Genomic DNA, 54826 nt, shown 5'->3' on the forward strand with positions numbered 1-54826 from the left:
GGCGCGGATTCGCGGGATCCGCTGTCGACGCGCGCGCCGTCCCGGGAGAACTCGAGCGGCTCACCGGAGGCGGTGCGGAAGGTGTAGACGGGCTGGTACTCGTCGGAGGGTTCCGGATCGGCGGGGGAGTCCCAGGCGTCGCCGGAATTCCAGGCCGCGCCCTCGTTCCAGGTCTCGCCGTTGCCATTCCAGGTCTCGCCCTGCCAGCCCGACTCGTCGCCCTGCCAGGTTTCGGAGCCGACGGCCCACCCTTCGGCGCGGTCCTCCCAGGACTCGCCGTCGGCGTTCCAGTCCTGGTTCGCGGCGTGGTCGTCGGCGGCGTGGCCGGATGCGCCGTAGCCCTGGGCATTCCAATCGCTGCCCGGGGTGTTCCAGTCGTTCCGCGCGGTGGCGGTGGCGGTGGCGGTGCGCCCCCAGCCGTAGACCTCACCGTGCTCGAAGCGGGTACCCCCGCCGAACTGGGTGTTCTGGTCGAAATGTCCGGAGCCGCCGAAGTTTTCGTCGTCCTGGCGGTATCGATTGGCCCGCGCACGACGTCCAGCGGGGAATACGCCGTCGCTCATCGGCGTTCATTTCGCGCGGGACTGGGAAAGCCTGAAGTCGACGGGTCTGCCGCGGGGCGGCTCACTACCTGCGGAGCGCTGTGCTGCGTCAAGCCTGCCGTCCTCCTGCCGTGACCGTGTTGTGACATCGACCGCAACGACGGTAACGAAACGATTGCGGGTCGGCAAGCGATGGACCCTCTTGACACCGTCGGTGTGACATTCATCACCTTGTCGTCCAGGATTGCCTCACTGTGCTGTGGGTAACCGCGTGAGCTCTGTCAACTACAAAACGTCGTAGCAGGTTGTGCCGCTCGATATTCTCGCCGCTAACCTGGAGCGTGACCAAAAAGCTACTCGCCAGTAGCCATACCCAGCGGTTTTGTGGCCTCGGAGACTCTACCGTGACCTGCGCCACTTAGGCTGTATGCGGCTGATTTCCGCTCCATGTGACTGATTAGAGTCCGACCCGACCCGCCCCCGACGACGGGCCGCCAAACCAGACGTTGTCACAACAACGCAGACGAGACGGTGAGTACATGGATCTCTTCGAATATCAGGCGAAGGAACTCTTCGTGAAGCACGGAGTGCCTTCGTCGGAGGGCCGCGTCACGGACTCGGCCGAGGACGCCCGTGCCATCGCGGAGGAAATCGGCAAGCCTGTGATGATCAAGTCGCAGGTCAAGGTCGGTGGCCGCGGCAAGGCCGGTGGCGTGAAGTACGCCGCCACCCCCGAGGACGCCTTCACCCACGCCCAGAACATCCTGGGCCTGGACATCAAGGGCCACATCACCAAGAAGATCCTGGTCGCCGAGGCCAAGGACATCGCCTCGGAGTACTACATCTCCTTCCTGCTGGATCGCTCCAACCGCACCTACCTGGCCATGTGCTCGGTCGAGGGCGGTATGGAGATCGAAGAGGTCGCCGCCAACACCCCCGAGCGCCTGGCCAAGGTGCCGGTCGATGCCGTCAAGGGTGTGGACCTGGCCTTCGCCCGTTCCATCGCCGAGCAGGGCCACCTGCCCGCCGACATCCTGGACGCGGCCGCGGTGACCATCCAGAAGCTGTGGGAGGTGTTCATCAAGGAAGACGCCACCCTCGTGGAGGTCAACCCGCTGGTGCGCACCCCCGACAACCAGATCCTCGCCCTCGACGGCAAGGTCACCCTGGACGAGAACGCCGAATTCCGGCACGCCGACCACGCCGAGTTCGCGGATATCGAGGCCACCGATCCGCTCGAGCTCAAGGCCAAGCAGAACGACCTCAACTACGTGAAGCTCGACGGCGAGGTCGGCATCATCGGCAACGGCGCGGGCCTGGTCATGTCGACCCTGGACGTCGTCGCCTACGCCGGTGAGAACCACGGCGGCGTCAAGCCCGCCAACTTCCTCGACATCGGCGGCGGCGCTTCGGCCGCCGTCATGGCCGCGGGCCTGGACGTCATCCTCAACGACGCGCAGGTCAAGTCCGTGTTCGTGAACGTCTTCGGTGGCATCACCGCCTGTGACGCGGTCGCGAACGGCATTGTGCAGGCCCTGGAGATCCTGGGCTCGGAAGCCAACAAGCCGCTGGTCGTGCGCCTCGACGGCAACAAGGTCGAGGAGGGTCGCAAGATCCTCGTCGACGCCAACCATCCGCTGGTGACGCTCGCTCAGACCATGGACGAAGGCGCTGACACGGCCGCCGAACTGGCTGCGGCCAAGTAAGGACACGAACCGATATGTCTATCTTCCTGAACAAGGACAACAAGGTCATCGTCCAGGGCATCACCGGCGGTGAGGGCACCAAACACACCGCGCTGATGCTCAAGGCGGGCACCAATGTGGTGGGCGGTGTGAACGCGCGCAAGGCGGGCACCACCGTCAAGCACGTCGACGCCGACGGCAACGACATCGAGCTGCCGGTGTTCGCGTCGGTCGCCGAGGCCATGGAGAAGACCGGGGCCGACACCTCGATCGCCTTCGTGCCCCCGGCCTTCTCGAAGGACGCCATCATCGAGGCCATCGACGCGGAGATCCCGCTGCTCGTGGTCATCACCGAGGGCATCCCGGTGCAGGACACCGCCTACGCGTGGGCCTACAACGTGGAGAAGGGCAACAAGACCCGCATCATCGGCCCGAACTGCCCCGGCATCATCACCCCGGGTGAGTCGCTGGTCGGCATCACCCCGGCCAACATCACCGGCAAGGGCCCGATCGGACTGGTCTCCAAGTCCGGCACCCTGACCTACCAGATGATGTACGAGCTGCGGGACTTCGGCTTCTCGACCGCCATCGGCATCGGCGGCGACCCGGTCATCGGCACCACCCACATCGACGCCATCGAGGCGTTCGAGAAGGATCCCGAGACCAAGCTCATCGTCATGATCGGCGAGATCGGCGGCGACGCCGAGGAGCGGGCCGCGGCCTACATCCAGGCCAACGTCACCAAGCCGGTCGTCGGCTACGTCGCGGGCTTCACCGCCCCCGAGGGCAAGACCATGGGCCACGCCGGTGCCATCGTCTCCGGCTCCGCCGGTACCGCCCAGGCCAAGAAGGACGCCCTCGAGGCCGCGGGCGTGAAGGTCGGCAAGACGCCGTCCGAGACCGCCGCGCTGGCTCGCGAGATCCTGGAGAAGGCGTCGATCAGCGCTTGATGTTCTCGTGCCCCGCTGCCTGCGGCAGCGGGGCACAGGGCAAGAGTGGGGGGCGAGGTTCTCGTCCGCTCGCGAGGCGAGTGGAGATGAGGGTCTCGCCCGCTGACGCTGCGCCCGTGGGGGAGTGCGGGTCTCGCCCGCTGACGCTGCGCCCGTGGGGGAGTGCGGGTCTCGGCCGCTGACGCTGCGCCCGTGGGGGAGTGCGGGTCTCGCCCGCTGGCGCTCCGCTCGTGGAGGGGCGCGGGTCTCGCCCGCTGACGCTCCGCTCGTGGAGGGGCGCGGGTCTCGCCCGCTGACGCTCCGCCCGTGGAGGAGTGCAGGTCTCGGCTGCTGACGCTTCGCTCGTGGGGGAGTGCGGGTCTCGCCTGCTGACGCCTCGAGTGCGGGTCTCGGCCGCTGACGCCTCGAGTGCGTGGCGGAGTGTCGGGCTCCGCGCTGACGCCTCGAGTGCGTGGCGGAGCGTGGGGCTCCGCGCTGACGCCTCGGGAGTGTGGGTCTCGGCCTGGCGCGCTGCTCGGGTGAGGGGCTTTGGAGGCTTGTGTTCGCCGTCCGCCGTTATCGGTGGGCGGCGTTCGGCGTATTTGGGGGCTGGAGGGGTGGGGCGGGGGAGGGGATTCGGGGGTCTCGATGACGTAACGGTGTCGTAAGTGTGGTTCGGTGGGGGCTTGTTGAGCTTGGTGGTGATGAAAGTCATTGGCGCTCAACGGTTTAGGGGGATCGGGGGTGGGTAAGACGTCTTCGGTTCGGTGCATTCGCGCCGGTCGTGGGCAGCGGTTGGTGGTGACCCGGGCGGTTGCGTGCAGTAGCGTCGGGGGAGCAGCCAGCGCTGTTCGTGAACTACTCGATAGGAGACGACGACATGTCATACCCGACCGGGGGCTCGGGGTACAACGCGCCCGCGCCGACGCCCTCCTCCCAGCCCGGCTTCGGCCAACAGCCGTCCGCCGGTTCCAGCACGGGATCGAGTGGCACGGCCGCGGCGGGCAAGGGACTGCCGTTCTTCCTGGCTATCGGCGTCGCCGCGCTCGGTGTCATCAACTTCCTGCTCGGTTTCGCGCCCTACGTCGGTGCCAAGGCCGTCGAGGTCGGCGGGACCACCGTGGGCGGCGATACCTCCTACAACCTCTTCGAATCCAGCAGTGCCGCACTGCTGACCGTGCTGTTGTTCGCGGGCATCCTCGCGGGCCTGTCGCTGGTCGCCAAGAACAGCTGGACCGCCCTCGCGGCGGCCGCCTCGCTGGCGGCGTTCCTGACCCTGCTGTTCATGGTGTTCAGCCTGGACGATTCGGTCACCATGAAGTGGGGTGGCTGGGCGATCCTGTTCCTGGCCTTCGTGCAGGCCGCGGTGGCCATCGCCGCGCTGCTGTTCGACCTGAACATCCTCAAGCCGCCCGCCCCGAAGCCCGCCCCGCAGCCGGGTGGTTTCGGCGGCCAGCAGCCCGGCTACGGTCAGGGCGGTCAGTCCTTCGGCCAGCAGGGCGGATACGGCCAGCAGGGTGGCTACGGTCAGCAGCCGGGCCAGCAGTACGGCCAGCAGGGTGGTTTCGGCGGCGGTCAGGGCACCGGCCCGCAGTACCAGCAGCAGCCGTCCTACGGTCAGCAGCCCGGCCAGCAGTCCTATGGCCAGCAGCCGCCGTCCTACGGCCAGCAGTCCGGTTCGCAGCCGACCTACGGTCAGCAGCCGGGCCAGCAGTCCTACGGCCAGACCTCCTACGGCACCGGCTCGCAGCAGCAGCCGCGCCCGGAGGAAGGCGCGACCCAGCACTTCGGCGCCCAGCAGTACGGCGGCGCGCCGAATTACGGTGGTGGCCAGGAGAAGCCGTTCGGCGGCGACCCGGCCGGTGATCCCGCGGCCGACGCCACCAAGGCGTTCCGCCCGGGCCAGGACGACAAGTAGTCGCCCGGGAAACCGGATTGATGCACGGACGGCCCCCGGTGGACTCCACCGGGGGCCGTCCGCTATCCGGCTGAGCCCATCCCCCGAAATCCGCCCCTCCTGCCGATTGTCGTTGTCCCCGTGCCCAGTTCAGAACCACCCCGCCGCCGCCTCTCCGCAGGCGAAGCCTTCCGCGAATACCAACGCACCACAGCCGCCCAACCTCCTCGCGACCCCGGCGAGACCTGCCGCCGCACCGGGGATTCGGCCCGCCCCCGCCGCCGCGACGGCGGCACTGATGCCGAGCCCCGCTCCCGTAGACCGTCGGAGGAATCGGACGGGCCGGTCTCTCGCGAGTACCGCCGCCCCACCGGCGATCCGGGCCGTGAGCGTCGCCGGAGCTCCGACGACGAGCCGCTCCGCCGTGTGTCCTCGGGGACCACTCGTGCGTCTCGTCGAACGCGGGGTGCGCCCGATGACCGCTCCGCCGCGCGTGGGGCTCGCGATTACCGACATGGCCCGGGTGCCGTGGATGATGGCCGCCGGTCGGCTGCCGACACCGCCCGCACATCCCAGCGCGAGTTCGACGGTCGGGCTGCCGAATATCGCCGCCCCGATGAGAATTCGGCCCGGTCGCGCCGCCGGTCGGCGGGCGACGCCGAGCGCGCGGTCCACCTGTCGGACGGCGAGGTCGGTCGCAAGTATCGGCGCGCGCCAGGGGGTTCGGGCCGTGGCCGCCCATCCGGTGGTGGTCGCACCGATGAGGCACGCCGCCGTCGCGGGTCGTCGGATCGCGAGGCTGCTCGGTCGCCGGACGAGAGAGGCGGACGGGAAGCGGCCGGGCGGCGGCGGGGTGGAGATCGTGCGGCCGCCGGTGTCGATCGGGATCCTCGTCGGTCTACTGCCTATCGCGAGGAGGGCGTTCGGGGGAGACGGCGGTCGGGTGCGGCCGGGCGGGCCTATGAGCGGAGGAAGGCGCGCGGCGCGCCTGAGACGGGGCGGCGGGGGGAGGTGCCACGCTGGTTTTCCATGAGCTCCGCGAAAGCCGCGCTGGTGCGCCTGAGTGACAGCATTCCGCGTGAGGTGGAGCGGGAGCCGGGGTCCGGGGGGTTCGGGTCGTTGACGCCGGAGCGGGCTCGGGTGCTATTGGTGGTGGCGGCGCGGGCGGCGAGCATCACGCTGCTGTTGATCGTGGTGCTCGTGGTGGGGGCGCTGGTGGCGGCGGGCAGCGGGATGGAGGGGACCGGCGGGGCCATCGCGGCGAGCTGGCTTGCGGTGCATCAGGTTCCGCTGGTGATCGGCAAGACGCCGCTGGGGCTACTACCCCTGCTGCCGACCGGGTTCATGCTCTGGTTGGCGGCGCGAGACTGCGCCCGGGCGGTCGAACCCGACAGTCGCCGCGCCGATCTCGGGTGGATCGTGGGTGCGGCGGTGGCGGGTCCGCTGCTCATCACCGCGGTCTGTCTGGCCGTCGCCGACGATGCCTCGGCGGTGATCGCCCTGCAACCGCCGGACACCTTGTCGGCCTTCGGCTGGGTCATCGGCCTGCATCTGCTCGCGGCCGTCGTGGGTATCGGCAGCCGCCGCTGGCGGGAACTGGCGGCGCTGGCCCCGGTGGACCTACCCGACTGGGTGGAGCCGGGCGCGAAGGCCGGATTCAACGCGGTGCGACGACTATTGGCGGTCGCGGCGCTCGTCACCGTCATCTCCTTCCTGGCCCACTGGTCGCGCATCGGCGACACCTATCAGGCCGCGGGCAATGTGGTCGGCGTGCTCGGCCTGACCCTGCTGTCGCTGGCCTATCTGCCGAACGTGCTCGTCGACGCGACGAGCATGCTGCTCGGCGGCACCGTCAACATCGGCGACGGCTCGCTGAGCCTGTTCGCGGTCGAGGGCGCGCGCATCCCCGCGGTACCCCTGGCCGCGGCCATCCCGACCGGTCCGGCGGCGGGCTGGTGGCCGGTGCTGCTGCTGATCCCCGCCGCGGTCGGCGTCCTCGGCGGCCTGGATATCGGCCGCGCCACCGACGACCGCCCGACCGCCCCGTGGGCGACTCTGACCTCCGCCGCCGTGGCCGCCCTGCTGCTCACGTTCCTGGGCGGCCTCGCCAGCGGCGAACTCGGCTCCTTCGGCTGGATCGGCCCCAACCCGCTGCTGCTGGCCGCCGCGGCCTTCGTCTGGCTGGCCGTACCGGGCTACGTGGGCATGTTCTGCGCCCGCTGGTTCATCGCCCCCGCCCCTATCGACGACTACGACGAATTCGATTCCTACGACGACGAATTCGACGAGGACTACTACTACGACGACGAGTTCGACGATTACGAGGACGCCCCCGGCGACCGCGAGGTCACCGTGGACGGCGAACTCCTCGAGGACCAGACCGCCCTCACCGCCGAACCCCACGCCGACTCCCCGGAAACCCCGGACATCGTGGACGCCGAAGTGGTAGAGGCGGACCTGCCCGAGCACGGTGAAGTGGACGGTCGTTAGGCTCTAGGGCGGCGGTTCGCATCCGCCCACCCCCGCCCCGCCCGACTCACAGGGAGTAGTGCGCTGACGTCCACGCCCGCCCAGCTGCTGCCGCCCACCGCGCCCGCGACCGTCGTCGTGCTCGCCTCCGGCACCGGCTCGCTGCTGCGTTCGCTGCTCGACGCGACCCGGGAACCGGACTATCCGGCCCGCGTCATCGCCGTCGGCGTGGACCGCGACTGCGCCGCCACCACCCATGCCGCCGAGTTCGGCATCCCGAGCTTCCGCGTGGCGCTGCCCGATTACGCCGATCGCGCCGCCTGGGACACCGCCCTCACCGAGACCGTCGCCGCCCGGAACCCGGATCTGGTGGTCTCCGCCGGTTTCATGAAGATCCTCGGCCCGAAGTTCCTGCACCGGTTCGGCGGCCGCATCATCAACACCCACCCCGCGCTGCTGCCCGCCTTCCCGGGCGCGCACGGGGTGCGCGACGCCCTCGCCTACGGGGTGCGGGTCACCGGCTCCACCGTGCATCTGGTCGATGCCGGTGTCGACACCGGGCCCATTCTCGCGCAGGAAGCCGTGCCGGTACTGCCCTCCGACGACGAGGCCACCCTGCACGAGCGCATCAAGGTCGTGGAGCGGCGGTTGTTGGCGGAAGTCGTTGCCGCCGTCGCGAACCGAGGCATTGTCTCCGATGGACGAAAGGCAGTTATCCCAGATGAGCGAGTTCGCCGGTGAGTGAGCGCAGCGAAGCAGCAGTCGGTTCGGCTGACACGAAGCCGATCAAGCGCGCCCTTGTCAGTGTCTACGACAAGACCGGTCTGATCGAGTTGGCCTCGGGCCTGCACGCGGCCGGTGTGGAGCTGGTCTCGACCGGTTCGACCGCCAACAAGATCGCCGACGCGGGTATCCCGGTCACCAAAGTCGAAGACCTGACCGGTTTTCCGGAGACCCTCGACGGCCGCGTCAAGACCCTGCACCCGCGCGTGCACGCGGGCATTCTCGCCGACACCCGCAAGGAAGAGCACGTCGACCAGCTGGTCGAGCTCGGTGTGGAGGCCTTCCAGCTCGTCGTGGTGAACCTCTACCCGTTCACCCAGACCGTGGCCTCGGGCGCGTCCATCGACGAATGCGTGGAGCAGATCGATATCGGCGGCCCGTCCATGGTGCGCGCGGCCGCCAAGAACCACCCCTCGGTGGCCGTGGTGGTCGACACCCGCGACTACGACGAGGTGCTCGCCTCGGTCGCCGACGGCGGCTTCACCCTCGCGCAGCGGACGGCCTTGGCGGCCAAGGCTTTCCAGCACACCGCCTCCTACGATGTGGCGGTCGCCAGCTGGATGACCTCGGTGGCGGTTCCGGCGGTCGCGCCCGCCGCCGCCTCGGAATCCGAAGGCGCACAGCATTTCCCGGAGTGGATCGGCGCGACCTGGACCCGCGAGTCGGTGCTGCGCTACGGCGAGAACCCGCATCAGGCCGCCGCGCTGTACACCAACGAGGCCGGTCCGGCCGGGCTGGCGCAGGCGCGGCAGTTGCACGGCAAGGAGATGTCGTACAACAACTACACCGACGCCGATGCCGCCTGGCGCGCCGCCTACGACTTCGACGCTCCCGCCGTCGCGATCATCAAGCACGCCAACCCCTGTGGCATCGCCGTGGGCGCGGATATCGCCGAGGCGCACCGCAAGGCGCACGCCTGCGATCCGGTCTCCGCGTACGGCGGCGTGATCGCGGCCAACCGTGAGGTCTCGGTGGCGATGGCCGAACAGGTAGCCGAGATCTTCACCGAGGTGATCGTGGCTCCGGGCTACGCCGACGGCGCCGTGGAAGTGTTGCAGCGCAAGAAGAATGTGCGCATCCTGGTGGCCGAGGCCCCGCAGCGCAAGGGCGCCGAACTGCGCCCGGTGAGCGGCGGCGTCCTGCTGCAGGACCGCGACATCATCGACGCCGAGGGCGATTCCGCCGCCAACTGGCAGCTGGTCGCGGGCGAGGCGGCCGATGCCGAGACCCTCGCCGACCTCGAATTCGCTTGGCGCGCTTGCCGTGCCGTGAAGTCGAACGCCATTCTGCTGGCCCACGACGGCGCCTCGGTCGGTGTCGGCATGGGTCAGGTCAACCGGGTGGACGCGGTGCAGCTGGCCGTGCAGCGCGCGGGTGACCGGGCCAAGGGTTCGGTGGCCTCCTCCGACGCCTTCTTCCCGTTCTCCGACGGCCCCCAGCAGCTGGTCGCCGCGGGTATCAAGGCGATCGTGCAGCCGGGCGGGTCCATTCGCGACAAGGACACCATCGACCTGTGCCGTGAGGCCGGGGTGACGCTGTACTTCACCGGGGCGCGCCACTTCGCGCACTGAGGTTTCGACGACGGGCCGGTACGTGGACCACGTACCGGCCCGTCGTTGTTCGGTCGTGGGTAACTACTTGGCGCTCAACACTTCTCGATCACCCAGCGGCGCCTTCAGTGGAATCTCCAGATAGCCGAAGACGGCGATCATGGTGCACATCTTGCCCACCGCATCGGCTTTCGTGCCGCCGCGCAGCTCCACCGTGACCGCCTTGTCGGTCTCGGTGGCGGTGGCGTCGACGCCGTAGCACTCCGGCGATCCGGTCTGGAAGTTCACCGCGATCTTGTCGGGTGCGACGCGGGTCCAGCTGTCGAAGGTGATGGGGTGCGGGCTGACGATGCTCGGGTCGGCGGTGAAGGCCCGGCCGATCGGTCCCTGCGTCGTTTCGGTGGGCGTGGTGGTGGCGGCCGCGGTGGTGGTCTCCGGCGTGGCGTCGCCCTCGTCGGAGCTGCCACAGGCCGCGGCGGCCAGGCTCAACAGCGCGGCGCAGCCGACCGCGCCGAGGCGGCGTACCCAATTCCCGTACATGGCGACAAGCCTAATGGTCAGTCCGATTTTCGCGCCGATGGTGAGCGGCTGGCGAACTTCTGGCGAAACGTCGTCAAAATCTGGCGGGATGCGGCGCGTATCTCCGCGCCGTGCGCTGTCCGAGCCGTAACCTTGGTCGGAGATCGTGTGAATGCACTTCTCGCACCATCGATTCACCGAAGATCCCCCCACACCGAAAGGACGCATCGTGGGCGACGCGTTGCATGTAGGCGAAGAACTCGGGCTCGGTCAGTCTTTGCAGGGTGGTGCCTACACCCTGACTCTGCAGAATGATGGCAATCTCGTGCTGACCGAGCCGGACGGCACGGTCGTGTGGGGCAGCATGACTCACGATCAGGGCGTCGAACGCGCCGTCCTGCAGTCGGACGGCAACTTCGTGCTGTACAAGGGCGAAGGCGCGGCCTGGTCGACCGAGACCAATGGCAAGGATGCCGACCGCCTGGTCGTGCAGGCCGACCGCAATGTCGTGCTCTACGGCAAGGACGGCAGCGCCCTCTGGTCGTCGGGCACCAATACCGAGAACCCGCTCGCGGCCCCTGAGCCGCAGACTCAGGCCGCCGCGGTGGAAGACGCCCCGCCCCCGCCGCCGGAGGCCCCGGCCACCCGCACCCACACCGTCGCCCCCGGCGAAACCCTGTGGGCGATCGCCGAGCAGTACTACGGCGACGGCAACCGCTACACCGATATCGCCGCCGCGTCGGGCATCGCCAACCCCGACATGATCGATGTCGGCCAGGAGCTGGTCATCCCGTAAGAGGGCGCGACCGACGGATCGAGACCTGAGCTCCGGTGCGAAAAGCGCCGGGGCTCAGTCATTTTCACCGGCGGCGCGGCACCTGGCGTTCGGCCGAGGGATACCGCGCCTCGCCCGCCGCGGATGCCCGCTGGCATGCGATCGCCGCGGCTCGTTCGGAACGCCCGGCATGGTCGCGCGGTGGCGAGTGGCCGTTCAGGGCATCGTTGCCCAATGCGCGGCGCGGTCGCGTGGCGGCTAGTGGTCGTGGGGGCATCGTCGCGCAATGCCCGGCGCGGTCGCATGGTGGCGAGTGGTCCTTCAGGGCATCGTTGCCCAATGCCCGGCGCGGACGCGCGATGCCAAGCGGTCGTTCGGGACATCGTCTCGCAACGCCCGGCGCGGTCGCGTTTTCGCGGGCACAATGGGGCGGCATGAGCCACGGATACATCCCGGTTACCGTCGAATCCCGCTGCGCCACTTCGGCGCACACCGCCATGGATGTCATCGCGCCGATCGACCTGACCACCATCTTCACCGGTATGGGGCCCCTCCCCGCCGTCCGCGGCGTCAGCGACCAGACCGGCCCCTGGGACACCCCGGGCAGCACCCGCACCGTCCTGCTCTCCGACGGTTCCACCGCCCGCGAGGAGCTCACCGGCTACACCCGCGCCCGCCACTTCACCTACGAGCTCGCCGACTTCACCGGCTTCATGCGCTACCTGGTCGCCAAGGTCGACGGCGAATGGACCTTCACCACCGCGGGCCGCAATTCCCTTGTCCGCTGGACCTATTCGTTCCACCCGCGCCCCGGCCGCCACTGGCTCGTCCGCTTCGTCGCCGCCCCGCTCTGGCGGCGCTACGCCACCGCCACCCTGGCCCGCGCCATCCGCGCCGCCGAACAACAGTCCGTCTGACCCGGTGCGTCGACCGCGGCCGCCCCGCCGACCCCGACCCTCCCTCTGAAGCGCAGCGGCCCCGATGCGTAAGCATCGGGGCCGCTTGGCTTTTCGTCCGTCGAGTCGCTACCGGCTCGTGAACGGAAGCAATGCCATCTCGCGGGCGTTCTTGACCGCCACGGCGACCTGGCGCTGCTGCTGCGGGGTCAGGCCGGTGACGCGACGGCTGCGGATCTTGCCGCGATCGGAGATGAACGTGCGCAGCAGGTTCACGTCCTTGTAGTCGACGGTCTCGACGCCCGCGGCGATGAGAGGGTTCTTCTTCGGGCGTCGGGCCTGCTCAGCGCGGACCTTCTTCGACGGTGCTCGCTTCACTGCCATGTCAGCGGTTCCTTACTCATGCGGATGCTTACCAGCTCGATTTGTGTACACCGGGCAGTTCTCCCCGATGAGCCATCTCACGCACACGTACACGCGAGAGGCCGAACTTCCGGAGATGACCACGCGGGCGTCCGTCCGCGGCGTCCCGATTTCGCAAGCGTACCGGACTGGCGTCGCGCGGCATTCTCGCCAGGGCGGTCTGCGCGGCGGCCCGGTCGGCGTCGGAGGTGGTGGGCTTGCGGATGAGCTCCTTGAGCTCGGCCCGGCGCTCGGCATAGCGGGCCACGATCACCTTGCGGCGCTCGTTCTTCTCGATCTTCGACTTCTTGGCCACGTCAGCGCTCCTCGCGGAAGTCGACGTGCTTGCGCACCACCGGGTCGTACTTCTTGAGCACCATCCGGTCGGGATCGTTGCGGCGGTTCTTACGGGTGACGTAGGTGTACCCGGTGCCCGCGGTGGACTTGAGTTTGATGACCGGACGCAGCTCGGTCGACTTCGATGCCATGTGCGGCCTTCCTAGATCTTCTCGCCGCGGGCGCGCAGCCGGGCCACCACGGCCTCGATGCCGTCGCGGTCGATGGTCTTGATGCCCTTGGTGGAGACGGTCAGCGTGATGCGCCGGTCCTCACTGGGCAGGTAGTAGGTCTTGCGCTGGATATTGGGGTTCCACCGCCGGTTCGTCCGCTTGTGCGAGTGCGACACGGACTTGCCGAATCCCGGTTTACGCCCGGTGACCTGGCAGATGGCCGACATGTCACTCCCTTCCAGTTGATGACAATCGTTTTCGACAACGCTCGGTCGACAATGTACCGTTACCTCTCGGTAAATGAAAATCGTTGTCGAAAGAGGTGATGGTGGTGCCCACCCAGCGCGCACCCGAACACGACCACCGGACCCCCGTGGTGGTCGTCGCGGGCCTGCCCGGCCGCGCCGCCGCGGGCGTGGACCAGGTGGCGTGCGAACTGGCCGAGCCGGGCACCGTCGTGGTCCGCCACGATCTGAGCGACCTGCACGAGGGCGTGGTGCGCCGCACCGTGCACAGCGAGGGCCGCGAGAGCCTGACCGTCCTGGAACTCGCGCACGGCTGCCTGTCCTGCACCCTGCGCGCCGACCTGCTGCCCTACCTGTGCGTGCTGGCACAACGGGATTCGGTGCGGCGCATCGTGCTCGCGCTGGATCCGGCCTTCGAGGCCGAGGCCGTCTGCCAGGCCATCGAGAATGTCGTCGTCACCGGGGTGCACGGCCGCGTGGACGGCCCGGCCGGGCGCAGCGTGCGCATCGAATCCGTGCTCACCTGCGTGGACGCCCGGGACTGGTTGGCCGACGCCACCGGCGACGAGACCCTCGCCGAACGCGGCCACGCCAGCACCGACGACGAGCGCACCGTCGCGCAACTCGCCGTCGGCCAGGTCGAATTCGCCGATGCCGTCATCGCTTTCGAGGCCGGTGCCCTGGACCCCCTCGACCAGGGGCGGGTGGAAGCGGTGCTCGAGCGCCTGGTGCCGCTCGCCCCCGTGCTCTGGGTGATCGATCCGGACGGCTGCCACGGCGGCGACCTGCGCGCCCTGCTCGACCAGGTTCCCGACGACGCCCGCCGCGGCCGCTCCTACGACGCGCACGCCCCACTGCTGCGCGGTGAACCGCCGCTGGACACCGAATACGGCGTCACCCTCATCGAATTCGCCACCGACCGGCCCTTCCACCCCGAGCGCCTGCACTCCGCCCTGGACGTGCTCTTCGACGGTGTGGTCACCGCCCGCGGCCGCGTCTGGCTGGCCACTCAGCCCGACGAGGTGGTGTGGCTGGAGTCCGCGGGCGGCGGTCTGCGCGTCGGCGGCGCGGGACGCTGGCTGGCCGCCATGTCGGACGCCGAACTGGCGCAGGCCGATCCGGACCGCCGTGCCATGGCCGCCCTGCGCTGGCACGAGGATTTCGGCGACCGCGACATCTCGCTGGTGGTCCTGGTGCACGACGCCGATCCGGACGAGATCCGCCAGGCCCTGCACTGGGCGCTGGTCGACGAGGCCGAACTGCGGCTGGTGCAGCGCGCCCCCGACAAGGTCGCGCGGTGGGCGGACCCGTTCGGCGCGTGGCACGAAGACCCGTGCGAGGCCAGCGAATCCACCGAAGCGCCGATCGCCACCGACAACCGTTCCAACGAAAGGTAAAGGCCATGAAGGCAGGAATTCACCCGGACTACCACCCGGTGGTGTTCCAGGACAACAACACCGGCAAGCAGTTCCTCACCCGCTCCACCGCGACCTCGGATCGCACCGTGGAGTGGGAGGACGGCAATACCTACCCGCTGCTCGTGGTCGACGTGACCTCGGATTCGCATCCGTTCTGGACCGGTGCGCAGCGTCTGCTCGACACCGCGGGCCGGGTGGAGAAGTTCGAACGCCGCTACGGCAAGCGGCTGCGCGGCGCGCAGGCCGGACGAGAGGAGAATTGAGATGGCGGTCCCGAAGCGGCGGATGTCGCGGTCGAACACCCGTAGTCGCCGGTCGCAGTGGAAGGCCACGCCGCCGGATCTGGTCCCGGTGAAGGTCGGCGGCGTGGTGCATCAGGTGCCGCGGCGGCTGGTCGTGGCCGTCCAGCGCGGCCTCATCGACCTGGACAAGCTCTGACCTCGGTCGATATTGATACGCGATACACATCACTGAAACCCCGAGCCGCCGTGGGCCGATAGACCCCACGAGCCCGGGCAGGGGCACACAGGCGAAGGGGCCGAACCGTGAGAACGGTTCGGCCCCTTCGTCGTACGATCCGGCGCCGCCGGTCGGGCGCGCTCAGCCTTCCTTGCCCGCCAGATCCGCGAGCGTGGCGGCGAGCCGGAAGTACTTGTTGGTGCCCAGGTCGGCCAGGGTCTTGATACCCAGCGCGGCCAGGGCCTCATCGTGTTTGGGCGTGAGTCCCGCCAGCGCCGACGGCGGGGCGGAGAGGATTTCCTGGAGACCTTTGTCTTCGTAAGCCTTGTCTAGAGCCTTGTCGAGTACCACGTTGACGGCCATGGCCATCTCCTTCGGTAGATCTGAACAGGTGATCCGAACCTAACGCCGAATTCGGTCGCGGCGCAGGAGATTCGCCAGGGTGTCGCTCGGACTCACCCGTTCGGCCCGCGCGATGTGAGGTATGTGGCCCACGGGGCACGGGGGAATTCAAAAAGTCTTCCGGAAGTGATGAACTCGTGTCGTTGCGGCGGTATTCTCGTGGCCGAGGGCGGGTTCTCCTGACTACAGGGGAACCCGCTCATCGCCACTTCACAGGCGGTTTCTCGCCCGATTTCCGCACCTCTCGCGGTATTGCCGCAGTTCGCGACATTCCGGACATATCAATCAATTCGATTGTCGGATGCGGCTTTCCGGGCGGCGGCGGCCGCGGCCCGATCGTCACCGTTCTCCTCGCCCCATCCGGGTAGCGGAAGATCGGGCAGCAGCTGCTCCAGCCGTGCTATTTGATTGCCCACCGCATTGGCCGGACCCTCGATGAGGGAGAACGGCCACGGCCAGCGCCGACCGGACAGCCGCTCCACCTCCTCGGTCAGCTCGGCGGTCGTCGCTTCCAGTTCGCTGACCTCCGTGCGCAGTTCGTCGATCCGGGCCAGCGCGGCGGCCAGGCCGTCCACCAGCGTGCGGTGGCGGCCCTGCGGATCGTCGCCCAGCTGCGGCCACCCGGCCAGACCGGGTCCGCGCAACTGCGTCTGGATATCGCGCAGTATCTCCTCCTGTTCGGGCGTCACGTCCGAATCCTCCTGTTCGAAGTCCCACTGGCCGAAATCCGCGCGGTCGGTGACATTCACATCGCAGCGCACGCCGTTCACATCCACCTGCCGCGCGGTCTGCAGGATGTGGCGGCGCGGTTCGAGGTTGTTCCCCGACCAGGCCACCGTCTGCCACGCCCAGGTCGCCGTCCCCGCGTCCAGCGCCCGGCTGACCGGCCAGTACCCGCCGTAGATGCCGGTGTTCTCGCGGCCCAGCACGCTCGCCGCGCCATCGAGATAGGCATTGATCGGAACCTGTTGGGCGGGAGTGGCATCGAAGTCCGCGGAGAAGTAGATCGGCCGATCGCGTCGCCCGCCACAGCGCAGCACCTGCGCCAGCGCGGCGCGGGCATCGGTGACCCCCGCGCCGAAACCGTCGAGCATGCGCGAGGCGGTGGTCTCCCAATTGGAGACGATCGAGACGCCGTGTGCGCGTAGGTCGTCCGCTTCGGCCGGTGTGAGCAGTTTGCCCGGCAGCGTGGGCCCGCCGTCGGAGAGATAGCGGACCACGAAATCGAAGCCCGCCGCCCGGATCGCGCTCGCGCCGGGCCGCCCTCCCGCGTAGTCCAGCCCGAAACGCATGACTCCCACTGTAATTCGCCGTGCCCGCGGCGCGCTGGGCATCGGGTGGCTTCCGTCGAAAAACGGCCAGCGCCGAAATTTGTCGCGACCTGGTGGTTGACTGGGTGGCGATCATGTGATGGGAATCACGTCATCGATCTGTATTCGCTTGTCGGAGTTGGAACGGAGAAGACCGAAATGCCCATACGCAGCGAAGCCTGGCCGCCCGGCACCCCGTGCTGGGTCGACTGCCAGGTCGACGATCCGGTCAAGGCCGGTGAGTTCTACGCCCAACTGTTCGGATGGGATGTCCAGGGCGGGGACGGGGAGTCGGGGGGTTATCTGATGGCGCTGCGCGACGGCCACGCCATCGCCGGTATCGGCCCCAAACCCGCTGTGGCCGACCTGCCTTCGCTGCCCGCCGAACTGGGCGTGCCCTCGGCGTGGACCACGTACTTCGCCGTGCTCTCCGCCGACGCCACCGCCGAACAGGTGCGCGCCGCGGGCGGCACCCTGCTGGTGCCACCCTTCGACGTCATGGAGTTCGGCCGCATGTTCGTCGCCGCCGACACCACCGGCGCGCCCTTCGCGGTGTGGGAGGCGCGGGTGCACAATGGCGCGGCCGTGCACAACGAGCACGGCGCGTACCTGTGGAACGATCTGCACACCGGCGACTACGAGGCGGCCAAGCGCTTCTACGCCGACGTATTCGGTTTCGACTACACCGAATACGACAACGAGGCCATGCGCTACGCCGCCTTCACCCCGCCCGGCGCGCGCCACAACGCGGGCGGCATCAACGACGACGGCCGCAATGGCAGCCCACCCGCCCGGCCCTACTGGCTCACCTGGTTCCAGTACGACGGCATCGACGATGGGGTACGGCGCGCCGAGGAGTTGGGTGCGACGGTCCTGCTCGCGCCGCAGGACGGACCCTTCGGCCGCATGGCCATTCTGGCCGCGCCCCAGGGTGAACTGTTCGCGCTGCTCGACCCCAGCGAAGTCGTGGGCGATATGCCCGAACCCACGCAGTGACCTCTGCCCCCGACAACGAATTCGGCCGGGACGCATCGCATCCCGGCCGAACCAACGGTGTGCTCCGCGTCAGCGCATCATCGAATCATGGGTCAGGAGCGGGACCCGGGTCTCGGTCGATTCGGGATGGCGTTCGGCCGGGGTGGGCGTGCGCGGCGCACTGCCCGGCTGCGACATGGCGGGCACCAGATTGGCCTCCCGGCGGTCCGGCGCGACCAGGATGGCGGTGATCGGCACCGCCAGCGACAGCGTGCCGATGATGAAGGTCGGCACGAACCAGGTGAACAGGTCCACGCCCGGGGGAGCGGCGGCCGCCGGATCGATATCGAAGGACAGTCCGGCCAGACCGCTGTAGGTCATGCCGATGACGGCCAGCGCGTAGAGCATCGCGCCGCCCGCCAGCAGGAACTGCGACCGCACCGTGAGGCTGAACCACAGGGTGGCCGCCGACACCAGAATCGCGATGGCGTACACCGCGATATAGGCCAGCGGGTTGTGGTTCACCGACCCCTGCACCCGCATGGCGGCCAACATGAGCACCTCGATGCTGCCCAGCCCGGTCGCCATGATCGCCGTGCCCACCGCGAGCCGAACGGTGTTCAGCGTGCGGCCCACCACGATCAGCGCGGCCAGCACCGTCATACCCGAGAGGGTGGAGAACAGAATGATCGAGGTGTTGTCGTAGCGGATCTGGCTGCCCTTCGCGCCGACGCCCAGCAGTAGGACGAAGATCGGCATCGCCACGCCGACGCCGCCGATGGAGCAGCCCGCGACGAACAGCCAGACATAGCGGAACCGAGCCGTCACCGATTTGGTGGACTGCCGGATACAGGCGAGGCCGACGGCCGCGCCGGAGGCGGACACGATGGCCGCCAATGCGAGGACCCAGTAGCCCATGGAGAAGTAGATCACGCCGTTCGTACTCCCAGTCGAGGTCTGCGCCAACACCCGCCCGAGGCGGGGGAAGGGGTTCGAGGGCCGCGCCCTCGAACCCCCCTGTACCCGGTTTCGCGGTTGCTCAACCGCGCCAAGCGGTTTCGCGTTGTTTCGCCATCAGCCGCTCGATCGCGTACTCGGTGACCGCGGCCAGCGTCCGGCGCACCTCCCCGGCATCGCGGGCGTCGATGTCCACGATCGGCACCCCCTCGCGCACGCTGAGCGCCTCGCGCAGTTCGGCCACCGGGAAGCGCGGGGCGTCCGGGAAGCGGTTGACCGCGATGAGGAACGGCAGCTTCTTGGCCTCGAAGAAGTCCACGGCCGCGAAGCTGTCCTCGATGCGCCGGGTGTCCACCAGCACCACCGCGCCGATCGCACCGCGCACCAGGTCGTCCCACATGAACCAGAACCGCCGCTGTCCGGGCGTGCCGAACAGGTACAGCACCAGATTGCCGGGCAGGATGATGCGGCCGAAATCCATGGCCACCGTGGTGGTTTCCTTGCCCGGCGTGGCGGCCAGGTCGTCGTGACCCTCCGACATGCCGGTCACCATCGCCTCGGTGCGCAGCGGAACGATCTCCGACACCGCGCCGACGAAGGTGGTCTTGCCCGCACCGAAACCGCCCGCTACGACGATCTTGGTCGAAGCGGTGCGGAGGTCGCCCTCGCCCGGGCGCGGCGGGAACTGTTGTCCCGCCGCCGAGTTGGCGAACTGCGGTACGCCGTTGTAGGGCGCGGCGTCAAAGCGCCCGGAGTCCATGCAGGGTCCTCTCCATCAAAGATCGGCGCTCGTCGAACGTCGCCTCTTCGCTCAAAGTCGAATGCACGCGCAGTGTTCCGGCGACCACCAGGTCGCCGATCACGACGCGCACCATGCCCAACGGCCGCTGCAGATGGGCGGAGATCTCGGCGACCGACAGGCGAGCGGTACCGAGACGCAGGATCTCGGTGCGGATATCGCCTGCGGGCCAGTCGAAATGGGCGGTGTAGGACAGGGTCTCCACCACCGCCTCCAGCGGCAGCTCCACCGCTGGTTCGGTGCGGCCCGAGGTCAGTGCGTATGGGCGGACACGCGATGTCGGACGACCGGCACCCCCGCCGTTCGGACTGGACATCCGCTGATCACGCGGTCTGGCGGGCGGTGGCCTGGACCACGGACCCGACTCGATCCACCAGCAGGGCCATCTCGTAACCGATGCGGCCGATGTCGTGCTGCTTGTTGGCCAGCACCGCCAGGTGCGAGCCATTGCCAACACTCATGACCAGCAGGTAGCCGCGCTGCATCTCGACGATCGACTGCATGACCTTGCCGCCGTCGAAAAGCTGTGCGGCACCGGCGGACAGGCTCGCGAGTCCGGCGGTGACGGCCGCCAGCTGCTCGGCGCGATCGCTCGGCAGATGCGGGCTGGTGGCCTGCAGCAGACCATCCGCGGACACCAGAACTGCATGCGAGACACCCGGCACCTCTCGGGTGAATCGAGTGACCAGCCAGTTCAGATTCTCATCGGTTGTGGTGCGCTGTTCGGTCATGCATGCCCTCCGTCGTTGTATGGGGCTCCGTCTTTGTGCTGGGCGTCCGCGCGCCCACTGAGAACCCCGCTCAGATGCCTGGTCAAGCTGCTACGGATCTCCTCCGGATTGCGGCTGCCCTCCTCCTCGGCGGGTGCGGCCGCACCGGGCACCAGCTGCGCGCCGGGACGACGAATCGGCAAGCCGCCCTGCGTCTTCTCCGAGACCGCGGGTTCCATGGCCTGCTCGGCGGCGGCCCATCCGGCGTCGGTGGACGAGGACCACGCCGCGCCGCCGTCACCACCGGCGGCCGGTTCGACCAGCCACTCCGACACCATGCGCTGGTAGATCGGGGACTGGGTCTCCTCGGGCGCGGGGCGCTGCTCCGGGGCGGACTGCACCGGAGCGGTGCGCTCGGGGGTGGCAGGCGCGGCGGGGGCGGCGGGGGTCGCGGTGCGGGCGGACTCGGCGGGGGCATTGCCGTTGCCGCCGTTGCCGCCGTTGCCATTACCGCCGGTGCCGTTGCCACCGAAGCCGGTGCCGTTGGCACCGCCGTTGCCACTGCCATTGCCGTTGCCGCCGTTGCGGTTTCCGTTGCCGCCGAAACCGCTACCGCCGTCCCCGCTGCCGCTGTCGAACGACGAGCGGAAGCCGTTCCCGTTCCCGCCGTTGCCCGTCGGCTCGACGGGGGCCGGACTCGGCACGGGAGCCGGACTCGGCACCGGCGCGGGCTGGCGGCCGAGGCCGTTGGCGGCCCCCCACTGCTCGATATCGCTGGCCTTGTACTGCTGGGTCTCGCTGTTGTCCCACTGCTGGTTCTCGCCCCAGAAGTCCACCGCGCCGGACGCGGCCGGTGCGCTCGGCGTCGAGTCGGTCTCCTCGGTGACGGCGGTACGCCGTTGCGGCAGGCCCGAACTGGTGACGCCGAAGCGCGGCGCGGGGGTCTCCGGCGGATTCGGCACCGGCATGAGTCGAGGCGGCGCGACCGCCGGGGCGGGCGCGGAGACCGGCGCGGACGGCACCGGCGTCAGCGGTCCCGACTGTGTCAGCGGCCCGGACTGCGACACGTGCAGCGCGGTCAGATTGGTCAGACCCGCCTGCTGCGGAGTGAGCGGCGTTGGGGCGACCGGCAGCGCGGAGGTCACCGGATAGGTGCCCGTCGCATTGTCGGTACGCTCCGGCGCGGGCGAGACCAGGGTGCCCGGCAGGTGCACGCTCGCGGTGATGCCCGGCTGCGCCACCATGGCGGAGGTGCGGCGCAGGCTGACCGTGATGTGGTGGCGCTTGGCCAGGCGGCCGACGACGAAAAGACCCATGCGGCGGGCGGTTTCGACATTGACCTCGCCACCGGAGGCGAGCCGGTCGTTGATGGACTGGAGGTCCTCGGTGTTCATGCCCAGACCGCGGTCGGTGATCTCGATGAGATAGCCGCCGTCCACGGCGCGGGCCACCGACACCGCCACCGGGGTGGAGGGCGGCGAGTAGCGCAGCGCGTTGTCGATGAGCTCGGCCAGCAGGTGTTCGATATCGACCGCGGGCTCACCGGCGACGATGCCGTCGGGCACGGTGCCGATCTCGACGCGCTGGTAGTCCTCCACCTGGGAGACCGACGACCACAGCATGTCCGACAGCGGCACCGCGGGCAGGTGACCGCGGCGCAGCGCGGTACCGGCGAGCACCAGCAGGTTGTCGCCGTTGCGGCGCATGCGGGTGGCGAGGTGGTCCAGGCGGAACAGCGATTGCAACCGCTCGGAGTCGTCCTCGTCGCGTTCCAGTTCCTCGATCAGGTTGAGCTGCTGCTCCACGAGGGATTGGCTACGGCGGGAAAGGGTTTCGAACATATTGCCGATCTGCAGGCGCAGTCGGGCCTGTTCACCGGCGAGGTGGAGCGCCTGGGCGTGGATATCGTCGACGGCGCGGGCGAGCTGGCCGATCTCCTCGGTGGTGTGCACGTCGACCGGCGTGATCTCCGGCGTCGCGCCACCGCTGCGCACGACCTCGAGCTCCTGCGGCAGGTCGATGTGCGCGACCTGCAGGGCGTCGCGCCGCAGTCGCCGCACGGGCACCACCAGCGAGCGGGCCACCACGAGGGCGATGGCCAGACCGGCCAGCAGCATGCCAATGACGATCGAGGTATCGCGCAAGACGTTGTTGCGGGCCTCGGTGGTCAGCTCCGACAGCTTGGCCTCGAGCGACTCCGAGATGGCGGTGCTCTCCTGCTGGTACGCCTCGGAGCTGGTCTTGATGGTCTCGTTCATGGCCGGGATCGCCGCGGCGTCCGGCAGATTCTGCATGAGGATGCCGATGCGCGCCTGCGCGGCGTCCTTGAGGGTGTTGTAGTTCTTCGCCTCTTCCGGCGACAGCCCGTGGTAGACCTCCAGCATGGTGACCTCGGCGCCGATGGCGGTGAGCAGTCGAACCCGAAGTGCCGGATTCGAACCCGCGCCGGGGGTGGCCAGCATGATGCGTTCCTGGGTCAGCAGGCGGCCCGCGGTCATGGCGGTACCCATCTGCAGGAACATCTGCTGCACACGCAGATCCGCGACGGACTGCGAATTCGACAGCGCGACCTGGATGCGGTTGGAGACCGCGTCGGCCTGTTCGCCGATGGTCTGCGCCGAGCCGGTGCGCAGGCTGTTGCGCATGGTGCGGGCCAGCGCGAGCACCTGGGTCAGTTCATTGGTGACCGCCGCCTCGGCCTTGGAGGTGCGCAGCTGGGTCTCGAGGTCGGCCGCCGCCTGGTCGAATTTGCCGATGGCGGTGTCGAGGGCCGGATCCGCCTCGGTGTTGCCGTAGCCGTTGATGGCCGCGACCGCGAGTTCCTGTGTGGCGGACTCGAACTTGATCGTTGGCTGAAAAACGACGGCCTGTTCGGTACCGGCGCTCAGTTGGTTGATGGTCTGCAGTTCGCTGTTGATGCGCAGCACCGCGAAGGTCGAGGCTAGGAGCACCGGTAGCACCAGTACGATGCCGACCTTGCGAGTGACGGGCCAATTGGACAGGCTGAATTGCCAGGACCGGGGTGCAGCTTCCATCCCGTTGCCGTCGCCTCCGCTTTCACGAGTGACCCCCGGGTCGTATGCGGTTGTACGGATATGGGGTTCAACCCGCGCGGAACCAACTAAGGGTCTTCTTTTACGGCACGCAACATACCGCGCGAACTGCGCCGCGGCAATTCGGGAGACTCGGCGTGTGAGGCTCCGAAAGTAGCTGGGCGCAACGCCTTTCGAATTCGCATTCGTCCGCGCGCGGCGACACGCAACGGCCTCGAATAGAAAGACGCAGGTCACCCCGTAGTGTCACTCGGCGTGTCGGAAGCCGCCTTCTCAGTCACCTCTCAGTCGCTCAGGCCAGACTGGAACCCATGCGCATTCTGGTAGTCGACGACGACCGCGCGGTTCGCGAATCGCTGCGGCGTTCGCTGACCTTCAACGGCTACACCGTCGACCTCGCCGTCGACGGCGCCGACGCCCTCGAAAAGGTGGTGGGCCAGCGCCCCGACGCCCTGGTCCTGGACGTCATGATGCCCCGGCTGGACGGCCTGGAAGTGTGCCGCCGCCTGCGCAGCACCGGCGACGATCTGCCGATTCTGGTACTCACCGCACGGGATTCGGTCTCCGAGCGGGTGGCCGGACTGGACGCGGGCGCGGACGACTATCTGCCCAAGCCCTTCGCCCTCGAGGAACTGCTCGCCCGACTACGGGCGCTGTTGCGCCGCACCACCTCCGATCAGCTGGAATCCTCGGAGACAATGAAGTTCGCTGATTTGTCGCTGGACCCGGTCACCCGGGAGGTGTGGCGCGGCGAACGACAGATCAGTCTCACCCGCACCGAATTCTCGCTACTGGAAATGCTGATGGCGAATCCGCGTCGGGTGCTCACCCGCAGTCGCATCCTGGAAGAGGTGTGGGGCTACGACTTTCCGACGTCGGGCAATGCCCTCGAGGTGTACATCGGATATCTGCGCCGCAAGACCGAGGCCGATGGCGAACCGCGGCTCATCCACACCGTGCGCGGTGTCGGATACGTCCTGCGTGAAACCCCTCCGTAGGAGCCGCGCTCGTGGGTAGAACCGTGCCACGGCGACCGGTGGTCGCCGGAATCGGACGTTCGGACAATGCCGAGCTGCGTCCGCCGATGCCGCTCACCCGGACGGTGTCGCTGCGCTGGCGGGTGACGCTGTTGGCGGCCTCGCTGGTGGCCGTCGCGGTGGCGGTCACCTCCATCGCGGCCTACGCCATGGTGGCGCGCTCGCTCTACGCCGACGTCGATTCGCAGTTGCGGGCGCGGGCCTCGCTCATGATCGACAACGATTTCGACAGCCTCGGCTTCCAGTCGATCGTGTTGGCGAGCCTGTACTCCAACGACGTCGGGGTGGCGCTCATTTTCCCGGACGGATCGCGCTACGTGCCGCCGCAGCCCACCAAACCGCCCATCGGCACCCAGGAAGACGCGGTGGCGCACGGCGAACTCGGCTTCTCGCTGCGCACCGTCGACAATCAGCGCGTGCTCGCCCGGCGCACCAATTCCGGCTCCACCCTGGTGGTTTCGCAGCGCCTGCAACCCACCCGCGAGGTGCTCGACCGGTTGGCCTGGCTGCTGTTCGTGGTGGGCGGCTGCGGCGTCGTGCTGGCGGCCGCGGCCGGAACCGCGGTGGCGCGCACCGGTTTGCGACCCGTCGCCCGGCTCACCTCGGCCACCGAGCGGATCGCCCGCACCGACGATCTGACCCCCATCCCGGTGACCGGCGACGACGAACTCGCCCGGCTCACCGAGAGTTTCAACACCATGCTGCGCGCCCTGGCCGAATCCCGGGAGCGCCAGCGCAGATTGGTCTCCGACGCCGGACACGAACTCAAGACGCCGCTGACCTCGCTGCGCACCAATGCCGAGCTGCTCATCGCCTCCAGTCGGCCGGGCGCGCCGCGCATTCCGGACGAGGACATGGCCGAACTGCGCAGCGATGTGATGGCCCAGATCGAGGAATTGTCCACGCTGGTGGGCGATCTGGTGGATCTGGCCCGCGAGGACGCCCCGGAGACCGTGTACGAACAGGTCGATATCGGCGATGTGGCCGAACGCGCGCTGGAGCGGGTGCGGCGGCGGCGCACCGGAATCGAATTCGACGCGGTGCTGCGGCCGTGGGTGGTCTACGGCGACGAGGCCGGGTTGGAGCGGGCGCTGCTCAATGTGCTCGACAATGCCGCCAAATGGAGTCCGGCCGGAGCCAAGGTGTACGTCAGCATGGCCGAGAACGGGCGCGGGCTGCTGGAGTTCACCGTCGACGACGCCGGGCCGGGTATCCCGCCCGCCGAACGCGAACTGGTCTTCGAACGCTTCTACCGCACCACGGCCTCGCGCTCGATGCCCGGCTCCGGGCTGGGTCTGGCCATCGTGAAGCAGGTGGTGACCAAGCACGGCGGCACCATCACCATCGACACCTCCGACCGCGGCGGCGCGGCGATCCGTATCGTTCTTCCCGGAGCGCCCCCGGCCGTCCTGCCGTGAGCCCGGGTCGCCGATCCGACAAATGCTCGGCGAAAAGCTAGGACCATCTCAGTCCGCTCTCAGTACTCGCCATCAGGCTGGTCGTCAGACTCGAGGGAGAAACGAGAAACATGACCGAGGATTCGATGGACAAGCGCGACGATCAGCCAGCCGTGCCCGGCGATTCCGCCGCCGTGCCCGGCGCCGGTGCGCCCGCCCAGGGCGAGCCCGGGCAGCCGCACACCGACCGGTCGCCCACCGGCCAGTCGCACGGCGCCGCCCCGTCCGGGGGTCAGGCGCAGCCGTACGGCGATCGGTCCGGACAGTTCCACGGTGACCCCGCCACGACACAGTTCGGGGGCGCGGCGGGCGAATCCGGCGGTGCGGGTGCGGGATACGGCCATGGACAGCCGGGCCAGTCCTACGGCGGCCCCGGCCCTTTCGGCCCTTCGGCGCACCCCTACGGCCACGGAGCGCAGGCGTACGGCGCGGCCGGGCCGGGCGCGGGCCACGATGCGTCGGCCACCGCGGAGATCCCCGTCGGTAATCAGCACGCCTACTCGACCGGGTCCTTCCAGACCGGGCAGCACGCCACCGGGCCCATGTACGGCGGCCCGGGACAGCCCGGCTACCCGAATTCGCCCGCGCCGCAGCGCAGCCGCAAAACCGCCCTGGTGGCTGGCGCGGTGGCGCTGGCGCTGTTCAGCGGCGGCATCGGCGGTGCGGTCGGCTCGCTCGCGACCCGCGACTCCGGCGGCGGGCCCGCCATCACCAATGCCCTCGACGCACCGCGCGAGAAGGCCACCAATGTGGCCAACGCGCCGCAGGGCTCGGTGCAGGCGGTCGCGCAGAAGGTCGTGCCCAGCGTCGTCATGATCCGGGTGGAGGGCGCCCGCGCCGAGGGCGAGGGCTCCGGCGTGGTGCTCTCCACCGACGGGCTCATCCTCACCAACAACCACGTGGTGAGCGGTGCGGGCCCGAACGCCAAGATGGAGGTGGCCTTCAGCGACGGGTCCACCGCCCCGGCCACCATGGTCGGCACCGATCCGGTCTCGGATCTGGCCGTCATCAAGGTCAGCGGCAAGAGCGGCCTGACCCCGATCGAACTGGGCAGCTCGGAGAACCTCCAGGTGGGCCAGGGCGTCGTGGCGATCGGTTCGCCGCTCGGCCTGGCGGGCACCGTCACCACCGGCATCGTCTCCGCGCTCAACCGCCCGGTGTCGACGAGCGGCGAGGCCAGCTCGCAGACCACCGTCATCGACGCCATTCAGACCGACGCCGCCATCAACCCGGGCAATTCCGGTGGCGCGCTGGTGGATATGAACGGCAAGCTCATCGGCATCAACACCGCCATCGCCACCATGGGCGTCGGCGACGCCTCCGGCGGCCAGAGCGGCTCCATCGGCCTCGGCTTCGCGATTCCGGTGGACCAGGCCCGCCGGGTGGCCGATCAGCTGATCAAGACCGGCAAGGCCACCTACGCCCAGATCGGCATCAAGGTGCGGGCCCAGGACGATGTCAACGGCGCGCGCGTGATGGAGGCGACCCCGGACGGCCCCGCGGCCAAGGCCGGTATCCCCAGCGGCGCGATCATCACCAAGCTCGACGATCAGGTCATCGATTCCGGCAATGCCCTCATCGCCGCGGTGCGCTCGCACCAGCCCGGCGACAAGGTGACGGTCACCTACACCGACGAGCAGGGCAAAAACACGAAAACCGCCGAGGTCACCCTCGGCGAGGCGACAGTGGAGGGCGGACGATGAGCCAGGTACGCACCCGACCGGTTCGGCTGATGGCGGAACGGGTCATAACCACCGGGGGATGGGAGCCGTTGTCGGACAAGGACGCTACGGTGAGCACCATGGAAATCGATGCCGCTGTGGCGGGCCGAGCTCTTGTCGTGGTCGTCGACGACCGAACCGCGCACGGCGGAGTGGATTCACTAGGGCCGCTGGTCACCGAACTGCTCACCGAAGCCGGGTTCCTGGTCGACGCCTCGGTGTCGGTGCAGGCCGACGAGGTCGAGATCCGCAATGCGCTCAACACCGCCGTGATCGGCGGGGTCGACCTGGTGATCTCGGTCGGCGGCACCGGTATGTCGCCCCGCGACGTCACCCCCGAGGCCACCTCCGATGTGCTCGACCGGGAACTGCCCGGCATCAGCGAGGCCCTGCGCGCCTCCGGCCTGGCCGCCGGATCCCTGGACGCGGGCCTCTCGCGCGGCCTGGCGGGCGTCTCCGGCAGCACCCTGGTGGTGAACCTGCCCGGCACCCGCGCCGCGGTCCGCGACGGCATGGCCACCCTCGGCCCGCTCGCCAGCCGCGCCATCGAACAGCTCTCCGGATTGGCGGAATGACCGACCCGGATTCCGCATCCGAGAAACCCCGTCCGGCAAGAAAATCCGCTTCGGCGGAGAGCCGGGCGGGGTCTCCCGCATTTCCGGTCGAACACGATCGCGCGGAGGAGGGCCCCGCGTCGTCGGACCGCGCGGAGCAAGATCGCGCCGGGCAACGTCTCGCGTCGCAGGATCACCCGGAGCGGGAACAGGGTCACGTGTCAGACGAGGCGGAGTCGAATCTCGCGGTGCGCGGGCCCGCCGCACCGCGCCGCGCGCGGCGGCGCGCCCGGTGGCAACCGCCGCAGCCGAACCCGCCCGCATCGGATCCGACGTCACCGCGGTCGGCCAGCGGGCAAGCGGCTGTTTCGCCGCGGCCCGTCGCTCGGAACTCGGCAGAGCCGGAAGCCGCCCCGTCGCGCCCGGTTGAGCAATCACCGGCCCACCCGAACTCGACCGAGCGTGCGTCCGCTGGCGAGACCGCGGATCGTGCCGAGGCCGGGGCGAAGGGGCGGCGAGGGCGCAAGCTCTCGGCGGCCGAGGCGGCACGGCTGGCCCGGGTGTTCGGTGAGCCGCTGCCCGCGACGACCAGTGACGAGCGCACCCCCGAACCCGATGCGCACGGGACGCCGGACGACTGGCTGCGCCGCCAGGTACCGCCCCATCACGGCTGAGAGCCACCTCACACATCCCGGTGACCGGGATTCTGATCACCTGTCCGATTTGGCCGTTGCTAAGTGATTGCTGCAACAGTTATGGTCTGCGACGGGTCGATAGTTCTCAGGACTTTCTTGGCTTTCGATGAGGTGCTGGCGCGTAGCCAGCAGGCAGAGGTCGGTCCGTGAGAGACCCTCGCAGCCCCGGTTGTCGGGGCTGGGGAACGTACAACACCTGATGAGGGAACACATGAGCGACAACCGCATTCGCGGTCTTCGTGCCGCCCGTCTCGCGGGCGCGGGCGCGACCGCCGTCGTGGCGGTCGGCCTGCTGTCGACGGGCGCGGCGAACGCCGACACCTTCGTGCCGTTGCCGGACGGCCAGAAGACCACCCCGAACGCCACCATCACCCGCACCGGGGAGCGCGCGCTCATCTCGCCGTCCCTGGCCGCCAATGGCGCCGGACGCACGGCCTGGCTGAGCGGCAATGTCCGCGCCGACGTCACGGCCACCCCCGAGGGCGAGGTGGGCCCGAACAACGGCCCCGCCAACGGCCCCGGTTCCAACAACTCCTCCACGCACGGCGCGTCGCAGCTGAACACCGGATACATCATCGGCTGCCAGGTCAGCCTGGCCGATGACGCCGTCTCCGCGGGCGTCTCCGGCGGCGTCGATCTGACCGGCGTCAAGGCGGGCGGCTCGATCGGTCTGAACATCGGCCCCGGCGATGTGAAATTCGTGCAGATCGACAGCAAGGACATTCTGAAGTCCGGCACCTACTCGATCGAATACCAGGACGTCCCGGTCGACATCCAGGGCTGTGGCGGTTACGCCCAGGCGCGGGCGTACACCGTCGTCGAGATCATCGGCGACCACTACTCCAAGACCACCCTCTACGGGCAGCCGTTCAGCCTCGGCTGACGCTGGTCTGTAAAAGCCAAGTTCTTTCTCGCGTAAGCGAATTCGACCCTAGAGGGAAATCCCATGAACATTCGCAAGACCATGGCCCGCGCGGCCGGTGTCGGCGTCGCCGCGACGGCCGCGCTGGGCCTGCTGTCCACCGGCGCCGCCAATGCCGACACCTTCGTCCCGCTGCCCGGTGGCGAGATCACCAAGACCCTGTCCGACGGCACCGTGGTGACCGTTCGCATGGTCGGTGAATCCGCCAATATCAACCCGTCGCTGGGCTCCACCCCGCTGCACCGCAACGCCTGGGTCTCCGGTTCGGCGCAGGTCGAGATCTCCGGCCCGAACGGCGCGGTCGGCGGCAAGATCTGGCCCGGCTACGTGGTGGGCTGCCAGGTCAACATCTCCGGCGGCGGCGCGACCGGCGGCGCCGACGCGGGCGCCAACTACGACGGTTCGTCGCCGAGTGTCGGCGCCACCTCGGGCGCCAACCTGAGCCTGGGCCCGGGTCAGTCGAAGGCGTTCTACGTCCTCGATCTGGAGCAGGCCGACGACTTCGGCAGCGAGGCCCACTACGGCCGCAACAAGTTCGCGGGTAACAGCGCGTCGGTCACCTGGTCGGACGAGACCATCGGACTCAACGGCTGCGCTGGCTACGCTCAGGCACGCTCGTTCGTGACCGTCAAAGTCGAGACCGACAACGTGGTTTCCGACGTCGTGTTGTGGGGGCAGCCCTTCAGTCTCGGCTGATTCACTCGCATAGCGAGTCATAGCAAGGCTCGACCAAAGGGCCCGGCGCTTAGCGCCGGGCCCTTTTCGTGTTTTCACGACTTCCCTGCTCACAACACTTATGCAATTGGAGTGATATGAGCCGAACGTCTAGTGTGATCCAGATCACATCACCTTTATGAAGTCTTACGTTGCTCACTCATTGCTTGAGTGTTTAATGTCCCACTTCGGGCTGCAAGACCCGTGGGTTCTCCCGTCTCGTGGTGTGGCGTTCCGCGCTCACTTCGACAGGAACCTGGCCCGATTCCTGTGACGGAGTTCGCTCGAAGCACGAAATTTGTCATTGGTTACACAGTGGCAACAAAGTGACGACAAACTGAGCAGGGCCTGAGAGGACCCCATTTCAGCCTCGGATGTCGAGGCTGACCGCTAGAACCTGATGAGGGGAAGTATGAGCGAGAACCGCACCAACGGTCTGCGTCGCGCCGCCCGTTTCGCGGGCGCTGGCGCGGCTGCGGCCGTTGCCATCGGCCTGATGTCGACCGGTGCTGCCAATGCCGATACCTTCGTGCCGTTGCCGGACGGTCAGAAGGTCAGCCCCAGTGGGACAGTGACGATCACGCGCACGGGCGAGCGCGCCATTGTGTCGCCGTCGATGTCCGCCAACGGCGCCGGTCGCACCGCCTGGGTGAGCGGCAATGCCGTCGCCGAAGTGACCGAAACCCCCGAGGGCGACCCGGGTCCGAACAACGGTCCGGCCAACAACCCGGGTACCAACAACTCTTCCACCCATGGCTCCTCGGTCCTGACGACCGGCTACATCGTGGGCTGCCAGGTCGCCATCGGCGAGGATGCCGTGTCCGCCGGTGTGTCCGCGGGTGTCAGCCTGAGTGACGCCAAGGTCGGTGGCTCCATCGGCCTGAACCTCGGCCCGGGCCAGGTCGAGTTCGTCCTGCTCGATTACAAGGACATCAAGAAGGCGGGCACGTACCAGATCCAGTACCAGGACATCCAGATCGGGGTCGAGGGCTGCGCGGGATACGCCCAGGCGCGCGCCTACACCGTCGTCGAGATCATCGGCGATCACTACTCGAAGACCACCCTGTACGGGCAGCCCTTCAGCATCGGCTGATCTGGTCGCGTTCCCAAATCCTTTCTCGCGCAAGCGATTTCAAAACCCTTGAGGGAAAAATATGAACATCCGTAAGACCGCGGCGCGGCTGGCCGGTGCGGGCGCCGTCGCCACCGCCGCTCTGGGACTCTTCTCCACCGGTGCGGCCAACGCCGACACCTTCGTGCCGCTGCCGGGCGGCGAGATCACGCAGACCCTGGCCGACGGCACCGTGGTGACCGTGCGCATGGTCGGCGAATCGGCTCTGATCAGCCCGTCCATGGGCGCCACCCCGGTGCACCGCAACGCGTGGGCCTCCGGTTCCGCGCAGGTGCACATCGCCACCGAGAGCGAGGGTGTCACCGGCAAGATCTACCCGGGTTACCTGGTCGGCTGCCAGGTCAGCATCAACGGCGGCGGCGTCGAAGGCGGCGTCGAGGGCGGCGGATCCTGGGATTCCGAGGGCAATGTCACCCCGTCCGCGTCCGCCAACGGCGGCGCCAACCTGAGCCTCGGCCCGGGTCAGGAAAAGGCCTTCTACATCCTCGATCTCGAGGCGCCGGACGACTACGGCGACGAAGACCACCTGAAGCGCAACAAGTTCACCGGCAGCGACGGCTCGGTGACCTGGGCCGACGAGACCATCGGTCTGAGCGGCTGTGGCGGCTACGCGCAGGCGCGGTCGTTCGTGTCGGTGAAGGTCGAGACCGACAACATCATCGGTTGGGTCACCCTGTGGGGCCAGCCGTTCAGCCTCGGCTGATCGTCACCTCTCATCGAACGGGCCCGGTGCGCAACGCACCGGGCCCGTTCTTTTTCACGATTCGTGCTTGCCGCCACTGTGATCCGGGCCCGCGGCCAGCAGATCCCGAATCTCGGCGAGCAATTCCACCTCGGTGAGTACGGCGGCCTCGGTTGTGCCCCAGCGCTTTTTGGCCTTGTTGGCCGGAACCATCACGATGAAGTAGAGCAATGCTGCGATGATGAGGAAGTTCAGCGCCGCGGTGATGATGGGGCCGATGGCGATGAACGTCGCGGGTTTGTCGGCCACGAGTTGGAATCCCAGTCCGAGTTCGCTGGTACCGCCGAATACCGCGAGCAATGGATTGATGACGCCGTTGCTGAAGGCGGTGACAATGGCGACGAATGCCGTGCCCATGACCACGGCGACCGCCAGGTCGATGACGTTGCCGCGAAGTAGAAATTCCTTGAAACCCTTGAGCATTGCCGAAACTCCCTCTGCGTGATCGCCATGCCCGCGCGGGGCCGGATACGAGCGTCGGACAACAAGTCCGGGTGGAGCTTTGCGGAAGTGCGTTATCGGCGATGCTAATCGAATGACCGGCCAGGTCAGTGGAACACCACCGTGAGCGCGGTGCGTAGTGACGCCGCGGCGACCGCGGTCGCGTGCGATGCGTCCAGCGCCACCAGCACCACGCGCTCGCCGGAATCACGCGCGCCGTCGCCGCCGGATACCAACACGACGGCCGCATCGGTCGCCAAGGGCACAGGGGCGTGCGGTGCTACGGCGACGCGACCGGTCGGGTCTATTGGGCGACCGTTGGTCGAACCTGTTACGGGATCTTGCTCCGCCGCCACCACATCGACCCGGTCCCCGGCCCGCAGCACGGCCGCAACGGCGTTGTCGGCCAGTCGGATTGGGACTATCCGGGCATCGGGAGATTTCGCCGCGACAGCGGCCAGGCGCGGCCCGACGATCCGGACATCGGTGACGATCTCCCCGGCATGCACCGCGCCGGTGAGCGTAGCGCCGAGCAGAGCCGCGGGGGAGTGCGCCGTTCCCGCTGGGAGAGAGGCGGTTTCGTGCGACGCGGCGCGCAGATCATCGGAGCCCAGGACGTGACCGGGCGGCAGGTCACGCGCCGCCACCATGACCTCGCTGCGCCGCCCCGCCGGGTCCCCGCGTAGCGCGAGCGCGGCGGCCAGAACGAGGAACCCGACCGCGAGCAGTCGGCGCAGCAGAACGGCGTCCGCCCAGGGCGGCAGCGGCAATTCGGCGAGAGCGGTGCGCAATCGGTCCATGCCGCCGACCATAGAACCGCCCACAGACCACCGAGCCCCCGAAACAGCCTCGAACGCCCTCAGCTGTGGATAACCAAATCGATGTGAACAGAACCTGATTCAGGCTCGGCGCGAGGTATGCCACCATCCCTCATCGGCCGACCTGGCGATCAGGTGGCCGTAGTGGTGGTTGGACGCCGTGGAGATCAGGCGGCAGAGGTGCTGGAGCTCGTGGAGGTGCTCGCGGTGCTGGACGCCGGGGTCGAGGAGCTCGACGCGGAGCCACTGTCCGAGGAGGTCGACGACTTGGCCGGTTCGCTGGACGTCGAGCCGTTGCGGCTGTCGGTGCGGTAGAAGCCGCTGCCCTTGAAAACGATGCCGACCGAGTTGAAGAGCTTGCGCAGCTTGCCGTCGCACACGTTGCAGACGGTCAGCGCGTCATCGGAGAAGGACTGCACGATGTCGAACTTGTTGTCGCACTCGGTGCAGGCGTACGAGTAAGTAGGCATCGGGGAACCTCCACGGTTTTCGTCGACTTAGCACTCTACAGCCGTCAGTGCCAACGCTGTCAAACGGGTGTCAATTCCCATTCGAGTTCAATTGTCGTAGTCCGCGCCGGGGTGTCAGCGCCCACCCCATCCGACGGTCGTGCGGCTCCTCCGGCAGCGCCTCCACCAGCTCGTCGTCGCGCACCACCGCGACCAGTCGCGCACCCGCCCGCGCCTCGTGCAGGCTGCGGTCGTAATACCCGGCTCCGCGCCCCAGACGCACCCCGCGCCGGTCCACCGCCAGCGCGGGCACCAGGATCACCTCGGCGAGCCCCAGCGCGCCGTCCAGGGGCTCCCCGTCCGGCTCCAAGAGCCCGTACCGCGCCCGCCGCAGCCGCTCCGGACCCAGGTACTCCGCCCACGCCAACGGTCCGGGAGGCCCGGTCACCGGCAACAGCACTCGCGCCCCACCCGCCCGCAAGGCGTCCAGCATGTCCACCGACCCCGGCTCGCCGCCGACGGGCACGTACGCGCACACCCATCCGCGAGCGCCCAGCTCCGTGACGGCCCGGGCCAACTCCGCCGCCTCCGCCGCGCGCACCTCGGCGGGCACGGCGCGGCGGCGGCGCAGCATCTCCGCCCGCCACGCCTGTTTGTCCCATCCCACGGCCGAATTCACGCCCCTCACCCTAGGCGGCCCGCATCCCGGCCCGGCCCCCGGCGAATATCGATCGCGCGGCCGAAATTTCGGCCGTGGCGCAGAAAAGCCGTCCGGGGTGGCGCAGAAAAGCCACGGCGGTCGGTGTACCGGGAAACCCGCGCCCCACCGGGGTTCGCGCTGGTCCATCCCGGCGTGGGTGAGCGCACACAGCCCGGCCCCGTTCACACCCACGGTCACCGCGCACCCCGTCGCACCGGCTGGATTCTGATCTTCGCCACCCCGCTCACCTGCGGATAGACGGATTGCCAGCAAATTGCCCGAGACCATCGAGGGTTTCGCCGACCCCCTTCCGGGGCAGGTAATCGGTGGGTGGGCCGCGCCGTTCGGCGCGCTCGCCGCTTTATTGCCGCTTACGCTCTCCGGGATGTCGCCCCGCCGTGAAGGCGGTTCGACGCAGAGGACGGATGGATAGGGTGTTGACCATGACAAGTGAAGCCGGACAGGCCGGGAACGGGTCGTGCTTCCGTACCGCGGTGGTGCCCGCGGCCGGACTCGGCACCAGGTTTCTGCCCGCGACCAAGACGGTGCCCAAGGAGCTCCTACCGGTGGTGGACACCCCCGGCATCGAACTCGTCGCCGCCGAGGCCGCCGACTCCGGCGCGAGCCGTCTGGTCATCGTGACCTCGCCCGGAAAGGACGGCGTGGTCGCGCATTTCGTCGAGGATCTGGTGCTCGAGGGCACCCTCGCCGAACGTGGCAAGTTCGCCCTCCTGGAGAAGGTGCGCAAGGCCCCCGCGCTGCTGGACGTCACCTCCGTGGTGCAGGAGGAGCCGCTGGGCCTGGGACACGCGGTGGCGCAGGCGGAATCGGCCCTCGACGACGACGAGGACGCCATCGCGGTGCTGCTGCCCGACGACCTGGTGCTGCCCAGCGGCGTCCTCGACGTGATGAACCGGGTGCGCACCGCGTTCGGCGGTTCGGTGCTGTGCGCCATCGACGTGCCCAAGGAGCAGGTGAGCTCCTACGGCGTCTTCGACGTGGAGCCGACCGAGAGCGGCAATCCGAATGTCTTGAAGGTCAACGGCATGGTCGAGAAGCCGTCGCTGGCCGACGCGCCCTCCACCTACGCCGCCGCCGGACGCTACCTGCTCGACCGCGCCATCTTCGACGCGCTGCGCCGCATCGAGCCGGGCGCGGGCGGCGAACTGCAGCTGACCGACGCCATCGCCCTGTTGATCTCCGAGAATCACCCGGTACACGTCGTGGTCCATCGTGGGTCGCGCCACGATCTCGGCAACCCGGGCGGCTATCTTCGTGCTGCGGTCGATTTCGCTTTGGAACGCGAGGAATACGGCCCGGCCCTGCGCGAGTGGTTGGAACAGCGCCTGCGTCCGGACTGGGATCCGCAGCCGACCTCGTACGAATGATCCGCGTGCCAGCTGTGCGGTGTGTGCGAGACGAGGAAGGGCTGAATGCGCTCGGTTGAGGATCAGCAGATCAAGGTGACCGCGGCGGCTGTCGCGCCGCGGCCGGTACGGGTCGCGATCTCGGAGGCCCAGGGACTGCTGTGTGCCGAGGACGTGGTGACCGAGCGCCCGCTGCCGGGCTTCGACCAGGCGGCCATCGACGGCTACGCGGTGCGCAGCGTCGACGTGTCGGGCGCGGGGGCGGATATTCGCGACGAGGACGGCAACGCCATCGACCTGTCGCTGCCGGTGGTGGGTGAGGTGGCCGCCGGATCGCGGCAGCCGATTCGCTTGCAGCCCAGGCAAACCGTGCGCGTCGACACCGGCGCGCCGCTGCCCACCCTCGCCGATGCCGTACTGCCGCTGGACTTCACCGATGGCGGCCGGGCACGGGTGAAGGTCTACGAGCCGGTGCGCTCCGGCGATTACGTGCGCCGCATCGGCGACGACGTGCAGCCGGGCGATCTGGCCGTGCGGGCGGGCACCATCATCGGCCCGGCGCAGGTGGGCCTGCTGGCGGCGGTGGGCCGCGACAAGGTGCTGGTGCATCCGCGTCCTCGGCTGTCGGTGCTCTCGGTCGGCGGCGAGCTGGTCGATATCGACCGCACCCCCGGTCCGGGCCAGGTGTACGACGTGAACTCCTACGCCCTCGCCGCCGCCGCGCGCGACGCGGGCGCGGATGTGAACCGGGTCGGCATCGTCAGCACCGACCCCAAGCGGCTGCGAGATGTGGTGGAGGGCCAGCTCGTTCGCTCCGAGGTCGTGGTGATCGCGGGCGCGGTGGGCGGCTGGGCGTCGGAGCAGATTCGCGAGGCCCTCGAGGGGCTCGGCGAACTGGAGATCACCCGGGTCGGCATGCACCCCGGGTCGGTCCAGGGTTTCGGACGGCTGGGCCGCGACGAGGTGCCGACCTTCCTGCTGCCCTCGAATCCCGTTGGCGCGCTGGTGGTCTTCGAGGTCATGGTGCGGCCGCTGATTCGCATCGCGCTGGGGCGGCGCCATCCCATGCGCCGAGTCGTCAAGGCGCGCACGATACTTCCCATCAGCTCGATTCCGGGGCGGCGCGGCTATCTGCGCGCCCAGCTCATGCGCGACGAGCAGACCGGCGACTATCTGGTGCAGCCGCTCGGCGGGCCCAACGGCGCGTCCTCGCATCTGCTGGCGACGCTGGCCGAGGCCAATTCCCTGATCGTGATCGATCCGGATGTCACCGAAGTACGCACCGGTGACGAGGTGCGGGTCGCATTCCTCGCGCAGCGCGGGTAGGACGTGGAGATGAACGTATTCCGGGTCGCCCAGCATCCCGGGTGGCCCGCGCATCTCGGTCCGGTGCGGGTGGCGGCGGGGCAGGTGACGCTGCGGCCGATCCGGCTGCGCGATGCCGCCTCGTGGAGTCGTATTCGGTTGCGTGACCGAGAACACCTCGAGCCGTGGGAGCCCACCGGCCGGGGGTCGTGGGAGGCGCGCAATCACGCCTCGAATTGGCCGTCGCTGTGGTCGAGCCTGAAGGCCGAGGCGCGGCGCGGGGCGATGATTCCGCTGGTTATCGAGGTCGACGGCCAGTTCTGCGGACAGCTGACGGTCGGCAATATCGTGCGCGGCGCACTGCGTTCGGCGTGGATCGGTTACTGGGTGTCCAAGGAGGTGGGCGGCCAGGGCGTAGCCACCGCCGCGCTGGCCCTGGGCCTGGACCACTGCTTCGGCGAGGTGGGCCTGCACCGTATCGAGGCCACCGTGCGCCCGGAAAACCTTGCCAGCCAAGCGGTCCTGCGCAATGTGGGTTTTCGGGAAGAAGGCCTGCTCCAGCGGTATCTGGACGTGGACGGCGCGTGGCGGGACCATCTCTTGGTCGGTATGACGGTGGAAGAGGTCTCGGGCACCGTGGTGGATCGCCTCATTCGCACCGGAAGGGCCATGCCCGCCTGAACTCCTGTGACTAGTGTGGCAGGTGTTGACGGCGCGCCTTGCGGATATTCCTGTGGTTCCGAATTAGCCTACGGACGTCGGTGGTGCGTCCACGCACCACCTTGCGGCGCATGTCGAAGGGGCTGCTGTCGAAGGGACCATGGCCTGGCGGGACGGAGGTGGAGCACGATGCCGAATTCGATCTTGTGGATCGGTCTGGTGGTGCTCTGGGTCTTCGTGCTGTTCCCGATGCTCGCCGGTCGCCATCCCCGAATCCGGCAGACCACCGATGCCGCCCTGGCGACGCGGGTCCTGCACCGCGGCGACACCGAGCGCAGGCTGTGGAAACGCCCCGCCGCCGGGCACGAGACGGATCCCGACTATGTACCCACCCGGAGAGTTGAGCATCCCCACACCGATGATGCGGAGGATCGGATGACGAAATCGGACGACGAGACCGCCAAGGACGACGACGATTTCACGACCGACCGCGATATCGACGACCGCGATCGGGATACGGCCGCTGCCGAATTCGACGATGATCTCGAGGCCGATCTCGTGGACGCGGCGGAGTACGACGAGGACACTGAACTCGTGGACGACGCCGATCTCGCGGACGACGCGGAGGCAATCGAGGGCGAACTGGACCCCGACTACGCCGAAGTGGACTCCGATGGCGAGATCGATGACGAATTCGACTCTCGCACAAGCGATTCCGACTTCGAGGACGAGCAGGAGGATCCGGCCGCCGCGCGCGACCGGACCCCGCTGGCGGCCCGGATTCCGGCCGCTCGCGCGCACGACCTCGACGACGAGGGCGAATTCGACGCCGACGACCCGGATTTCGTGCCGTCGCGGCGCGGCCGCGGCGGCTATGACCCCGAGGCCGACGCCATCGCCCGCGCCGCCCGCTACCGGTTCCGGCAGCGCGCCGTGCTCGGACTGGCGTGCAGTGTGGTGCTTTTCGGCGCGGGCGGACTGCTGGTCTCGTCGAGCGTGTGGTGGCTGGCCGCGCTGTCGGCCGTGGTCCTCGGCGGCTATCTCGCCTATCTGCGCAAGCAGGTGACCATCGAGGAGGACATCCGTCGCCGCCGGGCCGCGCGCCTGGCCCGCAACCGGCACCGCGGTGACGCGGACGACGAGGAGGAGTCTCCACGACGCGCCGCCGAACCGGTGCGGCTCGACCGGGAGAGCGCGCGCACCCAGCTGCGCCGCGCCACCCTGCTGGAGTCCGACGACGACGATCCGATGTTCGAACACCTGGAGCTGTTCGACGCCGCCACCGCCCGTGAGACGCGCCAACGCGCCGCGGGCGGGCGGATGCGCCGCGCCGTGGGCGAATAACCCGTCGGCACAGTGCGATACACCATGATCGTGGCCGCCGCAGCGGTGGTCGTGGCGATCGTCCTGATCGTGCTGGCGCTCATCGAGGCGGCCGACCGGCCCAGCCACACCCGGCCCGACTATCCGGCGGGTATGGCGATCCAGCCGCTCTGAGACGGCAGTGGCCCCGACCGTCAGGTCGGGGCCACTGGTCTAGTGTCCGATCGCTTCAGCCGATCTGTTGCTCGATCTGCTCGGCGAGAGTGCGGAGTTTGGCGGCGAATTCGCGGGCCGCCGCCGGATCCCCCGTGGACTCCTTGACCACTCGGCGGCTCAGCGCGACCAGGCGCGTCTCCACGGAGCTGAACGGGTCGGGCTGGCGTTGCGGCTCGGCGGTCGGCCGCGCCAGCTCACCGCGCTGCCAGGCGCGCAGCCGCTCGACGACTTCGGATTCGTCGAAGCGGGCGGGCAGCAGTGCCACCGCCTCGCGCAGCGTGCTCGCGGTGATCTTCACATTCTCGGCGGCGAGAGTGGTGTAGACGGTGACGGCCGCGTCGTCGCCGTGCTCGGCCGCCACCGGCAGCAGTTCGCGAATCTGGCCCTCGTTGATGGCGGGGGCGTGCCCGTGCAGGCGAGCGGCCAGGGGCCAGGCCCGAATCAGCTTGTGGGCGTAGGAGCGCTGCATGTCCCAGCGCTGTTCGACGTACTCGTCGAAGGTCGCGTACTCGCTGCGGTAGAGCCGTCCGTCGCGCACGATCTGCAGGGCGCGTCCAGCCGCCCAGAACGCCTTGCGCAGGGTGTCGATGGAGGATTCGCAGACGGTCAGCTGCGCGTTCTCGTGCTCGCTCAGTGGTCCCTCGCCCGCCGCCGGGAGTGGCATGTCGAAGATGGCCACATCCAGGTCCTCGCGGGGCAGGGCGACCGCGTTGAGCGTGGCCATTCCCGGTGTGTCCTGCCGCGCCATGGGGGTGGTGGCCACGTCGGGCGTCTCGTGCCGGTCCCGTACGTGCACCGCGGCGTGCGGCGTGTGGGTGCCGTGCCATTCGGCATCGCGCAGGGGTGAGACCGGCGGCGTGTGTTCGGCGCTGTCGGCCAACGGGTTCCGGGCGGCGCCGCCGCCGATGGTGCCTTTCCGGCGCTGTGGGGGCATCAGGCCGATACCTCCAGGGCGACGCGGTAGGGGGCCACCAATTCGTCACCGATCTGCCGGTACTCGCCCAGATCCTCGATCGGATTCTCGGCGCCGTCGCCGACCTCGCCGTCGGCGGCCTCCCGATACCATTTCCACACGCTCGAATAGGATTCGAAGACCTCGTATCCGGCGTCCTCCAAATTGCCGCGCTGCGTGCGGTATTCGGTGGAGATGTTCACGCCCTTCTTCATGGTGACCGGAACCTTGGTCATGAGTACCCGCACCCGAATAGCGCGCGAACTGTGCGCCGCCGCCTCCTCGGCCGCCTGATAGGTACTGGGCACGCGTTTGACCTCGGAGGGGCTGACGCTCGTGATCAATACGAGCTCATCGCTTTCCGGTATCGCGGCTTTGAATATGTCCGCGGATTCCCCGCCCGCGTCCACGATGATCACGTCGTAGGTCGCGGAATTGTCTTTGATGCAGTCGTCGACATGACGCGAGGGAAAAGCGATCAGATCGAAGGGCACCTCGATATCGGCGTGCGTCAGCCGCCGGTACCAGGAATATCCGGTCTGGCTGAGCGGATCCGCGTCGATCACCAGTACCCGCAGGTCGTGCACGCTGCTGAAGTAACTGGCCAGGAAGAACGCCGAAGTCGTCTTGCCGACGCCACCTTTCAGATTTCCCAGGGTCACCACGAGTGGTTTCGGTAGATCCAATGGCGCGAGTGAATTCGTCATGAACGGTCCTCCGAAGGGTGTGAGGAATGTCCGACAAGTACGGCAAGAGCTTCGCACGGGCCCACTCGAAGGCTCTGGATTGCGCGGTGGGAATCGCCGCTGTGTCCAATTGGACACAGATTTTCGTCGTGAATTCCGCACTCCGTTGCCTTTTCGTTATCGAAACACGCGTGTCGGACTGTGCACAACCCTGTGAACAAGCGAACCATGCAATGTCGAAGTGCGAATGTGATGAGTGTCAACCGGAGTAGCTAACCAAGCTCGATCGGAGGACTTACATCCATGGAAACTGGCGGAGACAGAAAGCGATTTCGATTCTTCCAGCAGCACATCTCATGGCGGGCCCTGGCGGTAGGCGCACTCGGTGCGGCCGCATTCGGTGTGGCCCTGCTCTACAACGCGGGATCGGCACAGGCCAAGCCGCTCGACATTCCCGGTCTCGGACAGATCGAGATTCCGAACGAGATCCCGGCCCTGGACTTCGGCCCGCTGCTCGTTCCCGGCCTCGCCGCCGACTCCCAGTTCCTCGTCGGCGTCCCGAACGAATCCGGCCCGGCCGCGCTGCCGGAAGCCCCCCAGGGGCACAGCCAGCCCGCGCTCTCGGCGTTCGAGGCGGCGCCCGGCGTTCTGTCGGTGGAGGAATTCGCCCCGGCCGCACACGAAGTCGCGCCCGGCATCGTGCCCGCCGTTGAAATCCCTTGGGGCACACTGTCGATCGAACCGACTCCGGCCGCGGCCGCGTCCATGCCGGAACAGGTCGCGCCCCAGGCGGATTCGCGCACCATCACCGTCGCGGGACTCGGCACCTTCACCGTTCCCGGCGGTGTGCCCCCGCTGGTCGGCATTCCGGGCGTGACCGACAACCCGGCACCCGCCGCGGCCCCGCGCCAGACCGCGGGTGAGCGCGCCGTCGAGGCCGCCCGCTCCAAACTGGGCACCTCCTACCGCATGGGCGGCAATGGCCCGGACTCCTTCGACTGCTCCGGTCTGGTGCAGTGGTCCTACGCCGAGGCGGGCGTGGAGCTGCCGCGCACCAGCTACGGCCAGTTGGACGCGGGCACCCCGGTCGGGCTCGACGAATTGCGGCCCGGTGATCTGGTGTCGTTCTACGACGGCGGCCACTCCGCGATCTACGCGGGGGACGGCCAGATCATCCACGCCTCGACCTACGGGGTCGGCGTGACCGAGTCCGACCTCGGCTCGATGCCCGTCTCCGGTGCGCGCCGCTTCTGAGGAGATTTGCGATGTCTCGAACCGAAAACCGTCCGGTCCCGTTGAATAGGTGCGAAGCGAAAATCCACGCATCCGCCGGATCGTGGCCGCACCGCGCACGGCCGACCCCGAACCCGGCGGTTCGATGCAGCGAGGTGTGCGATGAGGACGAAGAACACGGTCCGCGGCAAGCGTCCGGCGGTGGCCGGTCTGGCCGCGCTGGCCTGCGCCACCCTCACCACGGTGAGCGCGCCGACCGCCCAGGCCGCACCTGTGTGCCCGGGGGCGGGAGCGCCCACCCTGGTGTCCGCGGTGGTTCCCGGAGCGGCATTGGAAGGGCTGACGGTCGATTCGCGCGGCCGGGCCTTCACGACGGATCTGACCGGGCGGGTCCATCGCATCGACCGCCCGGGGGCCACGCCGATCCCGATCGCCACGGTGCCCAGTGGCGGCGGTGGCGCGCTGGCGTGGACGCCGGACGGCGGGCTGCTCGTCGGCTACGGGGCTGATGCGCGGGTCGTCCTCGGCGATGCGCTGCGCCACGCCGGGATCGTACGGGTGGACCCGGATACCGGATTCACGCGGCCGTACGCCGCCGGGCTGAGCGCGGCCAATGGGATGGATGTCGGCCGCGATGGAATCGTTTACGCCACCAACGATTTCGGGTCGTTGGTGGGCCGGGTGTACCCGAACGGCGTCGTCCAACCGGACTGGGCGAACCTGCCCAGCGCGAATGGTGCGGTGCTCGACAGCAATGACGAATACCTGTATGTATCAAGGACATTCGTCAACCCGGGGATCAGTCGGATTCCGGTGCGCGCGCCCTGGGCTCCGCAGTCGTTGGTGGATCTCGGCGGCGGTGACGCACTCGCCGCACCCGATGGGCTGACCCTCGACTCCCTGGACCGGCCCGTGGTGCCGTTCAATACCGCCGGGCAGGTGGTGCGCGTCGACGGCCCGAACAACTACTGCGTGCTGGGCGGCGGCAATCCCATGACGAGCGTGGTCAGCTACGGCCGCAGCGCGGAAGGGTTCTCGGCGGGACGGCTGTTCGCCGCCACCTTCACGGGTGTGATCTACGAAGTACCGGGCGGATTCGACCCGAACGCCCGCACCGCCACGCCCTGATCGGTCACCGGCCGCCGACCTGGCGCGCGGCCTCGAGATAGCCGCGCACCAAGGGGCGGTCGTCGCCGCGACGGCAGACCACCGCGAGTTCGGTGGGCGCGATACCGCGCACCGGGCGCACCACGACGGTGCCGCGCGCGAGCAGCGGCGCGTTGCCCTCGGCGAGCAGGGCTAGGCCCTCGCCCGCGGCCACCGCCTCGTGTGTCTCCTCCGCGCTGGTGATCTCGCCGCCGATCACCGGTGCCCGGCCGCCGCGATCGGCGGTGGCCAACCAGAAGTCGCGGCCTACACCCGCCGTTTCGGGCAGGGCGAGGAACGGTTCGTCGAGCAGATCGGTGAAGTCGATGATCTCGGCGGTGGCGAGGCGGTGCGTGGCGGGTAGGGCGACGCAGCGCGGTTCGCGGGCGACGACCACCCGGTCGTAGGGGCCCGGCTGGGGCAGCCAGATGAAGGCGATATCGCTACTGCCGTCGGCCAATCCGGCGCTCGGATCGGTCCAGGCGACCTGGCGGAGCTTGATCTGGGCGTGTGGGAAGCGCAGGACGAAGCGGGAGCGGATGGCGGGCAGCAGGCCCCGGCCGGGGCTGGTGCTCATGCCCACGGTCAGGGTCGCGCGCTGGGCGGCCTTCGCCTCGTCGATGGCTGTTTGCGCAATTGTCCAGTCGGACAACAGTTTTCGCGCATGCGGTAGGAGGGCCTCGCCGACGGGGGTGAGGGTGACGCGGCGGCGGTCGCGGTCGAACAGCGGTGCGCCGAGTTGGCGTTCCAGCATGCGAATCTGCTTGCTCAGCGCGGGTTGGGAGACGAACAGGCGCTCGGCCGCGCGGCCGAAGTGCAGCTCCTCGGCGACGGCGACGAAATAGCCGAGATCGCGGCCGTGCACGTTCATAACCAATGGTTATCACAGTAGGTCTTGGACCGCTCGGTGACCGAGCGGGCAAGCTGAAAACCATGACAGAGCAGAAGGTTTGGTTCATTACCGGAGCGAGCAGCGGCTTCGGCCTCGCCCTCACCGAAGCGGCCATCGCCGCCGGTGACACGGTGGTCGCCGCCGTGCGCCGCCCCGAGGCGCTCGCCGAACTCGTCGCCGCCCACCCCGATCGCGTCGATCCCGTTCGCCTCGATGTCACCGACGCCGCCCGCATCCCCGAGGTCGTCGCCGACGTGTTGGCCCGGCACGGCCGCATCGACGTGCTGGTCAACAATGCCGGGCGCACGCTGGTCGGCGCGGTGGAGGAGACCACCGACGCCGAACTGCGCGACCTGTTCGAACTGCACTTCTTCGGCCCCGCCACCCTCATCCGCACGGTCCTGCCCGCCATGCGCGAGCGCCGCACCGGCGCGATAGTCAACCTCTCCAGCATGGGCGGCCAGCTCTCCTTCGCCGGTTTCTCCGCCTACAGCGCAACGAAATTCGCCCTCGAGGGCCTCTCCGAAGCACTCCTCGACGAGGTCTCCGACTTCGGCATCAAGGTCCTGGTGGTGGAGCCCGGCTCCTTCCGCACCAACCTCTTCGGCAAGGGCGCAGCGCATTTCAGCACCCCCAACCCCGTCTACGCCGAAAAAGTGGGCAGCACACGAGACTTCGTCCAAGGCGGTGACGGCACCCAAGCGGGCGACCCCGCCAAAGCCGCCGCAGCCATCCTCACGGCCCTCAACGCCCCCACCACCCCTCTGCGCCTCCCGCTCGGCTCCGATGCCGTAGACGCCATCACAGGCCACCTCGAGTCGGTCCGCACCGAACTCACCCAGTGGGAAAAACTGGCCCGAGACACCAACTTCGACGCCTGACCCGAAACGACGATGCCCGGTCCCGCCGTAGCGGCGGGACCGGGCATGACGTGTGGATTCGGACGATCTAGTTCGAGATGCGGCGCTTGGCGTTGCGGGCGCGGCGACGCTCGGCCTGGATTTCGGCGAGTTCCTTCTCCAGGCCGTCGGCGACGCGGAACTGGCCCGTGTCGTAGATGTCGGCATTGTCGGAGGAGTCGCTGGAACCCTTGTCCGTGGTGGAGGCGATGGGGGAGCTGATGGTCTCGGCCCACAGGGCGTCCAGTTCGGCCGCCGCGACGGCGGAGGCGCGCTTGGGCGGCTCGGCCGGGAGCTCGATCTTGGTGGGCGTGGTGACGCCGTTGCGGGTCGACGACGAGCCATTGCGCGTCGATGCCCCATTGCGGGTCCCCTTGGCCGCCTCGGGCTCCGGCTTGGGGTCCTTGTCGCCGCTCTCCGCCACCAGCTCGGCCTCTTCCGCCGGAACGGTCTCCGCCTCCAGCACCAGCTGCGGCTGCTCGCTGGAGCGGTCGGTGGCCTTCTCGATGGCGGGCTGGGCGTGCGGCGGGGCGCTGAGCTTGTAGTCCGCCATGGCCGAGAGCCGTCGCACACTCAACTTCTGCCGAATCTGCTCGGCCGGATCGGGCAGACCGCGCAAACGCTCGGTGGCCTGGAGAATGGCCATGCCGTAGCGCGAGCTGACGGCATTGTGGATGAGCAGCGCGACGCCGATCATGACCGGCGCGACGGCGTGCACGGCGACCTCGTACCAATTGCCCTGGGCGACATAGGGGTAGGTGTTGAGCCCGACGGTCAGCGCGAGCAGCGCGATCTCGGCGAGATGCACCTGGCGGCGATTGTCGAGCACGCCCCACTCGGACACCTTGTTGGTGCCGATCATGATGATGATCAGACAGACGCTGATCATGCCTTCGAGCAGATAGCTGAACCAGAACAACGGATTCGACGCCCCACCGGGCGCGATGTTCTGCTGCACGTTCACCGCCGACCACAGCATGCCCGCGCCGACCACACCGCCCAGCGCCCGTAGCGACCAGGCCCGATGCTTGTACAGCGAAGCCAGTTTGGCGTGCGGACTGGATTCCCTTCGCTGCGCGGCGATCGCCTTGCGCGCGATCAGCAGATCTCGCATATCGGCCTTCTCGATTTCCTCGCTGGTCATCCGGGCGCGGTCGGCCGCCGCCGCGGTGGCCTGCACCTGCTTCCACCGCTGTTCGCGGTCCTCGATGCGGATGCGTTCGGCGAGTTCGCGTTCCTCTTGCAGCTCGCGTTCGGACAGCGCTTCGGTCAGCGCGGGGTCGAACTGGTATGCCAATCGCCCACGCGCCTTCTCGACGCGATGGGCTAGCTGCGAGACATCATCCCCGAGCGGAAACTCGTGCGTCACATCTCCTCCCGGGGCAGAAGATCCGACGCTGGACAAGTGATCACGAGTGGCAACGGCACATGCCATTAATAGTCGATGGCCCGCCACAACGAAACTGGGGATTTGCTTCCAGTCCATTCCGCCTCGGCGTGCCGCCCGCGACACGCCATACGGCTCTCTCCTTACCCACCGTTAGGTTTGGTCGATCGTCCCCTCGCGGAACGGGCAAACGACCTGTATCAGGACACCAGTTCGGCACTGTCGATCAAGAATGTGTCACCGTTCGGAATCAACTCGGCGCGTCGGGTTTCGTTCGCGGTGCGACCGTCCGGGTAACGCACGGTCAAGCGGTAGGTGACGGTCGACGCCGCGGTATCGGCGCTGAGCTCCGAGGTCTGCACGGAAGCCACTGTGCCCCAGAATGTCTGGTATGCCGCATATCCACCGATGAAGTCCTGATAGCGCGGCGTGAGGCGCGCCCACGCCGCGGCCGGGTTCCCTGGCAGCAGCGCGTAGTGATCGCGAATGAAACCGGTCATGCGACTCTCCGGTGACGGGGCCGGGGGAGCGATGGTGGTCGACGGGGGGACCGCCGGACTCGAGGTGGTGGCAGCCGGGGGCTCCGCCGGACGGGGAGTCACCGGAACCGAAGTAGTTCCGTGCGCGCCTGCGGAATCCGGCGGCGCGGACGAATCCGATCCCGACGAATCCCCCTGTCGGAGCACGCCGATCGTCAGGGTCACGGCCACCAGCGCGGACATGGAAACGACCATCACCCACACGAACACACGCGGCCGTTTCGCCGCCTCCATGGGCCCGATGAGCGGACTGGCCTGGGTGAGCGCGAATCTCGGATCCGAATCCGGTGCGGACTCCGTCGGCGACCCGTGCCCCCACTCCGGCCCCTGCCCCCAGACGGGTCCCGGCTCCGCGGGCAGCGTGGGCGCGGTGCCCTCCAACGCCGCCCGTGCGTCCGCCGCCAAAGCCCCCGCCGTGGGATACCGCGTACTCGGGTCCTTGGCCATGCCCCGCTCGATCACCCGGTCGAACGCTCCCGGCACCGCAGCGGTCACCGACGGCCGCGGCGGCGGGGCCGAAAGATGCGCCGCGACTTGCCGTTCCACACTGTCCCCCGGGAACGGCTTCACCCCCGCCAGGCATTCGTACAGCACGCAGGCCAGCGAATACACATCCGCGCGCGCGTCGTACTCCTCGTGCATGAGCCGCTCCGGGGCCATGTACGCGAAGGTCCCGATCGCCGCCCCCGTGGTGGTCAGCCCGGAGTCCTTGTCCGCCACCGCGATTCCGAAATCGATCAGATAGGCGAAGTCGTCGGCGGTGGTCAGCACATTCGACGGCTTCACATCCCGGTGCACCAGCCCCGCCCGATGCGCGGCATCCAGCGCCGAGGCGATCTGGGAGATGAACGAGACCGCGGTCGCCGGTGCCATGGCCCCGTCCGCCGCGACCCGGGCCCCCAGATCGGTGCCCTCCACCAACCGCATATCGAGAAACAGCCGCCCCTCGATCTCCCCGTAGTCGTGGATCGGCACCACGTGCGGCTCGTTCAACCGGGCCGCCGCCTGCGCCTCGCGCCGAAACCGCTCCCGGTACACCGGATCGTGCGCGAACTCCGTAGGCAGAACCTTCAGTGCGACAACACGATCCGTCCCGCTGTCGTAGGCCCGATAGACCCGCCCCATGCCGCCTTCCCCGAGCAGGCCGAGCAGGCGATACCGACCGAATGGCGTTCCCTCCACCCCGCCACCAAACCACACTCCGCCCGAAACCCCCAGTGCTCGCGCCCGCGGCCCGTGTCTCGGCCCCGCCACTCGTGCCACCGATCTTGGGGTCGTGTGATGCGGCCCGAACTCGGCTTACCGTGTCGGGCGTCGCTGTCGTACTTGTGCCACGGGGGATTTCATGGCGGATACCGTCCTCGTCGATCTGCTGCGGCGCGAACCCACGCGACGGCAGCTGGCCCTGCTGTACCGCCTGGTGTGCGGGGCGAGCGTCAATGTCGGTGGTACGCCCCGCTATCGGGCGGCCCCCGTCCAGGTGGTGGCGGATTGGCGCGCCGATGCCGAGGCGCTGGTGCGCTGGGAGCTGGCCCGGTGGGTCGGCGCGGACATTCTGGCGGTGACCGAGCCGGGCGTGCGCCGCGTCGCGGACGAACTCCACACTCGCGGAATCGAATTGCTCGGCGCGGCCGCCCCGGATCAGCCGTTCAGGACGTCCAGGGCGCGATCGATATCGTCCTCGGTGTTGTAGAGATGGCAGGACAGGCGTAGACGGCCCGCGCGCATGGCTCCGACGACCTTGGCGGCGCGCACGCGTTCGATGACCTCCGGCGTGGCCTCCACCGCCACAATGGCCGAATTGGCTTCCGGCAGACCGAGTCCCGTCCGCAGCCGATTGGCCAGCGCGACGTTGTGACGCTGGATGGCCTCGATCCCGACGGATTCGATGAGGTCGAGGGTGGGCCGCTGACCCAGCCAGGCGGGCCAGGTGGGGGAGAGGTCGAAGCGGCGGGCGTCGGCGGCCTGGCGCAGCGGGATGTCGTAGCAGGTCTGCCACGGGTCGAAGCCGGAATACCATCCGGCTCCCACGGGACGCAGCGTGTCCAGGGCCTCGTCGGTACCGGCCAGGAAGGCGCTGCCCTTCGGCCCGAGCAGCCATTTGTAGCCGACGGCGACCACCCAGTCCGCGCCGGTGTCGTGCACCGGGAACCATCCGATGGCCTGGCTCAGGTCGAACAACACCCGCGCTCCGGCCGCGCGGGCGGCGGCGACCACGGCGGGCACGTCGACCACGCCGCCATCGGCCGACTGCACCACGGCGGCGGCGACCAGCGCGTCATCGGGGCGGACGGCCGCGGCGAACTCGGCGAGCGGCGCGGTGCGCACCCGCAATCCGGGCCGGGACAGGAACGGCCACGACACCGAGGTGAACTCCCCCTCGGGCACAAGCACATTCGCGCCGTCGGGCAGGCTCTCCGCGACGAGCCCGACGAGCTGGGACACCTGCGACCCGATGGCGATCTGATCGGCACGCATTCCGGTCAGTCCCGCGAGGCTGGTGCGACAGGACGCGATCACCGAGTCCACCGCGGGTATCGAGAACTCACCCCGCATGCGTTCGTGTTCGGCGACCATGACCGCTTCCATCGCGGCGACCGGCAGCAGTCCGCAGCTGGCGGCATTGAGGTAGGTGACGGTGGGGGCGAAGGCATCCCGCACGGAACGCGGCAGCAGAGGGCTATCGGCGGTCATCACCCCATCGTGCGCACCGGCGGTGCGGGGGAGCAATATCCAGCGCGGCGAATCTGGCCCGGTGTCAGCGGGTCGACCATTCCTTGCGGTGGTAGTCGAGGATGGTCGGGTGCAGCAAAGTGGACACCTCTTCACCGCTGGCGCGGCGATCGGGCGGAAAGGCGGTCGCCGCGGCGAGGGTGGCGTCGTCCAGGGAGCGCGGACGGGCCTGCGGCGCGAGCGTCAGGCGCGGCTCGGCATCACGGGTGGCGAGGATGAAACCCCAGTCCCCGAAGCTCGGCACATTCACGTGGTACGGCAGGGTGCGCAGGCCCGCCGAGCGCACCGTGGCGTCGATGCACCAGAACGAGTGCCGCGCGAAAAACGGTGAGCCGGACTGGATCACGGCCGAGCCGCCCGGTTCCAGGGCGCGTGCGATCAGGCCGTAGAGCTCGCGTGAATACAGTTTGGCGATGGAGGTCTGATCGGGATCGGGGAAGTCCACGATCACCGCGTCGAATTGGCACCGGCAGTCCCGCAGCCAGCCGAAGGCGTCGGCATTGACCGTCCGGACGCGCGGATCGGCGAAGGCGGAGCGGTTGAGTTCCCGCAGTGGCTCGAAGGTCTGGGCCAAACGCGTCATGGCCGGATCGAGCTCCACCAGCGTCACGGCCTCGACATCGGGGTAGGTGAGGATCTCCCGCAGCGCGAGTCCATCACCGCCGCCGAGCACCAGGACGGTGCGCCGCTTTCCGGCCAGCGCCGGGTGCACCAGGGCCTCGTGGTAGCGGTACTCGTCCATCGACGAGAACTGGAGATCGCCATTGAGGTAGAGCCGCGTGTCCTGGGTGCGGAACGGGGAGGCCGCCTGGGTGATGACGATCTTCTGATACGGCGTCTCCTCGCTGTGCACAATGGGATTCGCGAACAGCGCCTGCTCCGCGGTCGCCTCGAAGCTGTCGGCGTAGACGTAGCTCGCGCCCAGCGCGACTGCCACGGCCACCGCGGCGACGGTGAGGAAGCCGCGTGCCAGCGGCTGGATATCGCGCCGAAAGACGGTGAACACCAAGACGAGTCCGGCGACGGCGTTCACCGCGCCGACCACCAGCGCCCCGCGCACCTGTCCGAACGCGGGCAGCAGCAGGAACGGAAAGGCCAAGCCGCCCAACAGCGCACCGATGTAATCGGCCGCGAACAGATCGGCCACCGCGGAGCCCGCCGCCTGCCGCCGAATGCGTTGCAGCAGCACCATGAGCAGCGGAATCTCCGCCCCCACCAGCAATCCGATCACGAAGGCGACGATGACCAGCGCCGCGGTGTAGACCTTCAGCCAGGCGAACGCCGAGTACAGCACGATCACCGAGAAGCCGCCGACCGTCGCGAGAATCAACTCGATGGCGGCGAAAGCCGGTGCCGCCCACCGCTGCAGCGGTTTGGCGATCAGCGCGCCCACGCCCATGGCGAAGATCATCACGCTGAGCACGATGGACGCCTGCACCACGGTGTCGCCGATGAGGAAGCTCCCCAGCGTCACCAGCGCCAATTCGTACACCAGACCGCAGGCGGCACAGACGAATACGGTGAGCAGCAACCCGAGCCGGGAGGCCCGCCGCGCCAGCGACATCTAGGACAGACCCGCGGCGACGACCAATGCCACCGCGATGTGCAGCGCCGCCGACACCCACACCGCCGGATGGCGGCCGCTGCTGTCGTCCACCAGCAGTGCGCCCAGCTGTCCGGGGGTGAGCAGGTCCAGCAGCAGGAAGGCGACCGCCATGACCGCCAGCCCGATCAGGCCGTACACCACACTCGCCGCGAGCGCCCGACCGATACTGCCCTCGGAGGTCCAGATGGCCGTGGCCACGATGATTCCCACGCCGAGCACGTTCGAGGCGGCCAGCAGCGAGCAGTTGGCATTGCGCTCCACCCAGATCTGCTGGCGCAGATTACCGGGCGTGATCACATCCACCAGCACGAAACCCAGTGCGATCAGCGCGATTCCGACGGCGCTGTAGGCCAGCGCCGCACCCCCGTCGCGGACCAGGTCGGCGACCATGTCTATCTCCTCAGCTGTTGTGGTGCTACTTGCCCGAGTTGTTGCCGCCGTTGGAGCTGGAGGCATTGGAGGTGGATGGCCAGTTCGAATTCGCGAGACCGTCACGATGGCGGCGATAGCCGTTGTCGTAGTCGTCCACGTCGATCTTCGCGCCGCCCTGGTACGGGCTGATGGTCACCAACCAGCTGTCGTAGCGCAGATAGGTGGTGCCGTTGTTGCGATGGGTGGCAACGGGTTTCACCCCCTTGCTGATCTCCTTCTCGACCTTGTCCACCGATTTGGTCGTGGTGTACACCCGCCCGCCCAGCGGATCGTCGAGCTGCGCGGCCCGCTGGTAGTGCTTGGCGATGTACGGCCCGGGATCGGAGGGATTCAACGCGTTCACCAATCCGATCGCGCTCCCGCCGATCACCAGCATGGTCACGATCACCCCGGCGATCCCGGCCCACATGGCCCCCATGCGCCCGCGCTTGCCGAATCGAATCGCCAGCCACAGTGTGACGCCGAATCCGACCGCCGCGAATACGAGCACGGCGATCCACAAACCCACAGACAAACGATCAGCTCCTCCCGCCGGGGCGCATCATATCCAGGTGGGCGGGTTTCATCGAGCCGTATCCCTCGCGCTGGGCGGCACCGGATGTCTGAGACGAATTCAGGCGCGGTTCACGACCGGTTCGCCGCGCGATGCCCGGTGGTTGCCGGGTGCGCGTTAGACTGTCTGAGACGTAGTGGGTCGCGTGGAGAGGCGCTGGTGATGGGTGCTCGGACGGTTGTCGCGGATGTTGCCGACGAGTTGGCCCGCCGCGTCGTCGCCGGGGACTACGAGCCCGGCGACCTGATGCCCTCGGTTCGCCAGGTCGCCGAGGAGTTCGATATGAACCGGGCGACCGCGCAGCTGGTGCTCGGTCGACTCGAGTCCTACGGCATCGCCCGGGCGCACCGGGGCAAGGGGTTCATCGTTCGCGATGTGCGCGCCGAGGGCGGTATCGAGGTGTACGGGCGGCTGTTCCAGCTGTCACAGGACACTCCCGATATCGCCGCCGACCTGTTCCGCGACATCGTCGCCGAGGAGCGCGGCGTCGTCCTCGATGCCCTGATCGGCTACACGGAGAGCCCGGAGCGCGTCGACCCGGCCCTGCTGAAGGCCGCGGTCGACGAACTGGAAACCATTGCGAGAACACCGGATCCGGACCTGCGGCGCATGCTCGCCCTGGAACTGGACCTGGTGCGCCGCCTGCTCACCGAACTCGGCCAGAGCATGCGCCGCGCGGTCCTCAACTCCATCGGCGAGATGGTATTGGAGGTCCCCGCCGCCATCGCCGCCTACTACGCGTCCGGTCCCGACCTGCACGTGCTGGTCTGGCAGGCGCTGCTCGCGGTGTGGGAATCCGACAGCGGCCCGAGCGAGGCGCAGCTGGCCCTGTTCGAGGACCTGTTCGAGATGTACCACGTGAAGGTGGTCGCCCGATTCGGCGAATTGGTCGGCGCGACAGACGAATCCGAGGCGGCTGCCCGGACGGCCTGACCTCCGTTCGAGTCTGTTCAGACGCGCCGGATGCGGGCCAGCCAGGCGGCGACGTTCACCTTCCCGTCCACCTGCTCCAATTCCGCCGCCTCCCGCGCGACCGATTCGGTGACCCGCCCGAGGTATCGAGACTCGCTGATCTCCTCCAATTCCCAGCCCGCGCCGAAGGATTCGCGAATGATGCTGTCGCTGATGCGCGGTCCGATACCGGGTTCGCGATCCGACAGCGCCAGCACGTGGACGTACCCGCCCGGCGCGCACACCGCGTGCAGACTGCGCACATACGCCGCCCGCGCCTCGGGCTCCTCCCCGAACACGTGGAACAGCGCACTGTCCACGATGGTGTCGAACCTCGGCCCGACACCATCGCCCTCATCGACAGCGCCGACCAGCGCCGGGGCCTCCCGCAACCGCAACGCGTCCGCCACCTCGAACCGCGCCCCGGATACGCCCTGCGCCTGCGCGTTTCGCCGCGCGTACGCCACCGCGCTGGGCGAGAGATCCACGCCGACCACGTCATATCCCAGCCGCGTCAACAGAATGGTGTGCTCCCCGGCCCCGCACCCGGGATCGAGCACCCGCCCCCGAATACGTCCGGACTTCTCCAACTCCACGATCGCGGGCTGCGGTTGCCCGATCACCCACGGCGCGGTATCGCTGTCGTACACGGCATCCCAGAATTCAGTGGAACGAGTCATGCCCCCACTGTGATCCCTCAACCTCGGTTGAGGTCAACACCGCGTCACAGTCGGTGTCGGAGTTCCCGGCGGGAGGTCACACCGAGTTTCCGGAAGATCTTGCGCAGGTGGTACTCCACCGTCGCGGTGCTGAGGAACAGTTCGGTGGCGATCTGCTGGTTGGTGGTGCCCGACGCGGCGAGATGGGCCACCTGTAGTTCGCGCGGCGTCAGGGCGTAGGCGGTGCCGGGATCGCGCTCGCGCGCGCGTTCGCCGGTCCCGGACAGCTCGACGCGGGCCCGTTCGGCGAAGGCCTCGGCACCCATGTCGAGGAACATCTCGTGGGCGCTGTGCAGGTGGTCGCGGGCCTCGCGTCTGCGACGTCTGCGGCGCAGCCATTCGCCGTAGAGCAGGTGGGTGCGCGCCACCTCCGGTGTCAGTGGTGTCTGCCGCAGGAGGTCGAGGGCTTCCGTATACCACCGCTCGGCCTCGTCGGAGGTGGTCAGCAGTGCCCTGCCGCGTGCCAAAAGCCCCAGCGCCCACGGGGTTCCGCTGGCAGTCGCCCGGTCCGACAGTCGCCGCAGTGCCAGCTCGGCGGTCGCGGTATCCCCGTCGCGGACA

Annotated in this window: 60 protein-coding genes (2 of these 60 running past the window's edge); 31 read left to right on the forward strand and 29 right to left on the reverse strand. The window is 68.7% G+C overall.

Going from position 1 to position 54826, the window contains the following annotated elements:
* Positions 1–563, reverse strand: partial view of a M23 family metallopeptidase gene (locus tag ACIBH2_RS15345; protein ID WP_397117750.1) — the beginning only. The gene continues 781 nt to the left of window position 1, outside the view; 563 of the gene's 1344 nt are visible here — the first part of the coding sequence; the start codon lies at positions 561–563; the stop codon falls past the left edge of the window.
* Positions 564–1081: 518 nt separating this feature from the next.
* Between ACIBH2_RS15345 and sucC the strand changes: the two genes are divergently transcribed.
* The 3 genes from sucC (at position 1082) to ACIBH2_RS15360 (ending at position 5074) form a co-directional block, all read left to right on the forward strand.
* Positions 1082–2248 (forward strand): ADP-forming succinate--CoA ligase subunit beta, encoded by a 1167-nt coding sequence (gene sucC / locus ACIBH2_RS15350; protein ID WP_397117752.1) that lies wholly within the window; start codon positions 1082–1084, stop codon positions 2246–2248.
* Positions 2249–2262: 14 nt separating this feature from the next.
* Positions 2263–3177 (forward strand): succinate--CoA ligase subunit alpha, encoded by a 915-nt coding sequence (gene sucD, locus ACIBH2_RS15355; protein ID WP_397117754.1) that lies wholly within the window; start codon positions 2263–2265, stop codon positions 3175–3177.
* 859 nt (positions 3178–4036) lie between these two features.
* A complete protein-coding gene (locus tag ACIBH2_RS15360) occupies positions 4037–5074 on the forward strand; it encodes a DUF5336 domain-containing protein (protein ID WP_397117756.1) in 1038 nt (345 codons plus the stop codon).
* Positions 5075–5203: 129 nt separating this feature from the next.
* On the opposite strand, the gene ACIBH2_RS15365 is transcribed toward ACIBH2_RS15360, so the two are convergent.
* Entirely contained in the window at positions 5204–5728 is a 525-nt protein-coding gene (locus ACIBH2_RS15365) for a hypothetical protein (RefSeq protein WP_397117758.1), read from the reverse strand.
* A gap of 354 nt (positions 5729–6082) precedes the next feature.
* Between ACIBH2_RS15365 and ACIBH2_RS15370 the strand changes: the two genes are divergently transcribed.
* The 3 genes from ACIBH2_RS15370 to purH all read left to right on the forward strand — a co-directional run bounded on the left by ACIBH2_RS15370 (position 6083) and on the right by purH (position 9876).
* Positions 6083–7543: a DUF6350 family protein gene (locus ACIBH2_RS15370; protein WP_397117760.1), complete on the forward strand. Its 1461-nt coding sequence runs from the start codon at positions 6083–6085 to the stop codon at positions 7541–7543.
* A 63-nt stretch (positions 7544–7606) separates the two neighbouring features.
* Positions 7607–8263 (forward strand): phosphoribosylglycinamide formyltransferase, encoded by a 657-nt coding sequence (gene purN / locus ACIBH2_RS15375; RefSeq protein WP_397120763.1) that lies wholly within the window; start codon positions 7607–7609, stop codon positions 8261–8263.
* Entirely contained in the window at positions 8260–9876 is a 1617-nt protein-coding gene (gene purH, locus ACIBH2_RS15380) for a bifunctional phosphoribosylaminoimidazolecarboxamide formyltransferase/IMP cyclohydrolase (protein WP_397117762.1), read from the forward strand. The genes purN and purH overlap by 4 nt, the downstream gene beginning before the upstream one ends.
* A gap of 63 nt (positions 9877–9939) precedes the next feature.
* Here the strand turns inward: purH and ACIBH2_RS15385 are convergent, their stop codons facing one another.
* Positions 9940–10395 (reverse strand): hypothetical protein, encoded by a 456-nt coding sequence (locus ACIBH2_RS15385; protein ID WP_397117764.1) that lies wholly within the window; start codon positions 10393–10395, stop codon positions 9940–9942.
* Positions 10396–10603: 208 nt separating this feature from the next.
* Here ACIBH2_RS15385 and ACIBH2_RS15390 point away from each other — a divergent pair, with 208 nt between their 5' ends.
* Together ACIBH2_RS15390 and ACIBH2_RS15395 are read left to right on the forward strand one after the other, a co-directional pair.
* Positions 10604–11170: a LysM peptidoglycan-binding domain-containing protein gene (locus tag ACIBH2_RS15390; RefSeq protein WP_397117766.1), complete on the forward strand. Its 567-nt coding sequence runs from the start codon at positions 10604–10606 to the stop codon at positions 11168–11170.
* Between the two features lie 413 nt (positions 11171–11583).
* On the forward strand, positions 11584–12066 hold the full coding sequence (locus ACIBH2_RS15395; protein WP_397117768.1) for an SRPBCC family protein: 483 nt from the start codon (positions 11584–11586) through the stop codon (positions 12064–12066).
* A 108-nt stretch (positions 12067–12174) separates the two neighbouring features.
* Here ACIBH2_RS15395 and rpsR read toward each other — a convergent pair whose 3' ends face one another.
* The 4 genes from rpsR to rpmB are packed head-to-tail and all read right to left on the reverse strand — an operon-like array spanning position 12175 to position 13183.
* Positions 12175–12429, reverse strand: a complete 255-nt coding sequence (rpsR, locus tag ACIBH2_RS15400) for a 30S ribosomal protein S18 (protein ID WP_040695439.1) — start codon at positions 12427–12429, stop codon at positions 12175–12177.
* A 28-nt stretch (positions 12430–12457) separates the two neighbouring features.
* On the reverse strand, positions 12458–12763 hold the full coding sequence (rpsN, locus tag ACIBH2_RS15405) for a 30S ribosomal protein S14 (protein WP_397117770.1): 306 nt from the start codon (positions 12761–12763) through the stop codon (positions 12458–12460).
* 1 nt (position 12764) lies between these two features.
* A complete protein-coding gene (rpmG, locus tag ACIBH2_RS15410) occupies positions 12765–12935 on the reverse strand; it encodes a 50S ribosomal protein L33 (protein ID WP_029931154.1) in 171 nt (56 codons plus the stop codon).
* 11 nt (positions 12936–12946) lie between these two features.
* The gene (gene rpmB, locus ACIBH2_RS15415; RefSeq protein ID WP_039817163.1) at positions 12947–13183 is read right to left on the reverse strand and encodes a 50S ribosomal protein L28; all 237 of its coding nucleotides are present in this window, start codon (positions 13181–13183) and stop codon (positions 12947–12949) included.
* A 98-nt stretch (positions 13184–13281) separates the two neighbouring features.
* On the opposite strand from rpmB, the gene mrf reads away from it, so the two are divergent.
* From mrf to rpmF, 3 genes are read left to right on the forward strand one after another with little or no spacing between them, the layout of a single operon-like run.
* Positions 13282–14598 carry a ribosome hibernation factor-recruiting GTPase MRF gene (mrf, locus tag ACIBH2_RS15420; RefSeq protein ID WP_397120765.1) on the forward strand — a complete coding sequence of 439 codons (1317 nt, stop codon included), beginning with the start codon at positions 13282–13284 and terminating at the stop codon, positions 14596–14598.
* 5 nt (positions 14599–14603) lie between these two features.
* Positions 14604–14882, forward strand: a complete 279-nt coding sequence (locus tag ACIBH2_RS15425; protein WP_397117773.1) for a type B 50S ribosomal protein L31 — start codon at positions 14604–14606, stop codon at positions 14880–14882.
* Position 14883: 1 nt separating this feature from the next.
* Positions 14884–15057 carry a 50S ribosomal protein L32 gene (gene rpmF / locus ACIBH2_RS15430; protein WP_397117775.1) on the forward strand — a complete coding sequence of 58 codons (174 nt, stop codon included), beginning with the start codon at positions 14884–14886 and terminating at the stop codon, positions 15055–15057.
* Positions 15058–15219: 162 nt separating this feature from the next.
* Here rpmF and ACIBH2_RS15435 read toward each other — a convergent pair whose 3' ends face one another.
* Together ACIBH2_RS15435 and ACIBH2_RS15440 are read right to left on the reverse strand one after the other, a co-directional pair.
* Positions 15220–15441, reverse strand: coding sequence for a hypothetical protein (locus ACIBH2_RS15435; protein ID WP_397117777.1), 222 nt, complete (start codon positions 15439–15441; stop codon positions 15220–15222).
* A gap of 320 nt (positions 15442–15761) precedes the next feature.
* A complete protein-coding gene (locus tag ACIBH2_RS15440; RefSeq protein ID WP_397117779.1) occupies positions 15762–16772 on the reverse strand; it encodes a DUF1906 domain-containing protein in 1011 nt (336 codons plus the stop codon).
* Positions 16773–16949: 177 nt separating this feature from the next.
* On the opposite strand from ACIBH2_RS15440, the gene ACIBH2_RS15445 reads away from it, so the two are divergent.
* Positions 16950–17786, forward strand: coding sequence for a VOC family protein (locus ACIBH2_RS15445; protein WP_397117781.1), 837 nt, complete (start codon positions 16950–16952; stop codon positions 17784–17786).
* A gap of 69 nt (positions 17787–17855) precedes the next feature.
* Here ACIBH2_RS15445 and ACIBH2_RS15450 read toward each other — a convergent pair whose 3' ends face one another.
* From ACIBH2_RS15450 to ACIBH2_RS15470, 5 genes are all read right to left on the reverse strand, one after another.
* Positions 17856–18698: a hypothetical protein gene (locus tag ACIBH2_RS15450; RefSeq protein ID WP_397117783.1), complete on the reverse strand. Its 843-nt coding sequence runs from the start codon at positions 18696–18698 to the stop codon at positions 17856–17858.
* Positions 18699–18804: 106 nt separating this feature from the next.
* Entirely contained in the window at positions 18805–19482 is a 678-nt protein-coding gene (locus ACIBH2_RS15455; protein ID WP_397117785.1) for a GTP-binding protein, read from the reverse strand.
* Complete coding sequence (locus tag ACIBH2_RS15460) at positions 19463–19837, reverse strand: DUF742 domain-containing protein (protein WP_397117787.1); 375 nt, start codon at positions 19835–19837, stop codon at positions 19463–19465. Before ACIBH2_RS15460 ends, ACIBH2_RS15455 begins: the two co-directional genes overlap by 20 nt.
* A 7-nt stretch (positions 19838–19844) precedes the next feature.
* Positions 19845–20252: a roadblock/LC7 domain-containing protein gene (locus ACIBH2_RS15465; protein ID WP_397117789.1), complete on the reverse strand. Its 408-nt coding sequence runs from the start codon at positions 20250–20252 to the stop codon at positions 19845–19847.
* Positions 20249–23266: an ATP-binding protein gene (locus ACIBH2_RS15470; protein ID WP_397117791.1), complete on the reverse strand. Its 3018-nt coding sequence runs from the start codon at positions 23264–23266 to the stop codon at positions 20249–20251. The genes ACIBH2_RS15465 and ACIBH2_RS15470 overlap by 4 nt, the downstream gene beginning before the upstream one ends.
* Positions 23267–23595: 329 nt before the next feature.
* On the opposite strand from ACIBH2_RS15470, the gene ACIBH2_RS15475 reads away from it, so the two are divergent.
* The 9 genes from ACIBH2_RS15475 (at position 23596) to ACIBH2_RS15515 (ending at position 32219) form a co-directional block, all read left to right on the forward strand.
* Positions 23596–24282, forward strand: coding sequence for a response regulator transcription factor (locus ACIBH2_RS15475; RefSeq protein WP_397117793.1), 687 nt, complete (start codon positions 23596–23598; stop codon positions 24280–24282).
* Between the two features lie 86 nt (positions 24283–24368).
* On the forward strand, positions 24369–25739 hold the full coding sequence (locus ACIBH2_RS15480; protein WP_397120767.1) for an ATP-binding protein: 1371 nt from the start codon (positions 24369–24371) through the stop codon (positions 25737–25739).
* Between the two features lie 110 nt (positions 25740–25849).
* Positions 25850–27481 carry a S1C family serine protease gene (locus ACIBH2_RS15485; protein WP_397117795.1) on the forward strand — a complete coding sequence of 544 codons (1632 nt, stop codon included), beginning with the start codon at positions 25850–25852 and terminating at the stop codon, positions 27479–27481.
* A 98-nt stretch (positions 27482–27579) separates the two neighbouring features.
* Positions 27580–28074: a molybdenum cofactor biosynthesis protein B gene (locus tag ACIBH2_RS15490; protein ID WP_397120769.1), complete on the forward strand. Its 495-nt coding sequence runs from the start codon at positions 27580–27582 to the stop codon at positions 28072–28074.
* Between the two features lie 197 nt (positions 28075–28271).
* Positions 28272–28727 carry a hypothetical protein gene (locus ACIBH2_RS15495; RefSeq protein WP_397117797.1) on the forward strand — a complete coding sequence of 152 codons (456 nt, stop codon included), beginning with the start codon at positions 28272–28274 and terminating at the stop codon, positions 28725–28727.
* Positions 28728–28959: 232 nt separating this feature from the next.
* Complete coding sequence (locus ACIBH2_RS15500) at positions 28960–29631, forward strand: MspA family porin (RefSeq protein WP_397117799.1); 672 nt, start codon at positions 28960–28962, stop codon at positions 29629–29631.
* A gap of 63 nt (positions 29632–29694) precedes the next feature.
* Entirely contained in the window at positions 29695–30366 is a 672-nt protein-coding gene (locus ACIBH2_RS15505) for an MspA family porin (protein WP_397117801.1), read from the forward strand.
* A 430-nt stretch (positions 30367–30796) separates the two neighbouring features.
* On the forward strand, positions 30797–31477 hold the full coding sequence (locus tag ACIBH2_RS15510) for an MspA family porin (RefSeq protein ID WP_397117803.1): 681 nt from the start codon (positions 30797–30799) through the stop codon (positions 31475–31477).
* Between the two features lie 61 nt (positions 31478–31538).
* Positions 31539–32219, forward strand: coding sequence for an MspA family porin (locus ACIBH2_RS15515; protein ID WP_397117806.1), 681 nt, complete (start codon positions 31539–31541; stop codon positions 32217–32219).
* A 54-nt stretch (positions 32220–32273) separates the two neighbouring features.
* Here ACIBH2_RS15515 and mscL read toward each other — a convergent pair whose 3' ends face one another.
* The 4 genes from mscL to ACIBH2_RS15535 form a co-directional block, all read right to left on the reverse strand.
* The gene (mscL, locus tag ACIBH2_RS15520) at positions 32274–32681 is read right to left on the reverse strand and encodes a large conductance mechanosensitive channel protein MscL (protein WP_397117808.1); all 408 of its coding nucleotides are present in this window, start codon (positions 32679–32681) and stop codon (positions 32274–32276) included.
* Between the two features lie 125 nt (positions 32682–32806).
* Complete coding sequence (locus tag ACIBH2_RS15525; RefSeq protein ID WP_397117810.1) at positions 32807–33499, reverse strand: SAF domain-containing protein; 693 nt, start codon at positions 33497–33499, stop codon at positions 32807–32809.
* A 185-nt stretch (positions 33500–33684) separates the two neighbouring features.
* Positions 33685–33987 (reverse strand): FmdB family zinc ribbon protein, encoded by a 303-nt coding sequence (locus ACIBH2_RS15530; RefSeq protein ID WP_397117813.1) that lies wholly within the window; start codon positions 33985–33987, stop codon positions 33685–33687.
* 70 nt (positions 33988–34057) lie between these two features.
* Complete coding sequence (locus tag ACIBH2_RS15535; protein WP_397117815.1) at positions 34058–34645, reverse strand: 5-formyltetrahydrofolate cyclo-ligase; 588 nt, start codon at positions 34643–34645, stop codon at positions 34058–34060.
* 464 nt (positions 34646–35109) lie between these two features.
* On the opposite strand from ACIBH2_RS15535, the gene ACIBH2_RS15540 reads away from it, so the two are divergent.
* From ACIBH2_RS15540 to ACIBH2_RS15560, 5 genes are all read left to right on the forward strand, one after another.
* Positions 35110–36054, forward strand: coding sequence for a UTP--glucose-1-phosphate uridylyltransferase (locus ACIBH2_RS15540; protein ID WP_397117817.1), 945 nt, complete (start codon positions 35110–35112; stop codon positions 36052–36054).
* A gap of 45 nt (positions 36055–36099) precedes the next feature.
* Positions 36100–37359, forward strand: coding sequence for a gephyrin-like molybdotransferase Glp (gene glp, locus ACIBH2_RS15545; RefSeq protein WP_397117819.1), 1260 nt, complete (start codon positions 36100–36102; stop codon positions 37357–37359).
* Positions 37360–37368: 9 nt separating this feature from the next.
* Positions 37369–38019 (forward strand): GNAT family N-acetyltransferase, encoded by a 651-nt coding sequence (locus tag ACIBH2_RS15550; RefSeq protein WP_397117821.1) that lies wholly within the window; start codon positions 37369–37371, stop codon positions 38017–38019.
* 168 nt (positions 38020–38187) lie between these two features.
* Positions 38188–39342, forward strand: a complete 1155-nt coding sequence (gene glpR / locus ACIBH2_RS15555) for a gephyrin-like molybdotransferase receptor GlpR (protein ID WP_397117824.1) — start codon at positions 38188–38190, stop codon at positions 39340–39342.
* A 12-nt stretch (positions 39343–39354) separates the two neighbouring features.
* Positions 39355–39495, forward strand: a complete 141-nt coding sequence (locus tag ACIBH2_RS15560; RefSeq protein ID WP_397117826.1) for a hypothetical protein — start codon at positions 39355–39357, stop codon at positions 39493–39495.
* A 55-nt stretch (positions 39496–39550) separates the two neighbouring features.
* Here ACIBH2_RS15560 and ACIBH2_RS15565 read toward each other — a convergent pair whose 3' ends face one another.
* Entirely contained in the window at positions 39551–40471 is a 921-nt protein-coding gene (locus ACIBH2_RS15565) for a hypothetical protein (RefSeq protein ID WP_397117828.1), read from the reverse strand.
* Positions 40471–41196 (reverse strand): ParA family protein, encoded by a 726-nt coding sequence (locus tag ACIBH2_RS15570; RefSeq protein WP_397117830.1) that lies wholly within the window; start codon positions 41194–41196, stop codon positions 40471–40473. Before ACIBH2_RS15570 ends, ACIBH2_RS15565 begins: the two co-directional genes overlap by 1 nt.
* 282 nt (positions 41197–41478) lie before the next feature.
* On the opposite strand from ACIBH2_RS15570, the gene ACIBH2_RS15575 reads away from it, so the two are divergent.
* Both ACIBH2_RS15575 and ACIBH2_RS15580 read left to right on the forward strand, forming a co-directional pair.
* Entirely contained in the window at positions 41479–42429 is a 951-nt protein-coding gene (locus tag ACIBH2_RS15575; RefSeq protein WP_397117832.1) for an NlpC/P60 family protein, read from the forward strand.
* Positions 42430–42570: 141 nt separating this feature from the next.
* Positions 42571–43536, forward strand: a complete 966-nt coding sequence (locus tag ACIBH2_RS15580) for an SMP-30/gluconolactonase/LRE family protein (protein WP_397117835.1) — start codon at positions 42571–42573, stop codon at positions 43534–43536.
* Positions 43537–43540: 4 nt separating this feature from the next.
* On the opposite strand, the gene ACIBH2_RS15585 is transcribed toward ACIBH2_RS15580, so the two are convergent.
* The gene (locus tag ACIBH2_RS15585) at positions 43541–44425 is read right to left on the reverse strand and encodes a LysR family transcriptional regulator (RefSeq protein WP_397117837.1); all 885 of its coding nucleotides are present in this window, start codon (positions 44423–44425) and stop codon (positions 43541–43543) included.
* Positions 44426–44487: 62 nt separating this feature from the next.
* On the opposite strand from ACIBH2_RS15585, the gene ACIBH2_RS15590 reads away from it, so the two are divergent.
* Positions 44488–45327 carry an oxidoreductase gene (locus ACIBH2_RS15590; RefSeq protein WP_397117839.1) on the forward strand — a complete coding sequence of 280 codons (840 nt, stop codon included), beginning with the start codon at positions 44488–44490 and terminating at the stop codon, positions 45325–45327.
* Between the two features lie 67 nt (positions 45328–45394).
* Here ACIBH2_RS15590 and ACIBH2_RS15595 read toward each other — a convergent pair whose 3' ends face one another.
* Positions 45395–46714, reverse strand: a complete 1320-nt coding sequence (locus tag ACIBH2_RS15595; protein ID WP_397117841.1) for a hypothetical protein — start codon at positions 46712–46714, stop codon at positions 45395–45397.
* Between the two features lie 218 nt (positions 46715–46932).
* Positions 46933–48453, reverse strand: a complete 1521-nt coding sequence (locus tag ACIBH2_RS15600; RefSeq protein ID WP_397117843.1) for a protein kinase — start codon at positions 48451–48453, stop codon at positions 46933–46935.
* Between the two features lie 163 nt (positions 48454–48616).
* On the opposite strand from ACIBH2_RS15600, the gene ACIBH2_RS15605 reads away from it, so the two are divergent.
* Positions 48617–48964, forward strand: a complete 348-nt coding sequence (locus ACIBH2_RS15605; protein WP_397117845.1) for a hypothetical protein — start codon at positions 48617–48619, stop codon at positions 48962–48964.
* Here ACIBH2_RS15605 and ACIBH2_RS15610 read toward each other — a convergent pair.
* From ACIBH2_RS15610 to ACIBH2_RS15625, 4 genes are all read right to left on the reverse strand, one after another.
* Positions 48913–49965 carry an aminotransferase class V-fold PLP-dependent enzyme gene (locus ACIBH2_RS15610; RefSeq protein ID WP_397117847.1) on the reverse strand — a complete coding sequence of 351 codons (1053 nt, stop codon included), beginning with the start codon at positions 49963–49965 and terminating at the stop codon, positions 48913–48915. The two genes, ACIBH2_RS15605 and ACIBH2_RS15610, sit on opposite strands and share 52 nt — an antisense overlap.
* Before the next feature lie 64 nt (positions 49966–50029).
* On the reverse strand, positions 50030–51568 hold the full coding sequence (locus ACIBH2_RS15615; RefSeq protein WP_397117849.1) for a polyamine aminopropyltransferase: 1539 nt from the start codon (positions 51566–51568) through the stop codon (positions 50030–50032).
* Positions 51569–52000: a DUF350 domain-containing protein gene (locus ACIBH2_RS15620; RefSeq protein WP_397117851.1), complete on the reverse strand. Its 432-nt coding sequence runs from the start codon at positions 51998–52000 to the stop codon at positions 51569–51571.
* 25 nt (positions 52001–52025) lie between these two features.
* Positions 52026–52550 (reverse strand): DUF4247 domain-containing protein, encoded by a 525-nt coding sequence (locus ACIBH2_RS15625; RefSeq protein ID WP_397120771.1) that lies wholly within the window; start codon positions 52548–52550, stop codon positions 52026–52028.
* Positions 52551–52757: 207 nt separating this feature from the next.
* On the opposite strand from ACIBH2_RS15625, the gene ACIBH2_RS15630 reads away from it, so the two are divergent.
* A complete protein-coding gene (locus ACIBH2_RS15630; protein WP_397117853.1) occupies positions 52758–53528 on the forward strand; it encodes a winged helix-turn-helix domain-containing protein in 771 nt (256 codons plus the stop codon).
* 17 nt (positions 53529–53545) lie between these two features.
* On the opposite strand, the gene ACIBH2_RS15635 is transcribed toward ACIBH2_RS15630, so the two are convergent.
* Together ACIBH2_RS15635 and ACIBH2_RS15640 are read right to left on the reverse strand one after the other, a co-directional pair.
* Entirely contained in the window at positions 53546–54226 is a 681-nt protein-coding gene (locus ACIBH2_RS15635; RefSeq protein WP_397117855.1) for a class I SAM-dependent methyltransferase, read from the reverse strand.
* Between the two features lie 44 nt (positions 54227–54270).
* Positions 54271–54826, reverse strand: partial view of a LuxR C-terminal-related transcriptional regulator gene (locus ACIBH2_RS15640; RefSeq protein ID WP_397117857.1) — the 3' end only. The gene runs 2180 nt beyond the window's last position; the window shows 556 of its 2736 coding nt (coding positions 2181–2736); its start codon lies off the right edge, out of view; the stop codon is at positions 54271–54273.

It is taken from the genome of Nocardia sp. NPDC050406, from assembly GCF_044459025.1.
Taxonomy (GTDB): Bacteria; Actinomycetota; Actinomycetes; order Mycobacteriales; family Mycobacteriaceae; genus Nocardia.

Bases quoted from the DNA above. Each gene is read 5' to 3' on its own strand.
- ACIBH2_RS15385 (WP_397117764.1), bottom strand. From the start codon at position 10,395: ATGTACGGGAATTGGGTACGCCGCCTCGGCGCGGTCGGCTGCGCCGCG.
- ACIBH2_RS15565 (WP_397117828.1), bottom strand. From the start codon at position 40,471: ATGCCCCCACAGCGCCGGAAAGGCACCATCGGCGGCGGCGCCGCCCGG.
- ACIBH2_RS15575 (WP_397117832.1), top strand. From the start codon at position 41,479: ATGGAAACTGGCGGAGACAGAAAGCGATTTCGATTCTTCCAGCAGCAC.
- ACIBH2_RS15475 (WP_397117793.1), top strand. From the start codon at position 23,596: ATGCGCATTCTGGTAGTCGACGACGACCGCGCGGTTCGCGAATCGCTG.
- ACIBH2_RS15500 (WP_397117799.1), top strand. From the start codon at position 28,960: ATGAGCGACAACCGCATTCGCGGTCTTCGTGCCGCCCGTCTCGCGGGC.
- ACIBH2_RS15460 (WP_397117787.1), bottom strand. From the start codon at position 19,837: ATGTCCAGTCCGAACGGCGGGGGTGCCGGTCGTCCGACATCGCGTGTC.
- rpmB (WP_039817163.1), bottom strand. From the start codon at position 13,183: ATGTCGGCCATCTGCCAGGTCACCGGGCGTAAACCGGGATTCGGCAAG.
- ACIBH2_RS15455 (WP_397117785.1), bottom strand. From the start codon at position 19,482: ATGGACTCCGGGCGCTTTGACGCCGCGCCCTACAACGGCGTACCGCAG.
- ACIBH2_RS15525 (WP_397117810.1), bottom strand. From the start codon at position 33,499: ATGGACCGATTGCGCACCGCTCTCGCCGAATTGCCGCTGCCGCCCTGG.
- ACIBH2_RS15550 (WP_397117821.1), top strand. From the start codon at position 37,369: ATGAACGTATTCCGGGTCGCCCAGCATCCCGGGTGGCCCGCGCATCTC.
- ACIBH2_RS15360 (WP_397117756.1), top strand. From the start codon at position 4,037: ATGTCATACCCGACCGGGGGCTCGGGGTACAACGCGCCCGCGCCGACG.
- ACIBH2_RS15590 (WP_397117839.1), top strand. From the start codon at position 44,488: ATGACAGAGCAGAAGGTTTGGTTCATTACCGGAGCGAGCAGCGGCTTC.
- ACIBH2_RS15490 (WP_397120769.1), top strand. From the start codon at position 27,580: ATGGAAATCGATGCCGCTGTGGCGGGCCGAGCTCTTGTCGTGGTCGTC.
- ACIBH2_RS15585 (WP_397117837.1), bottom strand. From the start codon at position 44,425: ATGAACGTGCACGGCCGCGATCTCGGCTATTTCGTCGCCGTCGCCGAG.
- sucC (WP_397117752.1), top strand. From the start codon at position 1,082: ATGGATCTCTTCGAATATCAGGCGAAGGAACTCTTCGTGAAGCACGGA.
- ACIBH2_RS15425 (WP_397117773.1), top strand. From the start codon at position 14,604: ATGAAGGCAGGAATTCACCCGGACTACCACCCGGTGGTGTTCCAGGAC.
- mscL (WP_397117808.1), bottom strand. From the start codon at position 32,681: ATGCTCAAGGGTTTCAAGGAATTTCTACTTCGCGGCAACGTCATCGAC.
- ACIBH2_RS15605 (WP_397117845.1), top strand. From the start codon at position 48,617: ATGGCGGATACCGTCCTCGTCGATCTGCTGCGGCGCGAACCCACGCGA.
- ACIBH2_RS15445 (WP_397117781.1), top strand. From the start codon at position 16,950: ATGCCCATACGCAGCGAAGCCTGGCCGCCCGGCACCCCGTGCTGGGTC.
- ACIBH2_RS15635 (WP_397117855.1), bottom strand. From the start codon at position 54,226: ATGACTCGTTCCACTGAATTCTGGGATGCCGTGTACGACAGCGATACC.
- ACIBH2_RS15615 (WP_397117849.1), bottom strand. From the start codon at position 51,568: ATGTCGCTGGCGCGGCGGGCCTCCCGGCTCGGGTTGCTGCTCACCGTA.
- ACIBH2_RS15395 (WP_397117768.1), top strand. From the start codon at position 11,584: ATGAGCCACGGATACATCCCGGTTACCGTCGAATCCCGCTGCGCCACT.
- rpsR (WP_040695439.1), bottom strand. From the start codon at position 12,429: ATGGCAGTGAAGCGAGCACCGTCGAAGAAGGTCCGCGCTGAGCAGGCC.
- ACIBH2_RS15470 (WP_397117791.1), bottom strand. From the start codon at position 23,266: ATGGAAGCTGCACCCCGGTCCTGGCAATTCAGCCTGTCCAATTGGCCC.
- ACIBH2_RS15570 (WP_397117830.1), bottom strand. From the start codon at position 41,196: ATGACGAATTCACTCGCGCCATTGGATCTACCGAAACCACTCGTGGTG.
- ACIBH2_RS15580 (WP_397117835.1), top strand. From the start codon at position 42,571: ATGAGGACGAAGAACACGGTCCGCGGCAAGCGTCCGGCGGTGGCCGGT.
- ACIBH2_RS15610 (WP_397117847.1), bottom strand. From the start codon at position 49,965: ATGACCGCCGATAGCCCTCTGCTGCCGCGTTCCGTGCGGGATGCCTTC.
- rpmG (WP_029931154.1), bottom strand. From the start codon at position 12,935: ATGGCATCGAAGTCGACCGAGCTGCGTCCGGTCATCAAACTCAAGTCC.
- ACIBH2_RS15370 (WP_397117760.1), top strand. From the start codon at position 6,083: ATGAGCTCCGCGAAAGCCGCGCTGGTGCGCCTGAGTGACAGCATTCCG.
- ACIBH2_RS15480 (WP_397120767.1), top strand. From the start codon at position 24,369: ATGCCGCTCACCCGGACGGTGTCGCTGCGCTGGCGGGTGACGCTGTTG.
- ACIBH2_RS15630 (WP_397117853.1), top strand. From the start codon at position 52,758: ATGGGTGCTCGGACGGTTGTCGCGGATGTTGCCGACGAGTTGGCCCGC.
- ACIBH2_RS15530 (WP_397117813.1), bottom strand. From the start codon at position 33,987: ATGCCTACTTACTCGTACGCCTGCACCGAGTGCGACAACAAGTTCGAC.
- mrf (WP_397120765.1), top strand. From the start codon at position 13,282: ATGGTGGTGCCCACCCAGCGCGCACCCGAACACGACCACCGGACCCCC.
- ACIBH2_RS15510 (WP_397117803.1), top strand. From the start codon at position 30,797: ATGAGCGAGAACCGCACCAACGGTCTGCGTCGCGCCGCCCGTTTCGCG.
- ACIBH2_RS15505 (WP_397117801.1), top strand. From the start codon at position 29,695: ATGAACATTCGCAAGACCATGGCCCGCGCGGCCGGTGTCGGCGTCGCC.
- ACIBH2_RS15440 (WP_397117779.1), bottom strand. From the start codon at position 16,772: ATGCGTTTCGGGCTGGACTACGCGGGAGGGCGGCCCGGCGCGAGCGCG.
- rpmF (WP_397117775.1), top strand. From the start codon at position 14,884: ATGGCGGTCCCGAAGCGGCGGATGTCGCGGTCGAACACCCGTAGTCGC.
- ACIBH2_RS15485 (WP_397117795.1), top strand. From the start codon at position 25,850: ATGACCGAGGATTCGATGGACAAGCGCGACGATCAGCCAGCCGTGCCC.
- ACIBH2_RS15540 (WP_397117817.1), top strand. From the start codon at position 35,110: ATGACAAGTGAAGCCGGACAGGCCGGGAACGGGTCGTGCTTCCGTACC.
- glpR (WP_397117824.1), top strand. From the start codon at position 38,188: ATGCCGAATTCGATCTTGTGGATCGGTCTGGTGGTGCTCTGGGTCTTC.
- ACIBH2_RS15435 (WP_397117777.1), bottom strand. From the start codon at position 15,441: ATGGCCGTCAACGTGGTACTCGACAAGGCTCTAGACAAGGCTTACGAA.
- sucD (WP_397117754.1), top strand. From the start codon at position 2,263: ATGTCTATCTTCCTGAACAAGGACAACAAGGTCATCGTCCAGGGCATC.
- ACIBH2_RS15465 (WP_397117789.1), bottom strand. From the start codon at position 20,252: ATGACCGAACAGCGCACCACAACCGATGAGAATCTGAACTGGCTGGTC.
- glp (WP_397117819.1), top strand. From the start codon at position 36,100: ATGCGCTCGGTTGAGGATCAGCAGATCAAGGTGACCGCGGCGGCTGTC.
- ACIBH2_RS15515 (WP_397117806.1), top strand. From the start codon at position 31,539: ATGAACATCCGTAAGACCGCGGCGCGGCTGGCCGGTGCGGGCGCCGTC.
- ACIBH2_RS15620 (WP_397117851.1), bottom strand. From the start codon at position 52,000: ATGGTCGCCGACCTGGTCCGCGACGGGGGTGCGGCGCTGGCCTACAGC.